This is a genomic window from Xanthomonas campestris pv. asclepiadis (assembly GCF_020784175.1).
Lineage (GTDB): Bacteria > Pseudomonadota > Gammaproteobacteria > Xanthomonadales > Xanthomonadaceae > Xanthomonas > Xanthomonas campestris_D.
This window is the reverse complement of the sequence record NZ_JAJGQM010000015.1, coordinates 1-55,904: the sequence shown is the minus strand read 5'-3', so window position 1 is coordinate 55,904 and position 55,904 is coordinate 1. Positions and strand designations below refer to the sequence as shown.

Below are 55,904 nucleotides of genomic sequence, written 5' to 3'. Positions count from 1 at the left end.
GCGGAAAGGCGGCCAGCAGGTCGGCGGCGGCCTGCAACTGCGGCGGGTCGAGCTGGCGGACCGGCTTGTCCGGCAGCCATACCTCGCACAGGCGCTGGGCAAGCCGCCGTGGCAGCACGTCGGCCAGCACGTTGCGCAGCTCGGTTGCGCCACGCTGATTTTTTTGTTCGCGCAACCATGCCGCAGCATCCTGGCCGGGCAGCAGGTCCAGGCGCAGGTCGTCGCCGGGTTGCCAGTACGAGGAGATCTGCAGGATGGCCGGGCCACTGACGCCGCGGTGGGTCACCAGCATGAAGTTGCGGAAGCTGACCCCGTTGCACTGCGCTTCGACCGGTAGCGCCAGCCCGGCCAGATCCTGCAGCCGCTCCTGGTGCTTGCCGCTCAAGGTCAGCGGCACCAGCCCGGCGCGCGTCGGCAACAGCGTGTGGCCGAATTGCTGGGCCAGCGCATAGCCAAAGCCGCTGGCGCCCATGCTCGGGATCGACAGCCCGCCGGTCGCCACGATCAGCGACTGCGCCTGCACCCGTCCCTGGCTGGTCTCCACGGTGAAGCCCTCGCTGCCACGCTGCACCGAATGCACCTCGCAGTCGGTACGCACCTGCACACCCGCCGCGTCGCATTCGTCCAGCAGCATGCGCACGATCTGCTTGGACGAGATGTCGCAGAACAGCTGGCCCAGCTCTTTCTCGTGATAGGCGATGCCGTGGCGCTCGACCATCTCCACGAAATCCAGCGGGCTATAGCGGGCGAGGGCGGACTTGCAGAAGTGGCGGTTGGCCGAGAGGAAGTTGCCCGGCGTGGTGCCGGTATTGGTGAAGTTGCAGCGCCCGCCACCGGACATCAGGATCTTCTTGCCGACCTTGTTGGCATGGTCGATCACCAGCACCTGGCGGCCGCGCCGGCCGGCGGTGAAGGCGCTCATCAGTCCGGCCGCGCCGGCACCGACGACCACAACGTCGCAACGCATGCTCATTCGGCCGGAGCTTGCCGCACCGTCGGGGTCAGGGTGACGCTGCCGTGGTCGGCCAGCATCTGCACCTCGCCGTCCTGGATGATCACATCGAAGCGCATGCCGCGCTGGATCAGCGCGCCCAGCGCTTCGGTAGCCTGCGCGTCCAGCTCGATCACGCGCAGGTTGCGCTGCCGGCCAAGCGCGTTGGCCTGCTTCTTCCACCAGGTTTCGGTGGCCTGGCCGCCGTAGCCGATCACCACCGCCTCACGCGAACGATTGCAGGCCTTGCGCACCCGGCTTTCGTCCGGCTGGCCGAGGTCGATCCACAGGTCCGGGTCGCCGGTGTAGTCGCGTCGCCACAGGTCGGGTTCGTCCTCGTTGCTGAGGCCGCGGCCAAATTCCAGGCGGTCGTCGGCGAACAGCGCAAACGCCAGCAGCCGCACCATCAGGCGCTCGTCGGTTTCGGAGGGGTGCTGGGCCAGGGTCAATGAATGGTTGGCGTAGTAGCCACGGTCCATGTCGCTGATCTGGAGTTCCGCCCTGCGGACGGTGGCGGTAAGGGCCATCAGGATGCCGGTTGCAAAGGGCGCCCATGATACGCCCCCGCTGCAATCCCGGCGTGCTGCGCTTACGTGCGCGCCACCTCGGCCAGCCAGCGGTCCAGCTGGGCGGCAAATGCCTGGCGGTCGCGCGGATGCAGGGCCGCCGGCCCGCCGGTGACGATGCCGGCGCCGCGCAGTTCCTCCAGAAAGCCGCGCACCGACAGGCGCTCCTTGATGCTGTCGCCGGTAAACGGCTCGCCACGCGGGCTCACGGCGGCCGCTCCGGCTTCCAGGGCGCGGGCAGCCAGCGGGATGTCCTGGGTGACGACCAGGTCGCCTGTGGCCACCCGTGCGGCAATGGCGTCATCGGCCGCGTCCGGCCCTCCAGGTACCTGCAGCGCACGCACGTGGGCCAGGCGAGGGGTCTGCAGAAAGTGATTGGCGACCAGCGTGACGGCAATGCCGGTGCGTGCGGCGGCGCGAAACAGAATGTCGCGAATGACTGCAGGGCAGGCATCGGCATCGACCCAGATATGCGGGCGGGACGGCAGGGGATGCGTATTCATGTACTGAATCGATAGGGGAAAGGGCCTGACAGGTGGTCGGATCTGGCCTGACAGTAAAAAATTTGACGCAAGGTGTCGCTTTTTGCTTGGAAGACGAGTACTGTGCACGCACTGTGTTTGCAAGGGTCACCGTGAATCGTGGCCTGATGCAGCCGGATCGTTACAGATCTCGCTTCATCGTTCCGCTTTACCAACGCCTGCAACTCAGTCTCAGCTCCGGCTTTTCGGACGCTGCGATTTATCCATCTATAGTTCAGGAGTTTGTAAATGTCAGATCGTCAGAGCGGTACCGTGAAGTGGTTCAATGATGCCAAGGGCTTCGGCTTCATCACCCCGGAAAGCGGCCCGGACCTGTTCGTGCACTTCCGTGCCATCCAGGGCACCGGCTTCAAGTCGCTGCAGGAAGGCCAGAAAGTGACCTTCGTCGCCGTGCAGGGCCAGAAGGGCATGCAGGCTGACCAGGTGCAGGCGGTCTAATCCGTCTGCAACCGTAAGGTTGCCAAAAACGCCGGTCGCGCAAGCGACCGGCGTTTTTTATTGCGCGCGATTTGATCGATGCGCTAGACAGCGCTGGCCGGCCCGGCCCGCTCAGGTGAGCGCAGCGACGACACGCGGATCGGTAGCATGTGCGCTTTCCGCGCGCAGTCCCTGCCATGATCACTGTCCACCACCTCAACAATTCCCGTTCCCAGCGCGTGCTGTGGCTGCTGGAAGAACTGGCGCTGCCGTACCAGATCGTCCGGCATGAGCGCGATCCCAAGACCATGCTGGCACCGGCGGCCTTGCGCGCCATCCATCCGCTCGGCAAGTCGCCTGTGGTTGTCGACGGCGATCTGACCGTGGCCGAGTCCGGCGCAATCCTAGAGTTTTTGACCGAACGCTACGACACCGAATGCGCGCTGTCGCCGCCGCCACGTCCGCTGGAGTCGTCGGAGCGCCTGAAGTTCCGTTACTGGATGCATTACGCCGAAGGTTCGGCAATGCCGCCGTTGCTGATGACCCTGATCTTCGGGCGCATTCGCAGCGCGCCGATGCCGTTCTTCGCCAAGCCCATCGCACGCGCGATCGTGGACAAGGCGATGGCTGGCTTCGTCGGTCCGCAGCTCAAACTGCATCTGGACTGGATGGAGCAGTCGCTGCAGGCAAGCGAATGGTTTGCCGGCGAACGTTTTACAGCGGCCGATATCCAGATGAGTTTCCCGGTACAGGCCGCCGCCGCACGCGGCGGCGGGCTGGAGAGCTATCCACGTCTGCGTGCCTTTCTCGCGCGCATCGAAGCCCGTCCGGCGTATCAGGCCGCACTGAAGAAGGGCGGCCCGTTCGAGCTGATGGGGCGTAAGTCAGTCGAGTGATGCCAACGTCGCCGTGCCGATCCACGCCAGGGAGGCGCAGGTCGAGCTGCGTGTCGGCGCCCGTTTCGGGTTTGGCGACTCCCGACTTCTGACTCCCTGATCCCGCGCCGCACAGCCTCACCGGCAGCAGACGCAGATCAGTCCGGGCGCCGACACTGCCGCAGGAACTGGAGCGTGTCATATAACGCCTGCGAGTCCTTGCGTAGAGATAGGACCAGGCGCATATGGCCCATTCCGGGATAAAAAATGCTGTGTGCTTGGCCCCCCACCCGTTGCTCGGCGGCCGCGAGAACTGCACTGTTACGCGGTTCTACGACATGGTCGGCATCGCCGTGCAGCAACAACATCGGCGGCTCGTCCCCGTCCACATGACGAATCGGTTGTGAGGCTTCCTGTTCGGCAGATGACGTGCCGAAGATCTGGATCAATTCAGGGTCGTCCATCGGCGAGAAGTCATAAGGGCCAGCCATACCTACGAAACCGCAGAGTTGGCGTGGCTGCATGCCCTGTGCTTGCAGCCATCTGCGATCTGTGGCGAGCAGTCCAGCAATGTGCGCGCCAGCGGAGTGGCCCATCACAGCTAGGCGAGTAGGGTCTCCGCCGTATTCGCGTGCGTGCTGATGGCTCCACGCGGTGGCCTGTGCGGCATCGGTCATGAAGCCGTCCAGTCGGACCTGTGGATACTTCCGATAGTCAGCCACCATCACCACCATACCCTCGCGGGCCAGCGATCTGCCGATCCAACGATAGTTTGCACGGGCGCCACGCTTCCAGGAGCCACCATAGAAAAACACCACCACCGGTGCATTCACCGCGCCACGCGGCTGGTAGACGTCCAGGGCCAGACCATGCGCCGCATCGAACACCTGATCGCGATGCTCGACAATGCCGTCGCGGCTGGAGGCGGCGTTGATGCCGCCAAAGAACACGCTGCTGCAGGCGGTCAGCGTCAGCGAACCGAGCAGCAGGAGGGCGGGGCGAAACCAGCGATAAGTGCGCGATGGCATGGGCGATGTCTGTTGAAGGGCAGGGAGAATTAACGCTGTGGTCGTCGCCAGCCTTTGCAGGACGAGCCCGCTTGGTGGCGGCAAGCTGATCGAAGATACGGTACGTGCGCAAAGCCGGATGCGCGGTTACGCATGCGAAGTTCATTGTCGTTGGCCTACGCTGGCAGCCATGACGACCCTGCAATTTGACAACCGCCTGCGCCAGCAGTTGCCCGGTGATTCCGAACAAGGCCCACGCCGCCGCGAAGTACGCGCTGCATGGTCGACGGTCGAGCCGACGCCAGTCGCCGCGCCACGTCTGCTGGCGTGTTCCGCAGATGTCGCGCAGCGGCTGGGGCTGGATGCCGCGGAGATCGGCAGTGCGCGCTTTGCCGAGGTGTTTGCCGGCAATGCGGTGTATCCGGGCATGCAGCCATGGGCGGTCAATTATGGCGGGCACCAGTTCGGGCATTGGGCTGGCCAGCTGGGCGATGGCCGGGCGATTTCGCTGGGCGAGGCGATCGGGGTCGATGGCGGCCGCTACGAGCTGCAGCTCAAGGGCGCCGGCCCGACGCCCTATTCGCGCGGGGCCGATGGGCGCGCCGTGCTGCGCTCGTCCATCCGCGAATTCCTGTGCAGCGAAGCGATGCATCATCTGGGCGTGCCGACTACGCGCGCGCTCAGTCTGGTGACCACCGGCGATGCGGTGGTGCGTGACATGTTCTACGACGGCCGGCCGCAGCGCGAGCCAGGCGCGATCGTGTGCCGGGTGTCACCCTCGTTCATCCGCTTCGGCAACTTCGAGTTGCCCAGTGCGCGCGGCGATCTCGCGCTGCTGCGGCAATGGGCGGATTTCACCATCTCACGCGATTTCCCGGAACTGGAAGGTGCCGGCGACGAGTTGTATGCCGCCTGGTTTGCGCAGGTCTGCGAGCGCACCGCGGTGATGGTGGCGCACTGGATGCGGGTAGGGTTCTTGCATGGGGTGATGAACACCGACAACATGTCGATCCTGGGTCTGACCATCGATTATGGCCCCTATGGCTGGGTCGACGACTACGACCCGGACTGGACGCCGAACACCACCGATGCGCAGGGCCGTCGCTATCGCTTCGGCACCCAGCCACAGGTCGCGTATTGGAACCTGGGGCGCCTGGCGCAGGCGCTGGCGCCGCTGTTTGCCGACCAGGCACGGTTGCAGCAGGGACTGGACCGCTTCCGCGATACCTACCTGGCCTGCGACCGCCGCGACACCGCTGCCAAATTAGGCCTGGCCGATTGCCGCGACGAGGATCTGCAGTTGATCGATGCGCTGCGCGCGCTGATGCTCGACGCCGAAATGGACATGACGCTGACATTCCGCAGCCTGATCGCATTTGCGCCCGAACGTCCAGATCTGGAGTTGCTGCGCGAAGCGTTCTACGACCGGGACAAGCGCCTTGCGCATGCCGCGCAATTGCAGGCGTGGCTGCAGCGCTACGCTGCGCGGCTGCGGCAGGACACGCTGCCGCCGGATGAGCGGCGCGAACGCATGCGCCTGGCCAATCCGCGCTATGTGCTGCGCAATTATCTGGCGCAGCAGGCAATCGATCTGGCCGAGCAGGGCGATCCATCGGGTGTGCAGGAATTGCTGGAGGTCATGCGCCATCCGTACGACGACCAGCCGGGCCGCGATGCGTTTGCCGCGCGGCGGCCGGACTGGGCGCGCGACCGCGCCGGTTGTTCGATGCTGTCCTGCAGTTCCTGACGCGCTCAGGCGCAGGTATGCCGTAAACGCGGCGTCGTGCGTCCACGCAGCCTAGAATAGGGTGGTCCCCACCGGCCTTGACGCCACCGCCACCATGACTGACTGCACCCGCTGCGCCGGCACCCATTCTTCCGGACCCAACCAATGGTCCGAACGGATCCGCGACATCGCCGATTTTCCCAAGCCGGGCATCGTCTTCAAGGACATCACGCCGCTGCTGTCCGATGGCCCCGACTTCGCTTCCGCACTGGATGAAATGGCGCAGCCCTGGCGCACCACGCCGCTGGACGCGGTACTGGGCATCGAGGCGCGCGGTTTCATCCTGGGTGCGGCCCTGGCGCGTGAATTGCGCACGGGCTTTGTGCCGGTGCGCAAGCCCGGCAAACTGCCGGGGCGGACGCTGATCCAGGAATACGCGCTGGAATACGGCACCGATCGCATCGAAATGCACGAGGACGCGTTACCCCGCGGTGCCCGTGTCTTGATCGTCGACGACGTGCTGGCCACCGGAGGTACGCTGCGCGCGGCCTTGAGTCTGGCCGCACAACTGGAACTGGAAGTGGTCGGCGCGGCGGTGCTGGTCGAGCTGCTGGCGCTGCAGGGCCGCGAGAAATGGGCCAATGACGTGCCATTGCTGGCCACGTTGAGCTATTGATCCAGGCGTCTTTCCGACTGCGCGTCTCGCTGCTCTGACGGCCTGCAAACCGGCACAACGGTCGTGCCGCCGTGTGCAGCTCGCCCATATGCGCCAACGTGCGCATCCCTGTGGATCCCGCGGCAGGCGCTGTGGCCGCCGCTCGCTCGGATGGTCGGCAGGGTCGCTGCCGCACGTTGGTTACAGCTTGCTGACCCGGAACCGGCGTCCCTTGATCTTGCCCGCATGCAGATGTGCCAGCGCCTTGGCGACGTGCGCGCGGGCGATGGCGACATAGGAGCGGGTGGGGTAGATCGCGATCTTGCCGATTGCCGCGCCCGAGAGTCCGGCTTCGCCGGTCAGTGCGCCGAGGATGTCGCCGGCACGCAGCTTGTCGGTCTTGCCGCCGTCGATGCGCAAGGTCGTCATGGCCGCTTGCGGCAGCTGCGCGGGGCGGGCGGTGGCCAACGGTGTGCGCGACCACTTCAGCGGCTGGCCTTGTTCGGCTTCCAGTGCCTGCGCGCGGCCAGTCTCGCGCGAGGCCACCAGGCTGAGCGCCAACCCGCGCTTGCCGGCGCGTGCCGTGCGGCCGATGCGGTGGCGGTAGGTCTCGGTATCGGTGGGCAACTCGTAATTGACCACTGCCGACAGGTCTTCCACGTCCAGTCCGCGTGCGGCCACATCGCTGGCCACCAGCACGTTGCAGCTGCGGTTGACGAAGCGCACCAGCACTTCGTCGCGGTCGCGCTGTTCCATGTCACCATGCAGCGCGAGCGCGGAAAAGCCGAACTCCTGCAGCGAGCCGGCCACTTCGTCCACTTCCTTGCGGGTATTGCAGAACACCACGCTGGATTCGGGATTGAAGCGCAGCAGCAGGCCGGCGACGGCCTTCTGCCGATAGGTCGGGTCGACCTCGAAGAACTGCTGGTCGATTTCCGGCGCGTTGTCGGCGCCTTCGACGGTGATTTCGATCGGGTCCTTCAGGATCTCGCGCGCCAGCGTGCGGATGATGTCCGGGAAGGTCGCCGAGAACAGCAGGCTCTGACGGTGTTTGTCGCAGCGGCTGGCGATCTCGCGGATGGGTTCTTCGAAGCCCATGTCGAGCATGCGGTCGGCCTCGTCCAGCACCAGCGTGCGCACGCCGCCCAGATGCAGCGCGCGCTTGCGGGCCAGTTCCTGGATGCGGCCGGGCGTGCCGACCACCACTTGCGGGTCATGCGCTTCCAGCGAGGCCAGTTGCGGGCCCAGCGGCATGCCGCCGGTGAGTACCACCAGCTTCATGTTGGGGATGCCGGTGGCCAGCTTGCGCAGCTGCTTGCCGACCTGGTCGGCCAGTTCGCGGGTGGGACAGAGCACCAGCGCCTGCGCGCGGGTCAAGGCAGGATCGAGCTTTTGCAGCAGGCCCAGCCCGAATGCGGCTGTCTTGCCGCTGCCGGTCGGCGCCTGGGCGATGACGTCCAGCCCCTGCAGGATCGGCGGCAGGCTTTGCGCCTGGATGGGAGTAAGGACGGTGTAGCCAAGGGCGTCGATGCCGGGGGCCAGGGCCGGCGACAGCGGCAGCGCGGAGAATTCGTTCATGGCGCATTTTAGCGGGAATCGGGAGTGGGGAATGGGGAATCGCAACGGCGGGGCTTTTTCCATTCCCGATTCACCATTCCCGATTCCCGTACAATCGGCCCATGCCTTTAATCACTCTGCAAAGCGTCGACTACAGCGTCGGCGGCCCCTTGTTGCTGGAAAAAACCGACCTCACGATCGAGCCGGGCGAGCGTATCGCCCTGATCGGCCGCAACGGCGCCGGCAAATCGACCTTGATGAAACTGATTGCCGGCGAGCTCAAGCCCGACGACGGCGAAGTGCGCGTGCAACAGGGCGTGCGCATCGCGCGGCTGGAGCAGGAGGTGCCGCAGGGCACCGGCGGCAGCGTGTTCGATGTGGTGGCCGACGGCCTGGGCGAGCTGGGTCATTGGCTTGCCGAGTTCCATCAGCTCAGCCATGCCGAGGTGTTCGATGCCGATGCGTTCGGCAAGGTGCAGGCCAAGATCGATGCAGCCGACGGCTGGGCGCTGGATCAGCGCGTCAGCGAGACGCTGACCAAGCTGGAACTGGATGGCGATGCGGAGTTTGCGCGGTTGTCCGGCGGCATGAAGCGGCGCGTGCTGCTGGCGCGCTCGCTGGTGTCCTCGCCGGATGTGCTGCTGCTGGACGAGCCGACCAACCATCTGGACATCGAAGCCATCGACTGGCTGGAGTCGTTCCTGAAGAACTGGAACGGCAGCGTGCTGTTCGTCACCCATGACCGGCGCTTCCTGCGTGCGCTGGCCACCCGCATCGTCGAGATCGATCGTGGCCAGGTCACCAGCTGGCCGGGCGACTGGGCCAATTACGAACGCCGCCGCGAAGAGCGGCTCAATGCGCAGGCGCAGGAAAATGCGCGCTTCGACAAGATGCTGGCGCAGGAAGAGATCTGGATCCGTCAGGGCATCAAGGCGCGGCGCACCCGCGACGAAGGCCGCGTGCGGCGTCTGGAATCGATGCGCAACGAGCGTGTGCAACGCCGCGACCTGACCGGCAACGTGCGCATGGAAGTCTCGCAGGGCGAGTCCTCCGGCAAGAAGGTGATCGAGGCCAAGGAGGTCGGCTTCGCATTCGGTTCGCGCACGATGGTCAAGGATTTTTCGACCATCATCCAGCGTGGCGACCGCATCGGTCTGATCGGCCCCAACGGCAGCGGCAAGACCACCTTGCTCAAGCTGTTGCTGGGCGATCTGCAAGCACAGCAGGGCGAGATCCGCATCGGCACCAATCTGCAGATTGCGTATTTCGACCAGTACCGTTCCACATTGCGCGAGGACTGGAGCGCGATCGAGAACGTGGCCGAAGGCCGCGATTTCATCGAGATCAACGGCAAGCGCAAGCATGTGCACGCGTATCTGCAGGACTTTTTGTTCACGCCCGAGCGCGCCCGTGCGCCGATCACCCGGCTGTCCGGTGGCGAGCGCAATCGGCTGCTGCTGGCACGCCTGTTCGCACAGCCATCCAACCTGCTGGTGATGGACGAGCCGACCAACGATCTGGACGTGGAAACGCTGGAGCTGCTGGAAGAGCTGCTCGGCGAGTACACCGGCACCTTGCTGCTGGTCAGCCATGACCGCGACTTCCTCGACAACGTGGTGACTTCCACCTTGGTGATGGAAGGCGAGGGCCTGATCGGCGATTACGTCGGCGGTTACAGCGATTCGTTGCGTCAACGCCGCACCCCGGCGCCCAACGCGATGGCGGTTGCCAAGGCATCGGCAACGGCGGCGGCGACCACGCCGGTGGCGGCTGCGGTGCCGGCCGATGCCGCGCCCAAGCGCAAGCTCAGCTACAAGGACGCGCGCGAGCTGGAGCAACTGCCGGCGTTGATCGAAACCCTGGAACAGCAGGTCGCAGCACTGACCGAGGCGATGAACGACCCGGCCTTCTACCAGCGCGACAGTGCGGCGATGGCCGCGCACACCGCCGCATTGGGCGCCGCGCAGGCGCAGCTGGATGCGGCGTTCGCGCGCTGGAGCGAACTGGATGGTTGATGATCGGGTCGGTACGCGACTGCGTGCCGGTCTTGTGGATGTGTGGTGCGGATAGCTGGCACTACACGTCGACTACAAGGTGGCAGCCGTTGGGGCGGCGCGTAAGGTAAAGCGCGATAGATACGCACCAGTAATCACCGATCATCCGCGCGCTGTGTCTGGTGATCGTGGTATCTCCAGTGATCGCGGGATGGATCTCGCAGGCGGCGTCTAGTCGCAGGCACTCGCAGGTGCCACAAATGCCGCGAACGTGAGCCCGCGCGCGGCCCAGGCGGTGGCGGCTTCGTCAAGGATATCCAGCAAGGTGTTGCGGTCGTTCGGCGCGGTGCGCGCGAGTGCGTCGGCGCCGTCGATCAGCAGCGCATAGCCCTGCGCTGCCGGCAGCCACGCCAGGTCGCGCAAGGCATCGGAGAGCGCATCCCAGTTGCGACCGAAGTTGGCCGGGAAGTCCAGTTGGGTGGCCAGGCGCATCAGCAACCTGTGCTTGTCGCTGCAGCTGGCCAGGTCCACGCGCAGGATGTGCAGGCCGGCATCGCGGGCGAGCGCGGCCATGGTGTCCAGATCGTCGGTATCGGCTTGATAGACACCCGATTGCCGCGGGTCGGACAGATCCAGTGCGAAGTCGCCTGCGCTCATGGCACCTGCTCCGGTGCCGGGCCCTGGAACGATTTGAAACTCTGGTAATGATCGTCGCTGTAGTACCAGGCCTGCGGCGGCGTACCGCCAGTGACGATGCGGCGCGCGCCGCGATCGGGACTGCCCGGGGTTTCCACGGTGTATTCGTGGTAGTAGCCGCGCGGACGCTCCGGCAAATGCTGCTCACGATTGCCGAACACGCTGCCGTCCTGCGGATGCGGGAAAGGTCCGCCGCGCTGGATCAGCACGATCGTGGCCATTGCCTCGGTCGGCAGAAATCCCGGCAACGCTTGCTGCTGCGGTGAGCGCTCGACCGGCGCTGCCGCGGCCATCGGCGCGCTGAGCTGCGGCGCAAAGTGCGGCTTGGGTGTCTGCATCGCGCGCATGCCCCACAGCCCGGCGACGAGCAGCACGATGGCGACGATCAGCAAAGCGGGCTTGCGCATGACAGAGTCCGGAAACGGGAGTGTGGGGACGGCAGAGCAAGTATGCCGCTGCGCGACTGTGTCGACTTTGAACGCGCCGGGCGGCGGGACGGTTCACGCCCGAGTAACCGGGGCATGGTGCAAGGTGTGCAGCGAACACGACGCGGCATGCAATGGGATGAAGTTTCCCTGCCAATACCCTTGGTAAGCGTCGCCGCCGTCCTTACCATCTACCCCGCAACGCCCGGTCTTCGCCGGGCGGCAAGTCCAGGAGATACGCATGGCCTACACCCTTCCGCAGTTGCCCTACGCCTACGACGCGCTGGAACCCAACATCGATGCGCAGACGATGGAAATCCATCACACCAAGCATCATCAGACCTATATCAACAACGTCAACGCGGCGCTGGAAGGGACTAAGTACGCCGATCTGCCGGTGGAAGAGCTGGTGTCCAAGCTGAAGAGCCTGCCGGAAAACCTGCAGGGCCCGGTGCGCAACAACGGTGGCGGCCACGCCAACCATTCGCTGTTCTGGACCGTGCTGTCGCCCAATGGCGGCGGTGAGCCCAAGGGCGAGGTCGCCAAGGCGATCGACAAGGACATCGGTGGTTTCGAGAAGTTCAAGGAAGCCTTCACCAAGGCCGCCGTCAGCCGTTTCGGCTCGGGCTGGGCCTGGCTGAGCGTGACTCCGGACAAGAAGCTGGTGGTGGAAAGCACCGCCAACCAGGACAGCCCGCTGTTCGAAGGCAATACGCCGATCCTGGGTCTGGACGTGTGGGAACACGCGTACTACCTGAAGTACCAGAACCGTCGTCCGGAATACATCGGCGCGTTCTACAACGCAGTGAACTGGGAAGAAGTCGAGCGCCGCTACCACGCTGCGATCGCCTGAAGTCCTGCATCGGCGCTGAGTTCCGCGTAGCGCTGTAACAGTGACACTCAACACACAAGGCCGGGAGCGATCCCGGCCTTGTGTGTTTGCTGCACGCTGTTGTAGGAGCGACCCTGGTCGCGAGGGGCTTTGCCGGGAAGGCCCGTCGCGCTCGGGCGCGCTCCTACGGTGTGCGGGCGTCGACCAGAACTTGCGCTCGGGGAGCGATCAGAACTTGGCGTCGAACTCGCGGGCATAGCCGGTGTTGACGATGACCTTCTGCAGCGCGTCGCTGATCTTGATGTTGCCGGCCACGATCTGCTGCGTTTCCGGGCCCATGTTGTCCATGCGCGGCGGGGTAGCGCCCTTGTAGTCGCAGACGCGGCCACCGGCTTCGCGCACCAGCAGCACGCCGGCCGCGATGTCCCAGGCTTTGACGCCGGCCTCGAAATACGCATCGGCGCGGCCGCAGGCCACATAGGCCAGATCCAGCGCGGCAGAACCGGTACGACGCACGTCTTCTGCCTGCACCAGCAGCGCATCGACGCACTTCAGCTGCGCACTGATGCGTGCGCGCTCGCGTGGCGGAAAGCCGGTGTGGACCATCGCGCCTTCCAGGTCCTTGCGTTCGGCAATGCGGATGCGGCGGTCGTTGAGCACCGCGCCGGCGCCGCGGCTGGCGGTGAACAGCTCGTTGCGCAGCGGGTCGAAGATCACCGCATCGGTCGGCTCGCCGTTTTCCACCAGCGCGATCGATACGCAGTAATGCGGGAAGCCGCGCAGATAGTTGCTGGTGCCGTCCAGCGGATCGATGACCCAGGTATAGCGGCCACTCTTGCCACCTTGCACGCCGCCTTCTTCGCCGAACACGGCGTACTCGGGGTAGCCGCGCTTGAGTTCCTTGATGATGACCTTCTCGGCATCGGCATCGACTTCGCTGGCGTAGTCCATGCGGCCCTTCTGCACCACATTCAGCGCATCGAGCTTGTTGATACCGCGCAACAGCACATTGCCGGCGAGGCGGGCGGCTTTGACCATGACGGTGACGGCGGGTTTCTGCATGGTTAAAGCTCCCGTGAAGGCAGAATCGAAAATGGCGAAGGTAAAAGAGCGGTCCGGCACCAAAGCCGGCCGCGCAGTTTACCATCTACGACCGAATCGCTCCCCAATCTCCGTTCATGTCCGTCAGCCAGCGCATCCGTTTTGTTCTTGTCGGCACCCAGCATCCAGGCAACATCGGCGCCGCCGCGCGCGCGATGAAGACGATGGGCGTGTCGCGCCTGGTGCTGGTGGCGCCGGAGCGTGCGCTCGACGAAGACGCCTATCGGCGTTCGGCCGGCGCCGAAGACGTGCTCGGCGAGGCGCCGATCTTCGCCACCCTGGCCGGGGCGGTGGCCGATTGCACCCTGGTGATCGGCTGCACCGCGCGTGCGCGCCGGGTCGCGCTGGAAGAGCTGCCGCCGGACGAGGGTGCGCGCCGTGCCTGGTCCAAGGCCGGCGAACCGGCCGAGGTGGCGATCGTGTTCGGCCGCGAGCGTACCGGCCTGACCAACGACGAGCTGCAGCTCTGCCATGCGGCGCTGCATATCCCCTCCGACCCGGCGTTCAGCTCGCTCAACCTCGCCGCGGCGGTGCAGGTGGTGGCGTACGAAGTGCGGCTGGCGCAGCTGGCGGCGGGCGAAGCGGAGCCTGCGCCGGCAGCGGCGAGCGGCGCGCTGCGCGACGGCCCGGCCAGCCATGCGCAACTGGAGGGCATGTTCGGCCAGTTGGGCGACACCCTGGACGAGATCGACTTCCACAAGGGGCGCGCGCCGGAATCGGCGATGCGCAAGCTGCGGCGGCTGTTGCTGCGCGCGGACATGAGCGAGCAGGAGGTACGGCTGCTACGCGGCATTCTGTCCGATGCGCAGCGCATGGCCATGCTGGCGAAGCGCGCCGGAAGCTGACGTCTGTCACATCTCGAAAGATTCGGCTAGGCTGTCGGCGGCTCTAGGGGAGTGTCCGTTTTGCGCGGTCTACGATGGTGTCTGATTGCCTGCGGGCTGTTGGCCGGGGCAGGCTTGGCCGCAACGGCGACGGCAGCGCCTTCCCCGGTATTGGTGCTTGGACGGATCAGCGACGATCCCGCCACGCATTACGCGCAACTCAAGCCCTTGCTGGATTACGTGGTGCCACGCATGCGCGAGGTCGGTATCCGCCGTGGCGAAATCCTGATGGCGCCGGATGCGCGGCAGATGTCCAGTTATCTGCGGCGTGGCCGTGTCGACTGGGTCAGCGAAACCACCGGTGCGGCGATGCTGCTGGAACAGCGCGGCAGTGCGCGCCCGCTGGTGATGACCGAACGCGGTGGCCTGCGCGAGTTCCACACGGTGTTCTTCGTCCGCCGCGATAGCCCGATCCAGTCGCTCAAGCAATTGCGCGGCCACACCCTGGCGTTGCAGAACGCCTCCTCCACCAGCGGCTATCTGCTGCCGATGCTGGAGCTGGTGCGCAATGGCATCGCCTGCGATGTGCTGCTGTCGCCGGACGACAGCCAGGTGCCGGGTTCGGTGGGTTACCTGATGGTCGGGTCGAAATTGAATATCGCCGCCTTCGTGCATCAGCACCTGATCGACGCGGGCGCTTTCAGCAACGCCGACTGGGACGACGAGCGCCACCTGCCACCGGTGTTCAAGCGCGACTTCCGCATCGTGCATCGCAGTGCGCCGGTACCGCGTGCCGTGGAGATGGTGCGCACCGGCATGGACCCGGCAGTGGAGCGGCGGCTGCGCATCGTGCTGCTGCAGGCGGCCTCCGATCCCAAGGCCGGGCCAGCCTTGAAGCGCTTTTTCGGCACCACTGCCTTCCACCCGTTGGATGAGACCAGCCGCCGACGCCTGGATGCGCTGAGCGCAGGGTTGCACCGTGTCAGGGATCAAGTGGAATGACTCAGGTGCGCTTCGGGCTGCAGGCACGCTTTCTCTTGGTGATGGCACTGACGTTGTTGCTGGTCGGTGCCATCCTGGCGTCGCTGCTGCAGCGCCAGAGCGCGATGCAGCGCGAAGTACGCGGGCTCAGTGCGCAGATCCTGCACGAGCTGTTCGATCGTAGCCTGCGCACGCGTGGCGAGACCTTGGCCACCGAGCTGGCGAACGGCCTGGCCAATCCGCTGTACTACTCCGATCTGGGCGCGGTAGGGGCGCTGGTGCGCAATGCCGCGCGTCAGCAGGTGGTGAGCTACGTGCTGGTGTTCGATCGACGCGGCCGGCTGGTGCACGACGGCTCGCCCAATCTGCAGCATTACGGTCAGGCCATGACCGACCCGCTCGCATTCAAGGCGGTGACGGCGCGCGCCATGGTATTGCAGTCCTCGCCGGAAGTGCTGGACGTGACGGTGCCGATCAAGATCGGCGACCAGCGTATCGGCGGTGTGCGGGTGGGCATGTCGCGCGAGCGGGTGCGCAGGATCGAATCCGGCGCCAACCTGACCCTGGTGCAGAACCTCAACGCGATCGGCAAGCGCGATCTGGGCTGGCTGCTGGTGCTGCTGGCCGCGCTGGTTGCGCTGGGTGTGCTGTTGGCCATCTACGTGCAGCGCACCCTGGTGGCGCCGGTGCGGTTGCTGGCCGCGGCCGCGCGCCAGATCGAGCGTGGCGACTATGCGGTGCAGTTGCCGCCGCATCCGCGCAACGACGAGATCGGCGAGTTGATTTCCGCCTTCGGCCGCATGAGCGAGAGCATCGCCCGGCACGATCGCGAGGTGCGCCACATGGCCTATACCGATGCGCTGACCGGCCTGACCAACCGGCTGGGGTTTCGCGAAGGCCTGGATCATCTGCTCAATACCGCCCGGAGTACCGACAGCAAGCTGGCGCTGCTGTTCGCCGATATCGACGACTTCAAGCGCGTCAACGACACGCTCGGTCACGAGGCCGGCGACGAGGCCTTGCTGCAGTTCGCCAGCCGTATCAGCCGCGCGGTCGGTGCATTGGGCGGCGACGATGCGATCCTGGCGCGCTTCGGTGGCGATGAATTCGTGATCCTGTTGCAGAACGGCGACGTCAGCCTGCTCGCCGCCCAGCTCGCCGACCGGCTGGTGCACGAGTTGAGCCGCCCCTTGAACGTGCAGGGCCGGGAGGTGTTCCTGGGCACCTCGATCGGCATCACGCTGTTCCCGGACGATGCCAGCAATGCCACTGCGTTGTTGAAGAATGGCGACATCGCGATGTATCAGGCCAAGGTCGCCGGCAAGAACTGCCACCGCTTCTACAGCCGCGCCGCCGATCATGCGGTGGAGCGGCGTGTGCACATGGAGCACGAGCTGCGCGGGGCCTGGGATCGCGACGAGTTGCGGCTGGTCTATCAGCCGATCTACCGCACCAGCGACCGCGTGCTGGTGGGGGTGGAAGTGCTGTTGCGCTGGCAGCACCCGGCGCTGGGCACGATTGCGCCGTCCACCTTCATCGATATCGCCGAGCAGAGCGGCCTGATCGAGGTGATCGGCCCCAAGGTGCTGCGCGCGGCCTGCCTGGAAGCGGCGCAATGGCCGGTGGTGGGCGATGGCCTGTTCATCTCGGTCAACGTCTCGCCGCGTCAGCTGCGCAGTGGCGACCTGATCGACACCGTGGCCGAGTGCCTGGCCGAGTCCGGCCTGCCGGCCGCGCGGCTGCATCTGGAGCTGACCGAAACGGCGGTGATCGGCGACGAAATGATGGCCGCCAGCCTGCTCGATCAGTTGCACCGTACCGGCGTGAAGGTATGGCTGGACGATTTCGGCACCGGTTTCTCCGGCCTGAGCCACCTGCGCCAGGTACCGGTGGACGGGGTCAAGATCGACAAGAGTTTCATCGCCGACCTGCAGCGCGACCCGGACGATCTGGCGCTGACCACGGCCATCATCGGCATGGCGCATTCGCTGGGCATCACGGTGGTGGCCGAGGGCATCGAGCAGGAGGCGCAGTTCAACCTGCTGCGCGAGCGCGGCTGCGATCTGGGCCAGGGCTATTGGTTCAGCCGCCCGCTGAGCCCGGCCGATCTGGTCAAGCTGATCGCGGCTGGCTGATCAGCGTAGGAGCGCACCCGGGCGCGACGAAGCATTACCGATAACGCCCGTCGCGCCCAGGTGCGCTTCTACGATTTAATGTGTCTGAGAGCTAGTGGTTACAGCGGTCGCTTGCCGGTATCGCCGGGGATTTCGCGTACCAGGCGCGGCACCAGGTAGCCGGACAGGCGCGTGGCCAGCTCGGTGTGCAGCGCGCGCGCGCGGGCATCGTCCACTTCGAAATGCGCCACGCCGGCGACCCGGTCGAGCTGGTGCAGGTAATACGGCAGCACGCCGGCGGCGAAGCTGCGTTCGCTCAGGGCCGCCAATGCGTCCACGCTGTCGTTGACGCCGCGCAGCAGCACGGCCTGATTGAGCAACTGCGCACCGGCCTCGCGCAGGGCGCGCATGGCGGCATCCACCGCGCTGTCGAATTCGTTGGCATGGTTGGCGTGCACCACGAAGGCCACCGGCCACGGCAGGCTGCGCAGCCAGGCCAGCAGCGGCGCATCGACGCGCTCGGGCAGCACGATCGGCAGCCGGCTGTGGATGCGCAGGCGTTTGATGTGCCCGATGGCGGCCAGCGCGTCGGTGAGTTCGGCCAGCTTGCCGGTGGCCAGCGACAGCGGGTCGCCGCCGGACAGCAGCACTTCGTCGATGCCGGGGTCGGCCGCGATCGTGGCGACCGCGTCGCGCCATCCGTCGCGCGCGGCGGTTTCCTCGGCATACGGGAAGTGGCGGCGGAAGCAGTAGCGGCAGTGCACCGCGCAGCTGCCGGTGGTGATCAGCAGGGCGCGTCCGCGGTATTTCTGGATCACGCCGTCCGCAGTCTTGGCGGCGCCATCGCCGACCGCATCCAGGCCGAAGCCCGGCACCAGCCGCATTTCATCGTCCAGCGGCAGCACCTGGCGCAGCAGTGGGTCGTGCCGGTCGCCACGGCGCATGCGCGCCACGAATGCCTGCGGCACCCGCAGCGGGAACTGGGCGGCGGCCGCGTCGCTGATCCCGGCCGCCTGCGCCTCCAGGCCCAGCAGCGCCAGCAGCGCGCGCGGGTCGCGCACGGCGTCGCGCCACTGCTGCTGCCAGCGCGGCTGTTGCAGGGTGGGCGGCGGATATGGCTGCAAGGCGAGGGGGGCTGCGGGTATCATATGCGGTCACAAAACCAATGCCCGCCGGTTGCGGCGGGCGCCCCATTCTAATCCGACCTGCCACGGCCTGTGGCAGGTCGTGGTCTTATCGAGGAGCTGCACCATGGCCACTGTTGGCATGAACGACGTCAAGAACGGCATGAAGATCCTGGTCAACAACGAGCCGGCGGTCATCACCGAGACCGAATACGTCAAGCCGGGCAAGGGCCAGGCCTTCACCCGCATGAAGTACCGCTTCATCAAGTCCGGCCGCGTGGTCGAAATGACCATGAAGGCGACCGACGACGTGGAAGTGGCTGACGTGGTCGATACCGACATGCGTTACCTCTACAGCGATGGCGAGTACTGGCACTTCATGGACCCGGAAACCTTCGAGCAGGTGCAGACCGACAAGGCCGGCATGGGCGGTGCCGACAAGTGGCTCAAGGGCGAGGAAGACTGCATCGTGACGCTGTGGAACGGCATGCCGATCTGGGTGCAGCCGCCGAACTTCGTCGAGCTGAAGATCACCGAGACCGACCCGGGCGTGCGCGGCGATACCTCCGGCGGCGGTGGCAAGCCGGCCACGCTGGAAACCGGCGCAGTGGTACGCGTGCCGCTGTTCGTCAACCAGGACGAAATCATCAAGGTCGACACCCGTTCGGGCGAATATTCGGCGCGCGTCAAGTAAGACGATGCGTCCGGGACACTGGCCTGAGCTAGCGGTATGCGGTGCCAGTGTCGTGTTGGGACTGTGGGCTGCGCTGCTTGCGTGCCCGGCTTTTGCGCAATCGGCTGCCGCAACGTGCGACGCCGGTGACGTGGCCGCCGTTGCGGCCATTGCAACGTCCGGCGTCGTGGGCGGCGCTGCCGCCACGCTGCCGGTCGACCGTCTGGTGGCCCAGACCTGTAAGCCGTGGCCGAACGACCCGGCAATCCGGCTGGCGGCAATCGCATTTGCTGGCGACGCGGAGGCCGTGCCTGGCGAGCGCGACCTCGAGTTGCGCGTGGCCATGCTCGATGCCGCCAGCGGCAAGGTGCTGGCGTTCTACGCGCAGGCAATGGGCGAGGACGCCGCCTTCGAGCTCGCTGCCGACAGCCTGCGCCTGGACACCGCGCGCTACGACCTGGCCAAGGGCGTGCGCGCGATCGGCGTGGTGGTGCGGAGTGCTGCGCGCGGGCCCAGCTGCCCGGATTTTTACAGCAATCAGGCATTGACCCTGCTGGTGCGCGAGGGGCGCAGCTTGCGCCCGGTGCTGCAACGCGATCTCTATGCATGGCAACGTGTGAAAGGCGAGCCATGTAGTCTGGGCAAGGGCGATGTGATCACCGAAGTCGCCAATCTGAGCGTGAGCATGGCGCCGCAGGTACATGCCGGCTATGCGGACATCGTGCTGACAGCCAACGTGTCTACCGTGGAGAGCACCGCTGGCAGCGACACCGATACCGAACGTACCCGTCGCGTGCGCCAGGTACTGCGCTACAACGGCCAGCGCTATGTGCCTGTGGCCGGTGGCGATCCCCGCTGGCCATTCGACAACTAACCTTTTATGGATCCGCTCATGACCAATGCCCCTCCCGAAGCGTGCGATCTGTTGATCGAAGCCGGTTACGTGGTGCCGATCGAGCCGCATGCGGTGGTGCTCGACGATCACGCGGTGGCGGTGCACAACGGCGTCATCGTGGCGATCCTGCCGACCGCCGAGGCGCGCCTGCGATTTGCGCCGACCCAGACCGTCTCGCGCCCGGAGGCAGCCTTGATCCCGGGCCTGGTCAACGCGCATACGCATAACCCGATGACGCTGCTGCGGGGCGTTGCCGACGATCTGCCGCTGATGGTGTGGCTGCAGCAGCACATCTGGCCGGTGGAGGCGGCGGTGATCGGGCCGGAATTCGTGGCCGACGGCACCACGCTGGCGATCGCCGAAATGCTGCGTGGCGGGACCACCTGCGTCAACGAAAACTACTTCTTTGCCGATGTGCAGGCGGCCGTCTACAAGCAGCACGGCTTCCGCGCGCTGGTCGGCGCGGTGATCATCGATTTCCCCACCGCCTGGGCATCGTCGGATGACGAATACTTCGCGCGGGCCGGCGAGCTGCACGACCAGTGGCGCGACGATCCGCTGATCAGCACCGCCTTCGCGCCGCATGCGCCGTACACGGTGAACGATGCCAACTTCGAACGCGTGCGCATGCTGGCCGACCAGCTGGATCTGCCGGTGCATCTGCACACGCACGAAACCGCGCAGGAAGTGGCCGATTCGGTTGCCCAGTACGGGCAGCGTCCGCTGGCGCGGCTGGATCGCCTGGGGCTGGTCAACGACCGCCTGATCGCCGTGCACATGACCCAGCTCACCGAGGCGGAAATCCACCTGTGCGCCGAGCGCGGCGTCAGCGTGGTGCATTGCCCGGAGTCCAACCTCAAGCTCGCCTCGGGTTTTTGCCCGGCCTGCGCGCTGCAACGTGCCGGCGTGAACCTGGCGATCGGCACCGACGGCTGCGCCAGCAACAACGACCTGGACATGTTCAGCGAGAACCGCACCGCGGCGATCCTGGCCAAGGCAGTGGCCAACGATGCCACCGCGCTGGATGCGGCCACCACGCTGCGCGCGGCCACGCTGGGCGGCGCGCGCGCGTTGGGCTTCGGCGACAGGATCGGCTCGATCGAAATCGGCAAGCAGGCCGATCTGGTCTGCGTCGACTTGTCTGCACTGGAGACCCAGCCGCTGCATCATGTGCTGTCGCAACTCATCTACGCCACCGGCCGTCACCAGGTCACCGATGTGTGGATCGCCGGCAAGCCCAAGCTGGTGCAGCGCGAGCTCATCGACATGGATACCGCTGCCTTGGTCGCCAATGCGCGGCAGTGGCGCGAGCGCATCCGCACCGTCCGCGCCTGAGCGCGCGTCATCCCATCACGGAGCTCCGCATGAATCCGAACACCCAATCCACGTCCAGCAACTTCCATCAGAGCGAGCTGGACAAGTTCGCAGCTTTGGCCAACCGCTGGTGGGATGCCGACGGCCCGCAGAAGCCGCTGCATGCGCTCAATCCGGTGCGCCTGGACTATGTGTCCGCACGGCTGGGCCTGGCCGGCGCCCGCGTGCTGGATGTCGGCTGCGGTGGCGGTCTGCTCAGCGAGTCGATGGCGCGTCTGGGCGCGCAGGTCACGGCGATCGATCTGGCGCCGGAGCTGGTCAAGGTGGCGCGCCTGCACAGCCTGGAATCGGGCGTGCAGGTGGATTATCGCGTGCAGTCGGTGGAAGACCTGGCCGCCGAACAGCCGGGCAGTTTCGATGCGGTGACCTGCATGGAGATGCTCGAGCACGTGCCGGACCCGACCGCGATCATCCGCGCCTGCGCCAGCCTGCTCAAGCCCGGCGGCAAGCTGTTCCTGTCCACGCTCAATCGCACGCCGGCCGCGTTCGCGCTGGCGGTGATCGGCGCCGAATACATTGCGCGGCTGCTGCCCAAGGGCACGCATCACTACAAGGATTTCATCAAGCCGGCAGAACTTGCGGCGTGGTTGCGCAACGCCGAACTGCAGCTGGAAGACGTCAGCGGCATGCTGTACGAGCCGTGGCGCAATCGTGCGCGCCTGTCGTCGCGTACCGAGGTCAATTATCTGGCCTATGCGGTGAAGCCGTGACGAGCGGGGATTGGGGAGTCGGGAGTTGGGATTGGCAACAGCGAGTGCGTATTTGATGTTTGCCGAGTCCCACCGTCCCGATGGCGGCACACGACCGCAGAGCGACGGGGCGGCTGTGAGGTTTCCGCGTGCGGTGTTGTTCGATCTGGATGGCACCTTGCTGGATAGCGCACTGGACATGCTGGCGACCGTCAACGCGATGCTGACCGAGCGGGAGCGTGCGCCGCTCGTGCTGGCGCAGTTGCGTCCGGTGGTGTCCAAGGGTGCGCGCGCGATGCTGAAGGTCGCGTTTGCCGAACTCGATGCGGTCGAGCGCGATACCTTGCTACCGGAATTCCTGCGTCGTTACGAGGCCTTGATCGGTACGCAGTCGCAGCTGTTCGACGGTGTCGAAGAACTGCTGCTGCGGCTGGAGCGCGCCGGTTGCATCTGGGGCGTGGTCACCAACAAGCCCGAATATCTGGCGCGGCTGATCCTGCCGCAACTGGGGTGGGAACAGCGCTGTGCGGTGCTGATCGGCGGCGATACGCTGGCCGAGCGCAAGCCGCACCCGTTGCCGTTGCTGGCAGCGGCCGAGCGCATCGGCGTTGTGCCGGCGCAGTGCGTCTACGTCGGCGACGACGAGCGCGACATCCTGGCCGCGCGCGCGGCGGCGATGCCGTCGGTGGCGGTGTTGTGGGGCTATCGCCTGCACGACGACGAGCCGTCGCGCTGGCAGGCCGACGTCCTCGTCGCGCAGCCGCAGACGCTGTGGGATGCCGTGGCGTGGCCGCAGACCTGATCTTCTTTCGTTTTCTTCTGGACCCGCCATGAGCCAATCCAGCGCTCTCGACAGTTTTCTCGACAAGTGGCGCACGCGCTGGCCGGAATGGTCGGTTGCCGAGCCCTTCGTTCCCGAACCGCAGCGACGCCTCACGGCGGCCTGGTTTGCGCTGCTGCAGGAATGGGAAGACATCATGAACATTGCCGGCGACCCGTTGCCGGCCGACGCCAAGCTGGCATGGTGGCAGCAGGAGCTGCGCGACTGGTCGCAGCAGCGTTCGCGCCATCCGCTGGGGCGCGTGCTGGAGCCGGTGCCTGCGCCGTGGGCGCAACTGGCCGATACCTTGCCGGCCATGCAGGATGCGCGTGCGCAGCCGCAATCGTTGCAGCAGGCGTTGGCGACATTAGGTGCCTTCGCCGAGGCCGTGGTTGCCGTGGAAGCTGCGCTATTTGCGCGCACCCAGCCTGGCGATGCCATTGCGGTGGCAGTGCAGTGGCTGGACGCACGCCAGCGTGTGGCCGGCGACAGCGCCGCGCCCGCTGACATGACCACCGCCGCATGGCGCACCCAGTTACTGCGCGCTTGGCCGCGCAAACCGGCGTTGGCACGGTCGCACCGGATGTGGTCGCGGCTGGCCCGCCTGCGCCTGCAGCGCGAGCTTGCCGGCAAGGCAGCGTATCCACCGCCGGTGCAGCAGTTGTGGCATAGCTGGCGTGCTGCCAGCGGCGCGGACTGAGAGCGGCGGATCTGCGCCTTGGCTGCAGGGACCATCGCGGGACACGCCTTGAACCCGTCTATTGAGGCTCTTATGCGGTATCCATGCCGCATAAGGTCCCGCGACGGTGGGCGGGCAAGGACCTGTCGAGATGGTCGGCGCGCATGGCTTTCAGTAAAGCAGCCAGCACACTGTCTGGTGCGGTGTCCTTGCCGATTGCGGGACCGTGTGGCGGCATGGATGCCGCCACCGAGCCCCCAGGGATGGGTTTACGGCGTGTCCCGCAAGCGGTGGGGGCGCCGCGCCCTCGATCAGCCGAGTTTTGATGCATGCTTGGATCGTCTGATCGCAGCATCGCTGCCAGTCAAGCGCAAGATCAGATCGGCGAATCCGGCAATACCGAGTGGTAGGCAATGAACGCGTCATTGCACTGCAGTGGCGTGCCCGGCCCGGGCTTGCCTTGCAATTGCACATCGTTGGGCACCGATTCGGACAACTGATCGAAAAAGCTTACCGGGCCGCCTTTGAAGGTGAAATGGGTTGCGCCAGGGTTGCTGGCTGGCCCGCCGAAGTGCGGTTGTGCGAACGCGATCGGCCCGCCCTCCAGCACCACGTTGTCCAGCGACAGGGTGATCGGCAAGGTGGTGGTCGCGTCGCGGTACCCATAGAAGCTCAGCTCGCCGCCGCCAAACGCCTTGGAACCCAGCGAATGCACATTGGTCAGCGCAATGCCGCTGAAACTCGGCAGTTTGTTGCGCACCGCCGCGTTGGCATAGTTGGCGTCGAACACCAGCGGCCGGGCAACCCCGCGCATGCAGACGTTTTCGAAGCTGATGTCGTACACCTGGCCGCCGCGCGTGCCGTCGGATTTGATACGCAGGCCGTTGGCAGAATACGGGTCTCTCACGACATCATTCGCGTCGAAACCATCGATGCTCAAGCCGCGCACGGCGATATGGCGCATGCCTGCATCGGTTTCGCTACCCAGCGAAAAACCGTGCGTGTAATAGAACTGGTTATAGGCGAACAGCATGTTTTCCGATGCGATGCTGCGTTTGCTGCTGGCATGGGCCTTGATCGCCACGCCGTCATCGCCGGTGCCGATGTAGGAGTACGCCAGCAACACGTTCTTCGACTGGCCGGGGTCGAAGCCATCGGTATTCTTGGCCGTTTCGGGCGTGAAGCAGGTAGCGTGCGCAGTAACGTCGGGCGTAGTGCCGGCTGGGCAGCGATAACCGGGACGCGAGTAGACCAGGCTGGGCGCCAGAATCTTGATGCCCCACGCGGTCAGGCCGACCACGTTGTCGGTGGTGACGTGGAAATTGGGCGAGTTTTCCAGGGTGATGTCGTACAGGGTGAAGTCTGTGCTGTCGTCGATCTGCAGCAGCCGCGGTACGTGCTGGCTCAGTCCCTTGGTGACATTGAGATAGGCCAGATCCCACCAGCTGGCGGTGCCTGCATTGGGCCCGGCGGTGAGCGTGCTGCCGCCGCGGCCGTCGATCTTGCCGGCACCGACAAGCGCGCTGTTGGCGGTATCGGCGACGTGGATCAGCGGGTTGCAGGACTTGGCCTTGTCGCTGGTCGCGGTGCCGCAGGTGCCAAGACCATTGTCGTAGTCCTGCGGATTGCGCGAGCCGAACAAGGTGACGCCGCGGTCGATCCACAGCGTGACCTTGCTCTTGATCGTCAGCGGGCCACTCAAGAAGCCGGACTCGCCGGCAGCGCCGGGCACCAGGCGCACCGCGCTGCCGGCTGGGCAATCATCAATGGCCGCCTGCAGACGCGCGGTGTCGCGCTTGGATTGCGCGGGATCTGCGTCGAGCGCGTCCAGCGAACCGGCGACCGGCGTCAACGCGGCCTTGAGCGTTGTGCAGACCTGCGTCGGTAGCGTCGGTTGCTGGATCACGCCCCAACTGGTGGAAATGCTGTGCGCAGTGTCGGGCACGTCCGGTGTGTGCGGCCGCGCGGCGCTGGCCTGGAATGTCGTCAGACCAAGTAGCGCGAGCGTCAACGGCGCAAGCGCTGGAAAGGGGCAATCGGACTGCATGGGATGCTCCGGGAGTGGGATGCGAAAGACGTCGTCGATCAGTCATAGGCGCGCCGCCTGGGTGTTGCAGTCGCATGACAGTGATTGCCAACACACGTCGCCAGCGCGCCAACCATCTCGCTTGCCGCAGCACTTGGCTGGCGGCGAGCGACGAGCAAGGGTGGCCCCTTGCGTCCAGGCGCGCTGCCGGCCGGGCGAATTCACCACCGCATTGCCGAAGGCGCTGCAGCGTTGCCGCAATCGGAGGAAACAAAAACGCCTGCCGGCTCACCGCATTGCACGGCCAACAGGCGAGGGCGGCAACGTTACCGCTGCGCGATGCGATGACTCAGCGTGACCTGGCGTGGCGACCCATCAGTCCGCGCTGCCGGCGCCGCTGTTGCCGTATTCGTAGAACCGGTTGGCCGAATTGGCGCAGTTGCTGCTGCAGTACGGACGGCTGGCAGTGGAGGCATTCCACGGTGCGGTCTTGCGGATATGGCTGCCCAGGCTGGAATCGCGCACCGTCACCTGGCCGTTGGGCGAGGTGCCGTTGACGTAGGCGGACAGGCTGCTGATGCCTTCATCCCAGGCGCGCCCGAGATAGGTCTGGTTGTCGGGCGATCCGGAGCCGGCGACGAAGCGGCTATTGATCGCCAGGAACCCGTAGGCGCTGCCCGGGCGTGTGCTGGGCGCAAAGATATAGCCGCCGCGGTTGCTGCCCAGGCGCGCGCCGGCCGAGCGAATGGTGGCGTTGTCGAACACGCCCACCCCCGAGCCGAAGATGAAGTCGACATCGCCCTCGATCGTGCTGTTCTTGAAATAGGCGCGAATCACGTTGGCGGCGTTGGTCGCGCTGATCAGCAAGGTGTCCTGATTGCCGGTCACCAGCACATCTTCGAAACTGGCCTGGTCGCCACGTACCGCCAGCGCCACTGCGGCCTGATTGTTGTCCGCGTAAGTGCCTTCGACATAATGGTTGTGCACGCGCAGGTGACGCGCCTGGAAGCCGGCTGCACGCACGGTCAGTGTCGCGCTGTTGGAAGTGCCCACCGTGGTTGCTGCTGCATTGCTGGCACAGGGGTGAGTTGCGGTGCCGGCCGGCTTGGGCGTCGGGTTGGCGTTGTTGAAGCGGATCACGGTGTCGGTGGTGTTGCTGCCCAGGCCGAACACGGTCAGCGGTGGCGCGTTGGCCGGCACGCAGACCAGTTCGGTATAGGTGCCTGCCTTGACACTGATGTAGCGACGGGTGCTGCCGCCGGCAGCGACCGCTGCATCGATTGCCGACTGCACGGTGCGGTAGCGCGTGGAGCCATCGGCGGCCACGGCGAAGTCTGCACTGAGCAGTGCGACCCCTGCAGTGGGATTCCAGTTGTCGGTGACCAGGGCAGTGATCGGGCCGGCCTTGGCCAAGGCCTTGGAGATGGTGTACGTGTTCGCTTCGCTGCTGGTGAGTTGCGGGCGGCTGGCCGTGCCGGTCAACGCGGGGGCATCGACACTGACAAGGCTCAGCAGGACGGCGGCGATACAGGTCGTGCGCAAGGGCGATGCAGACATGAGTGGCGCTCTCTCGGAAGGGACGCAGACGATGGGTTGATACGCTTCATCCGCCGGACCCTGCGTGCCTGTACCGCTAGCATGGCGCACACGCGATGGGCGGATGCCGGTCACCGCGTCTGGGGGTTCCTGGATGGCGGAGCAATCGGCGAGGCGATCTTACTGACCTGGCCGATTCAGCGGCCTGGCGGTGAGACGCAAAGTTCAAGACCTTTGGTGGCATCACGCTCCGCGACGTGACTGCGTCGCAAACAGGCAGCGTGGCTGCAATGACCGGTGCAGTGCACCATCGCAGACCGGCGGATCGCGTTGCCGCCGTGTGCAGGCAAGAGTGCACATCGTCACATGCCGTGGGCAGGGAGACTTCCAGACTGAGCCACCCGCGTAGACACGCGCATGTGAGATAGCGAGATGGCAGATCCCAAAGAGCTGCAGGAAAAATTCTGGAAAGCCTTGAAATCCGATCGCACTGTGATGCTGGGCCTGGATGGAGTGGAAGATGGGCATGCACGCCCGATGACCGCGCAGATCGAAGGCGATAGCGGTGGTCCGATCTGGTTCTTCACCTCCAAGGACAATGCGCTGATTTCCATGCTGGGCCAGGGCCGCCGCGTCATTGGCGCCTTCAGCAGCAAGGGGCACGACCTGTTCGCCAGCATCAGCGGCTCGTTGCGCGAAGACACCGACCCGGCTGTGGTCGAGCGTCTGTGGAACCCGCATGTCGCTGCCTGGTACGAAGGCGGCAAGGACGATCCCAAGTTGGCGCTGCTGCGCCTGGATACCGATCACGCGCAGATATGGCTCAACGGTTCCAGTTTGTTGGCCGGCATCAAGGTGCTGTTCGGCGTCGACCCGAAAAAGGATTACCAGGACAAGGTGGCGGACGTTCCGCTGCGCTAAGGTCTGATCCACGCATGCGCGATCTTCGAGATGGTGCATGCGACCTCATGCATCCAGGTGCTGTCGCTTGTGCAGGCACCGATTCGGTTGTGAGGCTGGACCGGCGCGGTCAGCTTGGATTGCATGCGAGAACGGTGATGGCACTGCGCGTTCACGCGCTGCCTGACAGAGGAGAAACAAGATGCAACAGATCGAAACTGGCCAGATGGTGTTTCTGCGGGATGGCGAAGTCTGCGTCGGTGCCGTCCGCGAGGTGCGCAAGGATGGCGCCGAGCTGGTCATCAATATTGAAAACGGGGGCGACTTCGTGCTACCTGCGTCGGTGGTGCGTGATGTGCATTCCGGCAAGGTGATGCTGGATGTCGAGCAACTGCCGGAAGAGGTACGCAATGCCCTGCGCCATCCGCACGACAACGAGTTGCCGACGAGCACCTATGCGGCCAGCGATCCGCACGATGGCGCGCTCAGGTAAGTCGGCTAACTACGAACTAGGTTCAAAAATCCGGCCGCATCCCATCGGGAAGTAAGAATGTCCGCGGCGCAGCATCGGACGGGCCAGCCGACGGCAGTGCCGGCTGCTCGGCCTCATCCTTGAGTTGCACGCCGGACAGCTTGCGTCGGAACGATTCGCGCAGTAGGTACGCAAGCTTATGGGTGGCGTCGGCGTAATTCAGCCCTTCGGTGCGGATGTTGGAAATGCAATTGCGCGCCGCGTCGGTCAGACCCACCCGCGGGCTGTAGGTCAGATACAGACCCAGGCTGTCGGGCGAGCTCAGGCCTGGCCGTTCGCCGATCAACACGATCACCAGACGCGCCTTGAGCAGTTCGCCGACCTCGTCGCCGATGGCGACGCGGCCTTGCGCGATCAACACCACCGGCGCCAATGACCAGCATTCGTGCGCAGCCAGCGCGTCGATATGCTCCAGCATCTGCGCCGCATGCCGATGCACCGCCAATGCGGAGAGTCCGTCGGCGACCACCACCGCAACATCGTGCCCGCCGCCATGGACCGCGGTCAGGCCACGCAGATGCGCGGCCGCATCCTCGCCCAGGCGCCGGCCCAGATCCGGCCTTTTCAGGTAGGCATGCCGATCCACTGCCGCGCTGTGCAGCAGAATGCTGTCACGCCCACGCTGTTTCAGCGCTGTTTGCAGCGGCTGTGGATCCAATGCCAGATGCACCGCATCGCGTGCCTGCGCATGCGCGAGCTGGAAATCCAGATGTGCCGCGGTCGGCAGGCTGGTGCCGACGCGCCCCAGCGCGATGCGCGCCGGCGTCAGCCGGCGCAGTTGTGCCCAGGCGTCGCGCGGTGGGGTGGTCGGGTCGCTCATTGCACGCTGCCGGTGTGCAACTGCTCCAGCGCACGCCGGAACGGTGCGGGAAGCTCGCTGCCGAGTTCGAAGCGTCCATCGCGCAGACGCAGGATGCCTTGTTGCTCCAGCCAGTGTTCGAACTCGGGCGCAGCGCGCAGGCCGAGCGCCTGGCGCGCATACAGCGCATCGTGGAACGAGGTGGTCTGGTAGTTGAGCATCACATCGTCCGAGCCGGGGATGCCCATGATGAAGTTGATGCCGGCGGTGCCGAGCAGGGTCAGCAGCACGTCCATGTCGTCCTGATCGGCTTCGGCATGATTGGTGTAGCAGATGTCGCAGCCCATCGGCACGCCGAGCAGCTTGCCGCAGAAGTGATCCTCCAGCCCGGCACGGATGATCTGTTTGCCGTCGTAGAGATATTCCGGGCCGATAAAGCCCACCACGGTGTTCACCAGCAGCGGCTTGAACTGCCGCGCCAGGGCATAGGCGCGCACCTCACAGGTCTGCTGATCGACGCCGTGATGCGCGTTGGCCGACAACGCGCTGCCCTGGCCGGTCTCGAAATACATCACGTTGTCGCCGACGCTGCCACGCCGCAACGATACCCCGGCGTCATGGCCTTCCTGCAGCAGCGCCAGATTGATGCCGAAGCTGGCATTGGCCGCTTCGGTGCCGGCGATCGACTGGAACACCAGATCCACCGGCACACCGCGGTTGATCGCCTCAATGGTGGTGGTGATATGCGCCAGCACACAGGATTGCGTGGGGATCTGGTAACCGGTGATCACCGCATCGAGCATGCGCAGCAACGCGGTGGTGGCGGCCAGGCTGTCGCTGGCAGGATTGATGCCGATCACTGCATCGCCATTGCCGTACAACAGGCCATCGAGCACGCTGGCGGCGATGCCGGTGGCATCGTCGGTAGGGTGGTTGGGCTGCAGGCGCGTGGACAGACGGCCACGCAAGCCCAGCGTATTGCGAAAGCGCGTGACCACGCGCGTCTTCTGCGCGACCAGGATCAGGTCCTGCACGCGCATCAACTTCGAGACCGCCGCCACCATCTCCGGTGTCAGTCCGGGTGCCAGTGCGGTTAGTGCCGCTTCGTCGGCCTGCGCACTCAACAGCCAATCGCGAAAGCCGCCGACGGTGAGATGCGCCACCGCGGCAAATGCGGCCGCATCGTGCTGGTCGACGATCAGGCGGGTGACCTCGTCCGATTCGTACGGCACCACCGCTTCATCGAGGAAGTGACGCAGCGGCAGATCCGCCAGCGCCATCTGCGCCGCCACCCGCTGCAGCCCGGAGTCGGCGGCGAGCCCGGCCAGTTGGTCGCCCGAGCGCGTCGGCGTGGCCTTGGCCAGCAAGGTCTTGAGATCGGCAAACCGGAAGCGCTCGCCGCCTGCGCTGAACGCGAACCCGCTCATCTGGCACTGGCCGCAGGCGTGGCCTGGCCGCGCAGGCTCAGCACGCAACACAGCCCGCCGAACAGCAGCAGGCCCACGAAGATCAGCGCCACGATCGGGTTGAACCAGACCATCGCCACCAGGCACACCAGCGCCAGCAGCAGCGCGATGGCCGGCACCACCGGATAGCCCGGCGCACGAAAGCTGCGCTCCAGCCCGGGTTCGGCGCGGCGCAGCTTGAACAGGCTGAGCATGCTCATCCCATACATCACGATCGCACCGAACACCGACATGGTGATCATCGCCGCGGTCAGCGACATGCCCTGGATCTTGACCACGCTGTCGCTGCAGATCGCCGCGATGCCGATCGCGCCGCCGGCAAGAATCGCGCGATGCGGCGTACGAAAGCGCGACAGCCTGGCCAGGCCGTGCGGCAGGAACCCGGCACGCGCCAACGCAAAGAACTGCCGCGAATAGCCCAGGATGATGCCGTGGAAGCTGGCCACCAGGCCGAACAGGCCGATCCACACCAGCATATGTAGCCAGGTCGAGCTGTTGCCGACCACCGCCTTCATCGCCTGCGGCAGCGGGTCGTTGATGTTGGAGAGCTGACGCCAGTCGCCGACCCCACCCGCAAACACCATCACGCCCAATGCCAGCACCACCAGGGTGAGGATGCCGGCGATGTAGGCGCGCGGAATCGTGCGCCTGGGGTCCTTGGCTTCTTCGGCCGCCATCGCCGCGCCCTCGATCGCCAGAAAGAACCAGATCGCAAACGGGATCGCGGCAAAGATGCCGGAGATCGCCGCCGGGCCGAATACATCGCTACCGGCCCAGCCGTTGGCGGCAAAGCGCGCAACGCTGAAGCCCGGTGCCACCACGCCCATGAACACCAGTAACTCGATCACCGCCAGCAAGGTCACGATCAGTTCGAAGGTGGCGGCGATCGCCACGCCGACGATGTTCAAGCTCATGAAGATCGCATACGCGCCGATCGCCGCGATGCGTGGGTCCAGGGTCGGGAACTGCACATTGAGATAGGCGCCAATGGCCATCGCAATGGCCGGCGGCGCGAACACGAACTCGATCAGCGTGGCCAGGCCCGCCAGCATGCCGCCGTAGGTGCCGAATGCGCGCAGGCTGTAGGCGAACGGCCCACCCGCATTGGGGATGGCGGTGGTCAGCTCGGTAAAGCTGAAGATGAAGCAGGTGTACATCACCGCGACCAGCAGCGTTGTCACCAGAAAGCCCAGCGTGCCGGCGGTGCCCCAGCCGTAGCTCCAGCCGAAATATTCGCCGGAAATCACCAGACCCACTGCGATCCCCCACAGCTGCCAGGTGCCCAGGGTGGGTTTGAGTTGTTCGTTGCGCATGTCGCGCATCTCCTGCGGTCGGGGGAGGGGAGATGAAGCAGGTCCGGCGCGTCAACGCGGAACCGACCGCCAGCGACCAGTCGCCCACGGACGCATGGCGACGATCGACGGTCGTTCCGGTTATACCCCAAAGCCCTGCGGCGAACATACGCACCGCGGGTGGGTCGCAGAGAACACGCCTCCACGCCAGCGCAACCAGAGCCCCTCTCCTTTGGGAGAGGGTTGGGGTGAGGGTAGGGTTGCGCAGTCGATATCCCGCCGCTTTAAAACTATTTGCTGCGCTCGAGCACCAGCAACGGATCGATCCGCACATCGAACCAGTTCATCCCCCAATGCAGATGTGGCCCGGTCGCGCGCCCGGTGGCACCCACCGCCGCGATCACCTGGCCTTGCTCCACCCGGTCGCCCACCTTCACGTCAATGCGCGACAGATGCAGAAAATTCGAACTCACCCCGAAGCCATGGTCCAGCAGCACGGTGCCGCCGGTCAGGTACAGGTCCGGCGCGGCGAAGGTCACCACGCCGGCGGCCGGTGCCTTGACCGGCGTGCCGGTGGGCACGGCGATATCCATGCCCGAATGGCCGGCGCCGGGCTGGCCGTTGTAGACGCGCGCATTGCCGAAGCGCCCGCTGATGCGGCCCTGCACCGGCCAGATGAAGGGCTGGGCGAAATCGGTGCGGGCATCGTCGCGGTCGCGCGCGGCGGTGACCTGCGCCTGCTCGCGCTTGATCCGCTCGGCGATCGCCGCAGGCGGATTGACCGTCTTGGGCGGCACGCCGTTGACGCGCTCCACCGGCCAGTCGCGTGGCGTCACCGCAATGCTGGCGGTCTGCGTGCTGCCATCGGGCCGGGTGATCTGCACCTGCAACGGGCCGGTGGCGTCGCGGCCGATGCCGAACACCACGCTGCCATAGCCGCTGACCCGCAAGCTGCGGCCGGCGTACTGCACCTGGCTGCCCGCCGGCACCTTGCCGATCACCAGCGCGCCCTGCGACGCGCTTTGCGGAAATACCACCTCCGTAGCGTCGGCAGACTGCGCAGCGACGCTGCCAACAGCGAGCGAGAGCGGCGCAAGCGCAAGCCAGGCGCCAATCAGGGCTGCGCGCATCAGCGGTCGAAGGTCAGGCGTTGACCGGCCGCACTGCCAACCAACTGTTCGCCATCCCACACCTGCTGGCCGTTGACCCAGGTGGCGGCGATGCGCGAGCGGAACGTGGTGCCTTCGAACGGCGACCAGCCGCACTTGGACAGCACCTGCTCGCGCTTCACGGTGAACGGGGTGTTGTCGATCATCACCAGGTCGGCGAAATAGCCTTCGCGCAGGAAGCCGCGTTCTTCCACATCGAACAGCTGCGCCGGCGCATGCGCGAACTTCTGCACGATACGGGTGATCGGCAGCTTGCCCTCGTGCACCAGTTCCAGCGCGGCGACCAGCGCGTACTGCACCAGCGGCAGGCCGGAGGGCGCCTGCGCGTAAGGCTTCTGCTTCTCTTCCCAGGTATGCGGCGCATGGTCGGTGGCGAGCACGTCGATGACGTCCTCGGCCAGCGCCTGGATCAGCGCCAGGCGGTCCTCGGCGTCCTTGATCGCGGGGTTGCACTTGATCAGGTTGCCCAGCCGCGCGTAATCGCTGCGGTCAAAGCGCAGGAAGTGGATGCAGGTCTCGGCGGTGATGCGCTTGCGCAGCTTGCCTTCGGCATCGACCAGCGGGCCGGCCTCGAACAGCGCCAGCTCGTCGGCAGTGGAGATATGCAGCACGTGCAGTCGGGTGTTGTGCCTGCGCGCCAGCGCCACCGCCAGCTGCGAGGACTTCAGGCAGGCCTGCCGCGAGCGGATGTCCGGATGCATCTCCGGGGTCAGTGCGTCGCCGTATTTTTCCTTGTACTGCGCCAGCGTCGCATCGATGGTCGGGGTGTCTTCGCAGTGGGTGATGATCGGCGTCGGTGCGTCGCGGAAGATCGCGTCCAGCGTCTCGGGATTGTCGACCAGCATGTTGCCGGTGGAGGCGCCCATGAACACCTTGATGCCCGGGGCAGTCTTCGGATCCAGCGTCTGGATCGCAGCCAGGTTGTCGTTGCTGGCGCCCATGTAGAAGCCGTAGTTGGCCCAGGCGCGCCCGGCTGCAGCGTCGTACTTGGCCTGCAGTGCGGCCGCGTCCAGGGTCGGCGGGTTGGTGTTGGGCATGTCCATGAAGCTGGTCAGGCCACCGGCCACCGCGGCGCCGGATTCGGTCGCGATGTCGCCCTTGTGGGTCAGGCCCGGTTCGCGGAAGTGCACCTGGTCGTCGATCATGCCCGGCAGCACCCAGCGTCCGGCGGCGTCCACCACGGTGTCGCCCGCAGCCGGGGCGATCTTGCTGGTGATCTTCGCGATGCGGCCGGCGTCGATCAGCAGATCGGCGTCGAATTCCTTGCCTTCATTGACCAGGCGGGCGTTGACGATGAGGGTTCGGCTCATGGATGAGGTCCTTTGCAGCTGCAGGAAGGGGAGACGGGCGAGGCTGCGGACGCAGGCGCGTCGGGCACGGGGTCGAACCCGCCCGGATGGAAGGGATGGCAGCGGCCGAGCCGGCGCGTGGCCAGCCAGCAACCGCGTAGCGGGCCGAAGCGGCCGATCGCGGTCATCGCATACTCCGAGCAACTGGGCGCAAAACGGCAGCGCGGCCCCAGCAAGGGGCTGATGAACCGCTTGTAGAAACGCAGCAGCGCGATGAGCAGGCGTGAGATCACTTGCCAATGATATGCCACTTGGATTAATACGTGGTTGCCGGGGGTCCGTGGGGTAAGCTATAAAGGCCCGCTTTCCCGGGCCCCGGGGGAACCAAGGATGAGCGTTTCGTGGCTGCTAAAAAACCTGCAAAAAAGGCCGTAGAGGCCGCCAAGAAGTCCGCCAGACCCGTTGCGAAGAAGGCAGCGGCGCCCGCCGCTGCAAAACCGGCCGCCAAGCAGGCGACGCCGTCCGCCAAGCAGCCGGTTGCCAAGAAGGCAGCTGCGACGAAGACCGCGGCCAAGCCGGCGCCGGTCTCCAAGAGCGCAGCGTCCAAACCCGCGGCCCTCAAACCTGTAAAATCTCCTGTCGCCAAGAGTGCTGCCAAGCCGGCGGCGAACAAGGCAGCTCCGGCAGCCGCCAAACCGGCCGCCAAGCCGGTGGCGCCCAAGTCCGTACCGAAGCCGGCTACCAAGTCGACTCCGGCCAAGTCAGTCCCGGTCAAGGCTGAAAAGCCCGCGCCCGCACCGGCCTCCAAGGCCGTCCCTGCGAAGCCGGCAAAGCCTGCGACCCCGTCACCTAAGAATCCCGTGCCCGTTTCGAAATCTTCAGCAAAAACGCCAACCAAAACCGAAGCCCCCGCCAAGCCCGCCGCGACCCGTCCGGTCGGCAAGGTGGCCGTGGCCGTGACCTCCAAGCCGTCCAGCCCGACCCCCAAGACCAAGTACAAGGTGGTCGAGTACAAGACCGATGAAGCCACCGGTCGTCCGATCCTGCCGCAGGGCTACAAGCCTGCAGCCGATGAGGAGTACATGAGCAAGCTGCAGCAGGAGTACTTCCGTCAGCGTCTGCAGAGCTGGCGCAACGACCTGGTCGAAGAGTCCAAGCAGACCATCGAAAACCTGCGCGAAGAAGTGCGCGACATCGGCGACGAAGCCGAGCGTGCCACGCGCGAGACCGAGAACTCGCTGGAGCTGCGCACCCGCGACCGTCACCGCAAGCTGATCGGCAAGATCGACAGCACGCTCAAGCGCCTGGAAGACGGCGACTACGGCTACTGCGTGGACACCGGCGAAGAGATCGGCATCGACCGCCTGGAAGCGCGTCTGACCGCCGAGCGCACCATCGACGCCCAGGAGCGTTGGGAGCACCTGCAGAAGCAGCAGGGCGACTGATCGTTCGACAAGGTCCAGGCCTTGTCCGTCGACTGAAAAACCCCGCCATGTGCGGGGTTTTTTGTGCGCGTCGCGCACACGCAATGGCGTTCGATGCATCGACAGGCCTGACGCATGGCAGGCGGCCTGGTTGGCGTCGCTTGCCTGATGTCGATCAAATGTACGGGCGCACCGTGCCCGGCCAGGCATAGGCAGCGAAACAGTGCCGGCTGCATTGGCAACCGGCACTGTCTCGTTGTAGGGCTCACTGCAGGTCGCGCAGATCCAGCTTGCGCAGCTTGGGCGCCTTCCACGCGGTGGTGGCGACCACGCCCAGGGTCACGCAGCCGCCGATCACCACCGCCGGCACCAGGCCGACCAGGCGCGCCATCACCCCGTCGTAGAACGCGCCCAGTTCGTTGGACGAGCCGATGAAGATGCCGTTGATCGACGACACCCGGCCACGCATCGCATCAGGCGTGGCCAGCTGCAGGATGGTCTGGCGCACCACCACCGACACCCCGTCGCACATGCCGTACACCAGCAGGATCGCCGCCGACAGCCAGAAATGCCGCGACAGGCCGAATGCGATCGTGCACAGCCCGAAGCCGGCCACCGACAGCATCAGGATGCGCCCGGCATTGCGTTGCAGCGGGTGCCGGGCCAGCCACACCCCGACCACGATCGAGCCCAGCGCCGGGGCGCCGCGCAGGATGCCCAGCCCTTCCGGGCCGTAATGCAGGATGTCGTGGATGAAGGCCGGCAGCATCGACACCGCGCCGCCCAGCAGCACCGAGAACATGTCCAGCGCCATCGCGCCCAGCATGATCTGGTTGGACAGCACGAACTGCGCGCCTTCGGCGATGCTGCGGAAGATCGGCGCACGCGGGCCTGCGTTGACCGGCTCGCTAACCCGCAACAGCGCCAGCGCCAGGATCGCCACCAACGCCACGCTGGCGGCCACGCCATAGGCCAGGCCCTTGCCGCCCCAGCCGACCAGTACGCCGCACAGCGCCGGGCCGATCACCATGCCGGCCTGGAAGGTGACGCTGCCGATGCTGGCGCCACGGGCGAAGGCCTCGCGCGGCAGCGCACGTGCAAACAGCGCGTTATAGACCGGCGACAGGAACGAGCGTGCCGCACCGGTCAGTGCGATCGCTGCGTAGATCGGCCACACGCCTTGCACCGGCAGCCAGCCGTGGGTGATCGCCAACAGCAGCAGCGCGGTGGCGACCAGGCCCAGCACCGCGACCATGCCGAGGCGTCGGCGCGGCAGATGATCGACCAGATAGCCGGCAAACGGCGCGATGCAGAAGAACGGCAGGATCTCCGCCAGGCCGATCAGCCCGAGCGAGAGCGGATTACGGGTGATCTCGTAGATATGCCAGCCGACCGTGACCGCGACGATCTGGTATGACAGCATCGCCGCCACGCGATACAGCAGCACTAGGCCGAACCCGGGGTGGGCCAGCAGCGTACGCAGCGAAGCGGCAGGCGAGGGCGTCGGCGTACTCACTGCTGGGCGCGGGCGGTGTCGCGGATGAAAGCCAGCATTGCGGCCACGCCGTTGCTGCGGGTCGGCGACAGATGCTTGGCCAGCCCGATTCCGGCGATGTAGTCCGGCTCGGTGGCCAGGATCTCCTGCGCGCTACGCCCGGAGTACACGCGCAAGGCCAGATAGATCAGCCCGGAGACGATCGCCGAGTCGCTGACGGCGTGGAAGTCCAGCCGCTCGGCATTGCCCTCGGGCACGATCCACACCATCGACTGGCAACCATGCAGGCGGTGTTCTTCGGTCTTCCACTGTTCGGGGAAGCTGGGCAGCTTGCGGCCCAGGTCGATCAGGTACTGGTAGCGCTCGGACCAGTCGCCGAAGAAGGAGAACTCCTCGGCAATGGCGGCCTGTGCGTCGACGGCGGTGGGTTCAAGCGGAAAGGGGGTGGTGGTCATCAAAAAATCCAGATTCGGTCGGTGATAGCGCTGCCCGGCGACACCGCAATGGCGCCCCTCACCCGCCGGGGCGAGAAGGCGCGGTTTGCGCGCCATGGGCGCGCGTGCCTTGAAGCGCCCGCGCCGCCAGCGCGGGCCGGGGCGCGGAGCAGGGTTGGGATGAGGGTACGGGCGAAGCCTCGCTGGAATTCGATGCGGGTGGCTTCGCCCATCTCAAAGAAAGCGATGCATGTGGCTGCGCTCGCACCCTCATCCGCCCCTGCGGGGCACCTTCCCCCAAAGGGAGAAGGGAGGAGGGTCATGCGCGCTTCCAGCGCACGCCTTGCGGGGTGTCTTCCAGCACGATGCCTTCGTCGGCCAGCTGGGTGCGGATGGCATCGGCGCGGGCAAAATCCCTGGCTCTCTTCGCGGCATTGCGTTCTTCGACCAGTGCAGTGATGCGCGCATCGTCGCCGGCGTCGGTGCCGCGCGAGAACCAGGCGGCCGGATCCTGCTGCAGCAAGCCCAGTGCCAGGCCTGCGCCGAGTAGCCGGGACTTCAGCCCGGACAGCGCGGCAACACCTGCCGGTGCATCGCCGCCATGCGCGAGTTGGGTGCGCAGCGCGCGTGCTTCGGAGGCAATGCTGGCGATGAACGACAGCGCGAGCGGGGTGTTGAGGTCGTCGTCGAGCGCGGCCTCCACCTCGTCGGGAATCGTGGCCGGCGGCGCGGGGGCGATCCCTGTGGCGTGCTCGGCCGCGGCCAGGTCGCGCACGGTGCCGTACAACCGATCCAGCGTGTTCTTGGCCTGTTCGATCAAGCCATCGGACCAGTCCAGCGGTTGCCGGTAGTGCGCGCTCAGCAGCGCGTAGCGCAGCGCCTCGGGCGGATGCCTGGCGATCAGGTCGTGCACGGTCTCGATATTGCCCAGCGACTTGCTCATCTTGGCGCCGCTGAAATTGAGCATGCCGTTGTGCAGCCAGAAACGGGCGAAGGTGGCGCCGCCATGTGCGCATTCGCTCTGCGCAATCTCATTCTCGTGATGCGGGAACTGCAGGTCTACGCCGCCGGCATGGATGTCGATGGTCGGGCCCAGGTGCGCGGCGGCCATCGCCGAGCATTCGATATGCCAGCCCGGGCGGCCGCGGCCCCAGGGCGAGTCCCAGCCGGGCAGCTCGTCGCTGGACGGCTTCCACAGCACGAAGTCGCCCGGGTCGCGCTTGTAAGGCGCCACGTCCACGCGCGCGCCGGCCAGCATCTCGTCCGGATCGCGGCGCGAGAGCTTGCCGTAGTGCGCGAAGCTGGCCACCGCGAACAGCACATGGCCCTCGGCAGCATAGGCATGCCCATTGGTGATCAGCTGCTCGATCATCGCCACGATCTGCGGGATATGCGCAGTGGCTTCCGGTTCGATGTCCGGCGGCAGCACGCCGAGCGCGGCCATGTCCTGGCGATAGATCGCGGCGAAGCGGTCGGTGATGGTCGAGATCGGCACGCCCTGCGCCTGCGCGGCGGCATTGATCTTGTCGTCCACGTCGGTGATGTTGCGCGCGTAGCGCAGCGCCCCGAAGCGCCGCCGCAGCAGTGCGGCCAGTACATCGAACACGACCGGGCCGCGGGCGTTGCCGATATGCGCGTAGTTGTAGACGGTGGGGCCGCACACATACAGGGTGGGGCTGGACGGATCGAGCGGTGCGAACGGCTCGATCCGCCGCGTCAGGTTGTTGTGCAGGCGCAGGCTCATCGGCATCTGAAAAAGGATAACCGGACGATTCTAGCCGGTCGCGGCGGGATGGCGAACCAGCCGTATGCTCCAAGCGGCACCGGTGACCGGATGGGCTGCGTTCAGCCCAAGGGATCGCAAGCTCCATACACTTACGTATTGCTTCGCTCCGCCCCCCTGGTACTGATGCGACCTTCCCCGTTCTTCCTGCTGCTGTGCATGTTCGCCTGGCAGGCACCGTCAGCGCATGCGGCAGAGACCGATCCCAAGAACCGGGTGGTGGTGATCGAGAACGTGAAGCTGGATTACGCGCAGGTGCTCAACGTCGAGCCGGTCTACCAGACCTTGCGTGCCACCCGCATCGAAGAACAGTGCGAGGCCGAGCCAGTCGCGCCGGTAGTGCCGGCCGAGGACGAAGGCCGCATCAACCGGATGGTGGATTCGGTCAAGGAGATGTTCTCGCGTCGCCCCGAGCCGGTCTCCGTGCCGATGGCGGTGCCGCCGACCAGCACGCGGCGCAACTGCCGGGTGGTGGAAGTGCCGCGCGAGTTCCGGCGGCCGATCGCCTTCGACGTGGACTACGTCTACAAGGGCACCAAGTACCGCTCGCGGCTGCCGGAAGACCCGGGCAACCGGCTGCGCATCCGTGTGTCGGTCACCCCCTACATCCCCGACGCCATCGTCGCGCCGCCGCGCTGAGTTGCGCAGCGGTTGCGCCGTACCCGCATGCATGCGAGGATTCGCGCCCTATGCACGCAAACGCCTTTCAGCACGACACCAGCGCCGCCCGGATGGCCTCCGGCATGACCTCGCGTGCCCGCCGACCGGAATCCCACATTTTCGCTGGGTAACCGGAGCGTTTGGCTGTTCCGCTGTTGAAAACCCAGCCCTGAGGCTGGGTTTTTTCGTTTTGACGTCACAAAAGTTTCAACCGCAAGAAACGCGCATGTCGCGCACCCCGTCGCTCCTGGCGGACCACGCAGCAGATGCACGCAGCACAAGGATCGATCGATGTCACTGAAGCACTTCTTGAACACCCAGGACTGGAGCCGCGCCGAACTGGACGCGCTGTTGACCCAGGCCGCGTTGTTCAAACGCAACAAGCTGGGAAGCGAGCTTAAGGGCAGGTCGATCGCGCTGGTGTTCTTCAACCCGTCCATGCGCACGCGGACCAGCTTCGAGCTGGGCGCGTTCCAGCTGGGCGGGCATGCGGTGGTGTTGCAGCCGGGCAAGGATGCCTGGCCGATCGAGTTCAATCTGGGCACGGTGATGGATGGCGACACCGAGGAGCACATCGCCGAAGTGGCGCGCGTGCTGGGCCGTTACGTCGACCTGATCGGCGTGCGCGCGTTCCCGAAGTTCGTCGACTGGCCCAAGGACCGTGAGGATCAGGTGCTCAGGAGCTTTGCCAAGTATTCGCCGGTGCCGGTGATCAACATGGAGACCATCACCCACCCGTGCCAGGAGCTGGCGCACGCGATGGCGTTGCAGGAACACTTCGGCACCCAGGATCTGCGCGGCAAGAAGTACGTGCTGACCTGGACCTATCATCCCAAGCCGTTGAACACCGCGGTGGCCAATTCCGCGCTGACCATCGCCACCCGCATGGGCATGGACGTGACCCTGCTGTGCCCGACGCCGGACTACATCCTGGACGAGCGCTACATGGACTGGGCGGCGCAGAACGTGGCCGAAAGCGGCGGCTCGCTGCAGGTCAGCCACGACATCGACAGCGCCTATGCCGGCGCCGACGTGGTGTACGCCAAGAGCTGGGGCGCGTTGCCGTTCTTCGGCAACTGGGAGCCGGAAAAGCCGATCCGCGACCAGTACCAGCACTTCATCGTCGACGAACGCAAGATGGCGCTGACCAACAACGGCGTGTTCTCGCACTGCCTGCCGCTGCGTCGCAACGTCAAGGCCACCGACGCGGTGATGGATTCGCCCAACTGCATCGCCATCGACGAGGCCGAGAACCGCCTGCATGTGCAGAAGGCGATCATGGCTGCCCTGGTGGGCCAGGGCAGCCGGGATTCGTGATTGGGGATGTGGGATTCGCAACCGCGAACCCGGCTCCCGACCCAACCTAGTCAACTTCTAAAGAGACCCCCATGTCGCAGCAGACCGCTTCCACCAATCCCGAATCCCCACTCTCCAATCCCGGCACAAAGAAGGACATCGTCCTCGCCTTCTCCGGCGGCCTCGACACCAGCTTCTGCATTCCGTATCTGCAAGCGCAGGGCTATGCGGTGCACACCGTGTTTGCCGATACCGGCGGGGTGGATGCCGAGGAGCGTGATTTCATCGAAAAGCGCGCGGCCGAACTCGGTGCCGCCAGCCATGTCACCGTCGATGGCGGCCCGGCCATCTGGCAGGGCTTCGTCAAGCCGTTCGTGTGGGCGGGCGAGGGCTATCAGGGCCAGTACCCGTTGCTGGTGTCCGACCGTTACCTGATCGTCGATGCCGCGCTCAAGCGCGCCGGGGAACTGGGCACGCGCAGCATCGCCCACGGCTGCACCGGCATGGGCAACGACCAGGTGCGTTTCGACCTGGCAGTCAAGGCACTGGGCGATTACCAGATCGTGGCGCCGATCCGCGAGATCCAGAAGGAGCACACCCAGACCCGCGCCTACGAGCAGAAGTATCTGGAAGAGCGCGGCTTCGGCGTGCGCGCCAAGCAGCAGGCCTACACCATCAACGAGAACCTGCTCGGGCTGACCATGTCCGGCGGCGAGATCGACCGTTGGGAAGCGCCGGGCGAGGGTGCGCGCGGCTGGTGCGCGCCGCGCAGCGAGTGGCCGGTCGAGGCGTTGACGGTCACCTTGACGTTCGTCGAAGGCGAGGCCGTTGAACTTAACGGCAAGGCGCTGCCGGGCGAGCAGATCCTGGCCCAGCTCAACAAGCTGTTCGCACCCTACGGCGTGGGCCGTGGCGTCTACACCGGCGACACCGTGATCGGTTTGAAGGGCCGCATCGTCTTCGAAGCGCCCGGCCTGATTTCGCTGCTGACCGCGCACCGTGCGCTGGAAGATGCGGTGCTGACCAAGCAGCAGAACCGCTTCAAGCCGGATGTGGCGCGCAAGTGGGTGGAGCTGGTGTACGAAGGTTTCTACCACGACCCGCTCAAGACCGATATCGAGGCGTTTTTGAAGTCGTCGCAGTCCAAGGTCAACGGCGAGGTCACGCTGGAAACCCGCGGTGGCCGCGTCGATGCGGTGGCGGTGCGTTCGCCGCATCTGCTCAACACCAAGGGCGCGACCTATGCGCAGTCGGCCGACTGGGGCGTGGAAGAGGCGGAAGGCTTCATCAAGCTGTTCGGGATGAGCTCGACGCTGTATGCGCAGGTGAATCGCTGAGGCGACCGCTCCGCAGGCAGCCGGCATCTTGCTTCTCCCGCGTGCGGGAGAAGCTGGCGCATCGCGCCGGATGAGAGCGACCTGCCGCATGCCCCCATCCGCCCTGTTGGGCACCTTCCCCCGCAGGCGGGGGAAGGGCCAGAGGGGCGTTAGAAAGACCGACCACCCTCTGGCCGACGCAATCAAGACGTGATCAATGACCACACTGCTCGACAACACACTGACGCATCTGGAACAGCTGGTGTCCTTCGACACCCGCAATCCGCCGCGGGCGATCGCTGCCGAGGGCGGCATCTTCGATTATCTGCGCGCGCAGCTGCCCGGTTTCCAGGTCGAGGTGATCGACCACGGTGCCGGTGCGGTGAGCCTGTATGCGGTGCGCGGCACGCCCAGCTACCTGTTCAACGTGCATCTGGACACGGTGCCGGATTCGCCGCACTGGAGCGCCGATCCGCACGTGATGCGGCGTACCGACGATCGCGTGATCGGCCTGGGCGTCTGCGACATCAAGGGTGCGGCAGCGGCGCTGGTGGCGGCGGCCAATGCCGGGCAGGGCGATGCGGCTTTCCTGTTTTCTTCCGACGAGGAAGCCAACGACCCGCGCTGCATCGCCGCGTTCCTGGCGCGCGGCGTCCCGTATGAGGCCGTGCTGGTCGCCGAGCCGACCATGAGCGAGGCGGTGCTGGCGCATCGCGGCATCAGCTCGGTGCTGATGCGGTTTGCCGGGCGTGCCGGGCATGCGTCGGGCAAGCAGGATCCATCCGCCAGTGCGCTGCACCAGGCGATGCGCTGGGGCGGCAGGGCGCTGGACCATGTCGAGTCGCTGGCGCATGCGCGCTTCGGCGGCCTGACCGGCCTGCGCTTCAACATCGGTCGGGTCGAGGGCGGCATCAAGGCAAACATGATCGCGCCGGCGGCCGAGCTGCGTTTCGGCTTTCGTCCGCTGCCGTCGATGGACGTGGATGGCTTGCTGGCCACGTTTGCCGGCTTCGCCGATCCGCTCGCGGCGCATTTCGAAGAAACCTTCCGCGGGCCGAGCCTGCCGTCGGGTGACATCGCGCGTGCAGAAGAGCGCCGCCTGGCCGCACGCGATGTCGCCGATGCGCTGGACCTGCCGATCGGCAATGCAGTGGATTTCTGGACCGAGGCCTCGCTGTTCTCGGCCGGTGGCTATACCGCACTGGTGTACGGACCGGGCGATATCGCCCAGGCGCACACCGCCGACGAATTCGTGACGTTTGCGCAGTTGCAGCGTTACGCCGAGTCGGTCCATCGCATCATCAACGGCTGCAACTGAAGCCGCGTTCCGCGCCTGGCGCGGCCATTCCTCTCTTCGATCACGGCAATGTCCCTCTCCGCACAGCCTCACAAACAGACCCGTCAGACCATCGTGCGCCTGCTTTCGAGCATGGCCAGCGCCAAGGAAATCAGCCAGTACCTCAAGCGTTTCTCGCAGCTGGATGCCAAACGCTTTGCGGTGGTCAAGGTGGGCGGCGCGGTACTGCGCGACGACCTGGACGCGCTGACCTCGTCGCTGTCGTTCCTGCAGGAAGTGGGCCTGACCCCGATCGTGCTGCATGGCGCCGGCCCGCAGCTGGATGCGGAGCTGTCTGCAGCGGGCATCGAAAAACAGACCGTCAACGGCTTGCGGGTGACCTCGCCCGAAGCGCTGGCGATCGTGCGCAAGGTGTTCCAGGCCTCCAACCTCAAGCTGGTGGAAGCGCTGCAGCAGAATGGCGCGCGTGCGACCTCGATCACCGGCGGCGTGTTCGAAGCGCAGTATCTGGATCGCGACACCTATGGCCTGGTCGGCGAGGTCAAGGCGGTGAACCTGGCGCCGATCGAAGCCAGCCTGCAGGCCGGCTCGATTCCGGTGATCACCAGCCTGGGCGAGACGCCGAGCGGGCAGATCCTCAACATCAACGCGGATTTTGCCGCCAACGAACTGGTGCAGGAGCTGCAGCCGTACAAGATCATCTTCCTCACCGGCACCGGCGGTCTGCTGGATGCCGATGGCAAGGTGATCGATTCGATCAACCTGTCCACCGAGTTCGATCACCTGATGCAGCAGCCGTGGATCAACGGCGGCATGCGGGTCAAGATCGAACAGATCAAGGACCTGCTCGATCGCCTGCCGCTGGAATCGTCGGTGTCGATCACCCGGCCGGCGGATCTGGCCAAGGAGCTGTTCACGCACAAGGGTTCGGGCACGCTGGTGCGGCGCGGCGAGCGCGTGTTGCGCGCGACCTCCTGGGACGAACTGGACCTGCCGCGGCTCAAGACCCTGATCGAATCCAGCTTCGGCCGCACGCTGGTGCCCGAGTACTTCAGCAGCACCAGGTTGCTGCGTGCCTACGTCAGCGAGAACTATCGCGCGGCGGTGATCCTCACCGATGAGGGCATGCTGGGTGCAAGCGCGTTGATCTACCTGGACAAGTTCGCCGTGCTCGACGATGCGCAGGGTGAAGGCCTGGGCCGTGCGGTGTGGAACGTGATGCGCGAGGAAACCCCGCAACTGTTCTGGCGCTCGCGGCACAACAACCAGGTCAACATCTTCTACTACGCCGAGTCCGACGGCTGCATCAAGCAGGAGAAGTGGAAGGTGTTCTGGTACGGGCTGGAGACCTTCGAGCAGATCCAGCATTGCGTGGCGCATTGTGCGACGCGCCAGCCGACGCTGCTGGGCTGAGTACGATGGCGCCCGTCGCATTGCCATCGCTTTGGCGCGAGCTGCCCACGCTACGCGGGCAACACGCAACACTGGAACCATTGCAGGCTGCGCATGCCGATGGTCTGCGCGGCGCGCTGGGAGATGGGGCCTTGTCGCGGCTGTGGTACACCGGCGTGCCGGCACCGGCGCAGGTGGACGACTACGTGGGCGCGGCCTTGGATGCGCAAGCCGACGGGCGGGTGCTGCCTTACGTGGTACGCGATGCGGCCGGTGAGATCGTCGGCTGCACGCGTTATTACGGGCTGGATGCGACAGTGCCCAAGCTGTCGATCGGCTACACCTGGTACGCGCCGCGCGTGCAGCGCAGCGGCGTCAATACCGACACCAAGCGGATGCTGTTGCAACACGCCTTCGAAACGCTGGGCTGCCTGAGCGTGGTGTTCGAGACCAGCTGGTTCAATCACACCTCGCGTGCGGCGATTGCGCGGCTCGGTGCAAAGCAGGACGGCGTGCTGCGCAATCACACCCGTCACCCTGACGGCACACCGCGCGACACCGTGGTGTTCTCCATCATCGATACGGAATGGGCCGGGGTCAAACGCCACCTGCAGTTCCGCCTGGAAGCAAACGCATGACTGTTCAAGCAACGACCATCGGCATCGTCGGTGCCCGCGGGCATACCGGATCGGAATTGATCAAGCTGGTGGTGGCACACCCGCATCTGCAGCTGGTGTTCGTGTCCTCGCGCGAACTGGCCGGGCAGCCGGTGGCCGACCACAACGCTGCCTATCGTGGCGAATTGCGCTACGAGAGCCTGGATGCCGACGCGGTGGCCGCCAAGGCCGCCGACGTGGTGATCCTGGCATTGCCCAACGGCAAGGCCGAGCCCTTCGTCGCGGCGATCGATGCGGCCAGGCCGCAGACACTGCTGATCGATCTGTCGGCCGATTACCGCTTCGATCCGGCCTGGTATTACGGGTTGCCGGAGCTGACGCGCGGCAGCTACGCCGGGCAGAAGCGCATCAGCAACCCGGGTTGCTATGCCACCGCGATGCAGCTGACGATCGCCCCTTTGCTCGACCAACTGGCCGGCCCGCCGCAGTGTTTCGGCGTGTCCGGCTATTCGGGTGCGGGCACCACGCCGTCGGACAAGAACAACCCCGAGCTGCTGGCCGATAACCTGATGCCGTATGCGCTGACCAACCACATGCACGAGCGCGAAGTCTCTGCGCAGCTCGGCGTGCCGGTGGAGTTCATGCCGCATGTGGCGCCGCATTTCCGCGGCATCACCATGACCGTTAACCTGTGGCTGCAGCAGCCGCTGACACGCGAGCAGATCCAGGCGCGCTACACGCAGCGTTACGCCGACGAGCCGCTGATCGAGATCGTCGATGAAGCGCCGTGGGTCAGCCGCATCGCCGGCAGACATGGCGTGCAGATCGGCGGCGTGACGCTGGCGCCGGGCAACAAGCGGGTGGTGGTGGTGGCTACGCTTGACAACCTGCTCAAGGGCGCGGCGACGCAGGCGATGCAGAATCTCAACCTGGCGTTGGGCTGGGACGAATTGACTGCGATTGGTTGATGATGCGAGTCCCTCGCAAGAGCCCGCACATCCATGTGCGGGGATTCGAAGATGCGAGTCCCTCGCAAGAGCCCGCACATCCTTGTGCGGGGATTCAGAGATGCGACTCCCTCGCAGCAGCCCGCACCTCCATGTGCGGGGGTTTAACTGGACGACTTACTTGAGACGCTTTACGATGACCAATCTGTTGTGGCAAAAACCCGGCGTGGCGGTGGACGCCAAGATCCAGAGTTTCCTGGCCGGCGACGACGTCATCCTGGACCGCGAGTTCTTCCTGTACGACATCGCCGCCAGCAAGGCGCATGCGCAGGGGCTGCAGCACATCGGCATCCTGTCGCTGCAGGAGCTGGGCGGGCTGAGCGAGCAGCTCGACCTGCTGGCTGCCGATTTCCGCAGCGGTGCGTTCGTGCTGGACGAGCGCTACGAGGACTGCCATTCGGCGATCGAAGCGCGCCTGACCGAGCGGCTGGGCGATGCCGGCCGCAAGATCCACACCGGGCGCAGCCGTAACGACCAGATCCTGGTCGCCACCCGCCTGTGGTTGAAGGACAAGTTGCAACGCGTGGCCGAGCTCGGCGCGGAGATCGCCAAGGTGGCACTGGACCGTGCGCAGGCGGAAGCCGCGTTGCCGGTGCCGGGCTATACACACATCCAGCGCGCGGTGGTGTCCTCGGCCGGCATGTGGTGGGCGGGCTGGGCCGAGGCCTTTATCGACAATGCGGTGCGTGCGACCGACACCCTGCGTCTGGTGGATAGCAATCCGCTCGGCACCGCAGCCGGTTACGGCGTCAACCTGCCGCTGGACCGTGCACACACCACTGCCGAGCTGGGCTTTGCACGCCTGCAGGTCTCGCCGATCTATGCGCAGCTCTCGCGTGGCAAGTACGAATTGGCCGCGCTCGAGGCGCTTGGCAGCGCAACGCTGGACCTGCGCCGGATTGCCTGGGACCTGTCGTTGTTCACCAGCGGCGAGTTCGCCTTCGTCGCGTTGCCGGCGCAATACACCACCGGCAGCTCGATCATGCCGAACAAGCGCAACCCCGACGTGATCGAACTGATGCGCGCCACCCACGCCAGCGTGGCCGCGGCGCGCACCGAGATCGAACAGCTGCTGTCGCTGCCGTCGGGTTATCACCGCGATCTGCAGAGCAGCAAGGGCGCCATCGTGCACGGCTTCGGGCGCGGCCTGGCGGCGCTGGAACTGCTGCCGGCCCTGCTGGCCAATCTGGAATGGCGCCCGGACAAGCTGCGTGCGGCGATCGATTCGGGCATGTACGCCACCGATGTGGCGGTGGAAGCGGCCGTTGCCGGTGTGCCGTTCCGCGAGGCCTACAAAGCGGCCGCGGAATCGGCCGACACTGCAGGGCAGGGGCGCACGCCGGAAGGCAGCCTGGCCGCCCGCGTCTCGCCAGGTGCCGCCGCAGATCTGCAGCTGGATGTGTTGCGTGCCCGTTGGCAGGCGCTGGTCTGATGGCCGTGATCAGCACCGACACCGCCGAGCATTACCCCTGGGGCGAAGCCAGCGACGGCTGGCACCTGTTGCGCGACCCCAACCTGAGCGTGCTGGAAGAACGCATGCCGCCGGGCGCTGCCGAACTGCGCCATCGGCACAGCCGCGCACGGCATTTCTTCTATGTGCTGGCCGGCGAGGTGATGCTGCAGCTGGACGGCGAGCAGCATGTGCTGCGCGCGGGGCAGGGCCTGCATGTGCCGCCCGGTTCCACCCACCAGATGCACAACCTGTCCGAGAGGGAAGCGCGCTTTCTGGTGATTTCCACGCCGTTCGGCCGTAGCGAAGCAACACCCGACAAGGAGGCCGGCTGATGGCGACGCGCTATCTTGTATTGGCGATGCGCAAGCCGGACTTCCCGGCCGACGTGGTGCAGCCGCATCGCGCATTTCTCGACACGCTGCGTGCGGCCGGGCAGCTGGAACTGACCGGCGGCTTCAGCGATGGCAGCGGCGGCGCGTACGTGTTGATCAACGTCGCCAGCCTGGAGGACGCGCAGCAGATCGTCGCGCGCGACCCATTGGCGCTGCGCGATGCCTCCACGCTGACCGTCCATGAGTGGAACACGCACTGAGCAGATCGTCGCCATGAGCACGCCCATCGCCACTGCTGCGTCGTTTACCGAGCAGGCGCTGCCGCCGTGGCGACGCGCAGTGCTCAAGGTCGGCAGCAGCCTGCTGGCCGCCGATGGCGGTGGCTTGTCGCCACGGTTCGCATTGGGCCTGGCGCAGTTCGTCTCGGCCAACCTGATGGCGGGGCGCGAGCTGGTGATCGTGTCGTCGGGCGCGGTGGCGGCCGGCCGGGCGATCCTGCCCAAGGCGGCCGAGGCCGGCGCACCGATCGCCGCGCGCCAGGCGCTGGCTGCGCTCGGGCAGGCGCAGTTGATCGCGCTCTGGCAGCGCTTTTTCGAGCGCCCGGTAGCGCAGGTGTTGCTCACCCACGACGACCTGCGTAACCGCCGCCGCTATCTCAACGCACGCGCCACCCTGGGCGAGCTGTTGCGGCTGGGCGCGTTGCCGGTGATCAACGAAAACGACACCGTGTCGGTGGACGAGCTCAAGCTGGGTGACAACGACAACCTGGCCGCGATCGTCGCGGCCCTGGTCGATGCCGATGCCTTGTTCATCGCCACCGATATCGACGGGTTGTACAGCGCCGACCCGCGCAGCAATCCGCTGGCGCGGCCGCTCGACGAGGTGCCCGAACTCACTGCCGAGGTGCTGGCGATGGCCGGCGGCAGCGGCAGCAGCGTGGGCACCGGCGGCATGCGCACCAAGCTGGAAGCCGCCGCAAAGGCCGGCGCGGCCGGCATCGAAACCTATCTGTTCAACGGCCGCAACGGCGATGTGGTGCGCGCCCTGGCGCAGGATCGCCTGCACGGCACGCGTATCCATGCCGCGCGCACGCGCATTGCCGCCCGCAAGTACTGGCTGCGTCACGCACCGGTGGAAGCGGGCGCGATCCTGATCGATGCCGGTGCCGCTGCCGCACTGACCGACAAGGGCGCCTCGCTGCTGCCGGGCGGTGTGGCCGGTGCGCACGGCGACTTCCGGCGTGGCGACATGGTGGAGATCCGCCTGCGCGACGACACCGGGGAGCGCTGCCTGGCACGCGGTGTCAGCCAGTACTCGGCCGTGGATATCCGCCGTATCGCACGCCGCCACTCGCGCGAGATCGAGCCCGTGCTCGGTTACAGCTATGGCGAGAATGTGGTGCATCGCGATGATCTGGTGCTTTTGTAGCGGGGATTGGGGAATCGGGATTGGGGATTGGCAAACGCATGTGCGCCGCGTTTCTCGAACCTCGCCTCCGTGTCCCTACGACTGATTCCCTTGTGGTGCTAAAACGGTGTCGTCCGCTTTTGCCAATCCCAATCCCCAATCTCGACTCCCCAATCCCGGCCCTCCAATGACCATCAAATCCCTCGCCCTGCAATGCCGTGATGCGGCGCAAGTGCTGTCGCAACTTTCCGCGCAGGCCAAGCAGGCCTTGTTGGAGGCGATGGCTGCCGCGCTGGAAGCCGATGCCGCATCGATCCTTGCCGCCAACGCGCGCGATCTTGAAGCCGCCCGCGCCAAGGGCACCGGCACGGCCATGCTCGACCGGCTGGCACTGGACGACAGGCGTCTGGCCGGCATCGCCGCAGCCTTGCGCGAGGTTGCGCAATTGCCCGATCCGGTCGGGCAGGTCACGCGCGAGGACGTCCGCCCCAATGGCATCGTCGTGCAGAAGGTGCGCGTGCCGCTGGGGGTGATCGCGATGATCTACGAAGCACGCCCGAATGTGACTGCCGATGCGGCAGCGCTGTGCATCAAGGCCGGCAACGGCGTGATCCTGCGGGGCGGTTCGGAAGCGATCCACTCCAATACCGCGATTGCGCGCGCCCTGCAGCGCGCCTTGCGCGAGGCCGGCGTGCCGGAAGCGGCATTGACCCTGGTGGAGGATCTGCGGCGCGAGACCATGCTGGAGCTGCTGCAACTCAGCGATATCGTCGATCTGGCGATTCCGCGTGGTGGCGAAGGACTGATCCGCTTCGTCGCCGAGCATGCGCGCGTGCCGGTGATCAAGCATTACAAGGGCGTATGCCATCTGTTCGTGGATGCATCGGCGGACGTGGATCTGGCCGTGCGTCTATTGGTCGATGGCAAGGCCAGCCGGCCATCGGCCTGCAATGCGCTGGAGACCTTGCTGGTGCATGCCGACATTGCCGCGCGTTTCCTGCCGGCGGCCGCGCAGGCCCTGCGCGACCGTAACGTGGAGCTGCGTGGCGATGCGGCAACGCGCGCACTGTTGCCGGATATTGGCGCAGCCAGCGACGAGGATTACGCCGCCGAATTCCTCGACCTGATCCTGGCCATCCGCGTGGTGCCGGATCTGGACACCGCGCTGGCGCATATCCGCCAGTACGGTTCGGACCACACCGAGGTGATCGCCACCCGGGACGCCGCCAATGCCGAGCAGTTCGTGCAGTCGCTGCGCTCGGCCGTGGTGATGGTCAATGCGTCCTCGCGCTTCTCCGACGGCGGCGAGCTCGGCCTGGGTGCGGAGATCGGCATCTCCACCACGCGCCTGCATTCCTACGGCCCGATGGGCCTGGAAGCGCTCACCGTGGAGCGCTTCGTGGTGCGTGGCGAGGGCCAGGTACGCCATTGAAGTGGCATGCGTTGCCGGCTCAGTCCTGTGGCGCTGTGCATTGCAGCGCCACTGGCCGACATCGACTCGATCACGTGGCCCTCTTTTCTCCTCCAAGCACCGTGCTCATCCATTCATCGCTTGTTGGGGAAACGAAGCCAGTTCCTGACAGCCACACCTGTTTCCCCGCGCGTTCCCACTTTTCCATCTTTTCTTTGAATTCGGCGGGATAGTCGTTTGCCCTGCAGGCGATATTGCACCAGGGGTCGCAGACATAGATGTCCGCGTCCCAATCTGTCATGTCCGAAGGCAAGGTGCCTGCGCGCGGCACTGGGCCGACGATCGCGGCGGTGTGCGCTGTTCCATTGAAGAAAGCAAGGCGTGCGATCTGGTTGTGATCTTGCTGCAAATAGTGGACGGCCAGGGTAGCCAGCTCACCGCAGTTGTGCGCGTTCCCATCCACCACATCCTCTTCCAGGTTATCCACCTGCTGTCGCATCCGGGCGATCTCTGCAGTCGCATTGTGGATTCGAACGGCGTCCTCAAAGCCAGCGTTTCTCTTTTTGTTGCTCGATTTCAAGCGGGGCGCTTTGTAGTACTCGGCCCTGACGGACTGCATGACCTCGCTGACAGCCCTAAGGCTCGGCGAGAGGGAGCGCTGTCGCGATCTGCTCGCACTCCTGCGATGGCTCACGCTGCTCAGTCCTGCCAGCACGCCATCTGCGTGGTCGGGGCTGTTGACACGCTGTGGAGTGCTGCCCGCTGGCGGCTGCTGGGCCGGAGAACTTTCGGTATATGTGAATCTTCCCTACTGGACACGATCGACGGAACCGCAAATACCCATGGATGAGCACCTGATTGTTAAAGGCCGCTCCATCATGTGCGGGAACATCCCTTTCGAAAAATGGAAGCGCGAAGCGATCGACTTGCGTGCGAATCGTGGATATCAGCAACGCCTCTAGCACGCGATGCGCGAGCAATGGAAAATAATTCGCTGCTGATCGTTGGGTGTGATCGCGCGCGACTTGGCGGCAGTGATGCGCTGGTCATTGTTCTCGCCAGGCCTTCGCGCCTGCCAGCTGAGCGATACATGGACTCCGTTGGTTCAGATGCCGGGGCCGCGCCTTGCGGTTGGCCCGCGTGTTCCCATCCCGCCAACCACGACCTTTGACACTCCCCCGGCAGGCCGCGTCCTGCCTACAGTCGAGGACTGCCCCCGCACGTTCCGGAGTCGTCGATGCGCCGTTTTGCCGCCTGCCTGCTCGCCACCGCCATTGCCGCCGCCATTGCCGCCGCCATTGCCGCCGCCACCGGCGGCGCGCTGGCGCAAACCTCGCCAATGACGCCGGACATCACCGGCAAGCCGTTCGTGGCCAGCGATGCCGCCAACGACTACATCAAGCGCGAGGTGATGATCCCGATGCGCGACGGGGTCAAGTTGCATACGGTGATCGTGCTGCCCAAGGGCGCACGCAACGCACCGATGGTGCTGACACGCACGCCGTACAACGCCAGCGGGCGCACCGAGCGCATGGCCTCGCCGCATATGAAGGACCTGCTCGCACAGGGCGATGACGTGTTCGTGGAAGGCGGCTACATCCGCGTGATCCAGGACGTGCGCGGCAAGTACGGCTCGGAAGGCGATTACGTGATGACCCGGCCGCTGCGCGGTGCGCTCAATCCCAGCGAGGTGGACCATGCCACCGATGCCTGGGACACCATCGACTGGCTGGTGAAAAACGTCACCGAGTCCAACGGCAAGGTCGGCATGATCGGCTCGTCCTACGAAGGCTTCACCGTGGTGATGGCGTTGACCAACCCGCATCCGGCGCTCAAGGTCGCAGTGCCGGAAAGCCCGATGATCGACGGCTGGATGGGCGACGACTGGTTCAACTATGGTGCGTTCCGCCAGGTCAACTTCGACTATTTCACCGGCCAGCTCACCCAGCGCGGCAAGGGCATCGGCATCGCGCGCCAGGGCCATGACGACTACAGCAACCTGCTGCGCGCCGGCTCGGCGGGCGATTTCGCCAAGGCCGCCGGCCTGGAGCAGCTGCCGTGGTGGCACAAGCTCACCGAACACGCCGCCTACGACACGTTCTGGCAGGAGCAGGCGCTGGACAAGGTGATGGCGCGCACTCCGCTCAAGGTGCCGACCATGTGGCTGCAGGGGCTATGGGACCAGGAGGACATGTGGGGCGCGATTCATAGCTACGCGGCGATGGAACCGCGCGACAAGGGCAATACGCTCAACTACCTGGTGATGGGCCCGTGGCGGCACAGCCAGGTCAACTACGACGGCAGCGCGTTGGGCGCATTGAATTTCGACGGCGATACCGCGCGCCAGTTCCGTCACGACGTGCTGCGCCCGTTCTTCGATCAATACCTGGTCGATGGCGCACCCAAGGCGAGCACGCCGCCGGTGTTCATCTACAACACCGGAGAGAATCACTGGGACCGTCTGCAGGCCTGGCCGCGCAGCTGCGCCAAGGGCTGTGCCGCGACCAGCAAGCCGCTGTACCTGCAGGCCGGCGGCAAGCTGTCGTTCCAGCGGCCGGCGGCGGGGCAGCCGGGCTTCGAGGAATACGTGGCCGACCCGGCCAAGCCGGTGCCGTTCGTGCCGCGCCCGGTGGACTTCGGCGATCGCAGCATGTGGACCACCTGGCTGGTGCAGGACCAGCGCTTCGTCGACGGTCGCCCGGACGTGCTGACCTTCGTCACCGAACCACTGACCGAACCCCTGCAGATCGCCGGCGCACCGGAAGTGCATCTGCAGGCCTCCACCAGCGGCAGCGACAGCGACTGGGTGGTGAAACTGATCGATGTCTATCCGGACGAGATGGCGTCCAGTCCGAAGATGGGCGGTTACGAATTGCCGGTGTCGCTGGCGATCTTCCGTGGCCGCTATCGCGAGAGTTTCAGCACGCCCAAGCCGCTGGCGTCCAATCAGCCGCTGGGGTTCCAGTTCGGCCTGCCGACTGCCAACCACACCTTCCAGCCGGGCCACCGGGTGATGGTGCAGGTGCAGTCCAGCCTGTTTCCGCTGTACGACCGCAACCCGCAGACCTACGTGGACAACATCTTCTTCGCCAGGCCCGGCGATTATCAAAAGGCCACCCAGCGCGTCTACGTGACCCCGGAGCAGCCCAGCTACATCAGTCTGCCGGTACGTTGACCACGCCGGCGCCGCGCGGCGCCGGTGCCCAGACGTCTTCCAGCAGCTGCGGGCGGCAGGCCACCCAGGCTGCCGCCAGTTGCAGCAGGATGCAGATCACCAGGAAGACGAATGGCGAGGTCCAGCCGCCGTGGTGGGCGTGCAGCCAGCCGAACAGGAACGGCCCCAGGCAGCTCATCGCATAGCCCATGCCCTGCGAGAACCCGGACAGGGCTGCCGAGCCGGCCGCGGTGCGGCTGCGCTGGTTGACCAGCACCAATGCCAACGGAAACGTGCTCGGCCCCAGGCCGAGCAGGGTCACCCACAGGATCGGCGCGGCCAATGGCGCCCACCACAGCCCGGCGAACGCGACCAGATGGCAGGCCGCGCACAGCAGCACGATCGGAAACGGGTTGCGCATGCGCACCGCCAGCGCCGGCATGGTCAAGGCACCGACCATGCCCAGTGCGGCGAACAACGCCACCATGGTGCCGCCGAACGCGGGCGAGGCGCCGGCTTCGCGCAGCAGCGTTGGCAACCAGGTGAACATCGAATAGGTGACCAGCGAGGTCATGCCGAAGGTCACCGCCATGCTCCAGCCCAGGGCGGTGCGTGCCACGCGGCCCTCGGCTTCGGGAGTGGGGGTGACCGGCGCCGGTCCGGTCGCGCGGAGACGGCGGTGGTTGGTGTGCACCATGGCCCAGGCCACCAGTGCCAGCAGCGCCGGCAACACCCACACCACCATCGAGCTGCGCCAGCCCAGCGCATCGGCCACCGGTACCGGGTAATCCCCCCACTTCTAGCGGTCGCCAGAAGTGGAGCTAAGTGGCCATCGCCAACTTCATGGCAGGCGTGATGCC

The 55,904-nt window shown here is 65.9% G+C and carries 52 protein-coding genes and 1 pseudogene (1 of these 53 running past the window's edge); 31 read left to right on the top strand and 22 right to left on the bottom strand.

Annotated elements, in window-relative coordinates:
- The 3 genes from LL972_RS09365 to LL972_RS09355 all read right to left on the bottom strand — a co-directional run.
- On the bottom strand, positions 1 to 973 hold the 5' portion of the coding sequence (locus LL972_RS09365; protein ID WP_228327358.1) for an NAD(P)/FAD-dependent oxidoreductase. The gene continues 209 nt to the left of window position 1, outside the view; only the first 973 of its 1,182 coding nucleotides appear in the window; it begins with the start codon at positions 971 to 973; its stop codon lies off the left edge, out of view.
- Positions 970 to 1,518 carry a YaeQ family protein gene (locus LL972_RS09360; RefSeq protein ID WP_228327357.1) on the bottom strand — a complete coding sequence of 183 codons (549 nt, stop codon included), beginning with the start codon at positions 1,516 to 1,518 and terminating at the stop codon, positions 970 to 972. The genes LL972_RS09365 and LL972_RS09360 overlap by 4 nt, the downstream gene beginning before the upstream one ends.
- Before the next feature lie 62 nt (positions 1,519 to 1,580).
- A complete protein-coding gene (locus LL972_RS09355; RefSeq protein WP_228327356.1) occupies positions 1,581 to 2,060 on the bottom strand; it encodes a YaiI/YqxD family protein in 480 nt (159 codons plus the stop codon).
- A 267-nt stretch (positions 2,061 to 2,327) separates the two neighbouring features.
- Here LL972_RS09355 and LL972_RS09350 point away from each other — a divergent pair, with 267 nt between their 5' ends.
- Both LL972_RS09350 and LL972_RS09345 read left to right on the top strand, forming a co-directional pair.
- A complete protein-coding gene (locus LL972_RS09350) occupies positions 2,328 to 2,537 on the top strand; it encodes a cold-shock protein (RefSeq protein WP_006451993.1) in 210 nt (69 codons plus the stop codon).
- 176 nt (positions 2,538 to 2,713) lie between these two features.
- On the top strand, positions 2,714 to 3,412 hold the full coding sequence (locus LL972_RS09345; protein WP_228327355.1) for a glutathione S-transferase: 699 nt from the start codon (positions 2,714 to 2,716) through the stop codon (positions 3,410 to 3,412).
- A 137-nt stretch (positions 3,413 to 3,549) separates the two neighbouring features.
- On the opposite strand, the gene LL972_RS09340 is transcribed toward LL972_RS09345, so the two are convergent.
- Positions 3,550 to 4,419, bottom strand: a complete 870-nt coding sequence (locus LL972_RS09340; protein ID WP_228327354.1) for an alpha/beta hydrolase — start codon at positions 4,417 to 4,419, stop codon at positions 3,550 to 3,552.
- Between the two features lie 169 nt (positions 4,420 to 4,588).
- Here LL972_RS09340 and LL972_RS09335 point away from each other — a divergent pair, with 169 nt between their 5' ends.
- Positions 4,589 to 6,145 (top strand): protein adenylyltransferase SelO, encoded by a 1,557-nt coding sequence (locus tag LL972_RS09335; RefSeq protein WP_228327353.1) that lies wholly within the window; start codon positions 4,589 to 4,591, stop codon positions 6,143 to 6,145.
- Between the two features lie 94 nt (positions 6,146 to 6,239).
- A complete protein-coding gene (locus LL972_RS09330) occupies positions 6,240 to 6,800 on the top strand; it encodes an adenine phosphoribosyltransferase (RefSeq protein WP_228327352.1) in 561 nt (186 codons plus the stop codon).
- A 180-nt stretch (positions 6,801 to 6,980) separates the two neighbouring features.
- Here LL972_RS09330 and dbpA read toward each other — a convergent pair whose 3' ends face one another.
- On the bottom strand, positions 6,981 to 8,357 hold the full coding sequence (gene dbpA / locus LL972_RS09325; RefSeq protein WP_228327351.1) for an ATP-dependent RNA helicase DbpA: 1,377 nt from the start codon (positions 8,355 to 8,357) through the stop codon (positions 6,981 to 6,983).
- A 101-nt stretch (positions 8,358 to 8,458) separates the two neighbouring features.
- On the opposite strand from dbpA, the gene LL972_RS09320 reads away from it, so the two are divergent.
- Positions 8,459 to 10,351, top strand: a complete 1,893-nt coding sequence (locus LL972_RS09320) for an ATP-binding cassette domain-containing protein (protein WP_228327350.1) — start codon at positions 8,459 to 8,461, stop codon at positions 10,349 to 10,351.
- 210 nt (positions 10,352 to 10,561) lie between these two features.
- On the opposite strand, the gene LL972_RS09315 is transcribed toward LL972_RS09320, so the two are convergent.
- Together LL972_RS09315 and LL972_RS09310 are read right to left on the bottom strand one after the other, a co-directional pair.
- Positions 10,562 to 10,987 carry a barstar family protein gene (locus LL972_RS09315; RefSeq protein WP_228327349.1) on the bottom strand — a complete coding sequence of 142 codons (426 nt, stop codon included), beginning with the start codon at positions 10,985 to 10,987 and terminating at the stop codon, positions 10,562 to 10,564.
- Positions 10,984 to 11,433, bottom strand: coding sequence for a ribonuclease (locus tag LL972_RS09310; protein WP_228327348.1), 450 nt, complete (start codon positions 11,431 to 11,433; stop codon positions 10,984 to 10,986). Before LL972_RS09310 ends, LL972_RS09315 begins: the two co-directional genes overlap by 4 nt.
- Positions 11,434 to 11,692: 259 nt before the next feature.
- Here LL972_RS09310 and LL972_RS09305 point away from each other — a divergent pair, with 259 nt between their 5' ends.
- Positions 11,693 to 12,304 carry a superoxide dismutase gene (locus LL972_RS09305; protein ID WP_228327347.1) on the top strand — a complete coding sequence of 204 codons (612 nt, stop codon included), beginning with the start codon at positions 11,693 to 11,695 and terminating at the stop codon, positions 12,302 to 12,304.
- 207 nt (positions 12,305 to 12,511) lie between these two features.
- Here the strand turns inward: LL972_RS09305 and LL972_RS09300 are convergent, their stop codons facing one another.
- On the bottom strand, positions 12,512 to 13,345 hold the full coding sequence (locus tag LL972_RS09300; protein WP_016905058.1) for an inositol monophosphatase family protein: 834 nt from the start codon (positions 13,343 to 13,345) through the stop codon (positions 12,512 to 12,514).
- 116 nt (positions 13,346 to 13,461) lie between these two features.
- Between LL972_RS09300 and LL972_RS09295 the strand changes: the two genes are divergently transcribed.
- The 3 genes from LL972_RS09295 to LL972_RS09285 are packed head-to-tail and all read left to right on the top strand — an operon-like array spanning position 13,462 to position 17,324.
- A complete protein-coding gene (locus LL972_RS09295) occupies positions 13,462 to 14,229 on the top strand; it encodes an RNA methyltransferase (RefSeq protein WP_228327346.1) in 768 nt (255 codons plus the stop codon).
- 51 nt (positions 14,230 to 14,280) lie between these two features.
- On the top strand, positions 14,281 to 15,210 hold the full coding sequence (locus tag LL972_RS09290) for a phosphate/phosphite/phosphonate ABC transporter substrate-binding protein (protein ID WP_228327345.1): 930 nt from the start codon (positions 14,281 to 14,283) through the stop codon (positions 15,208 to 15,210).
- Positions 15,207 to 17,324 (top strand): putative bifunctional diguanylate cyclase/phosphodiesterase, encoded by a 2,118-nt coding sequence (locus LL972_RS09285; protein WP_228327344.1) that lies wholly within the window; start codon positions 15,207 to 15,209, stop codon positions 17,322 to 17,324. The genes LL972_RS09290 and LL972_RS09285 overlap by 4 nt, the downstream gene beginning before the upstream one ends.
- Positions 17,325 to 17,422: 98 nt before the next feature.
- Here the strand turns inward: LL972_RS09285 and epmB are convergent, their stop codons facing one another.
- Complete coding sequence (gene epmB / locus LL972_RS09280; RefSeq protein ID WP_228327343.1) at positions 17,423 to 18,451, bottom strand: EF-P beta-lysylation protein EpmB; 1,029 nt, start codon at positions 18,449 to 18,451, stop codon at positions 17,423 to 17,425.
- A gap of 103 nt (positions 18,452 to 18,554) precedes the next feature.
- On the opposite strand from epmB, the gene efp reads away from it, so the two are divergent.
- From efp to LL972_RS09250, 6 genes are read left to right on the top strand one after another with little or no spacing between them, the layout of a single operon-like run.
- Positions 18,555 to 19,121 (top strand): elongation factor P, encoded by a 567-nt coding sequence (gene efp / locus LL972_RS09275; protein ID WP_228327342.1) that lies wholly within the window; start codon positions 18,555 to 18,557, stop codon positions 19,119 to 19,121.
- Between the two features lie 4 nt (positions 19,122 to 19,125).
- Entirely contained in the window at positions 19,126 to 19,974 is an 849-nt protein-coding gene (locus LL972_RS09270; RefSeq protein ID WP_228327341.1) for a hypothetical protein, read from the top strand.
- Positions 19,975 to 19,992: 18 nt separating this feature from the next.
- Positions 19,993 to 21,330, top strand: coding sequence for a TRZ/ATZ family hydrolase (locus LL972_RS09265; RefSeq protein WP_228327340.1), 1,338 nt, complete (start codon positions 19,993 to 19,995; stop codon positions 21,328 to 21,330).
- Between the two features lie 29 nt (positions 21,331 to 21,359).
- Positions 21,360 to 22,079 (top strand): bifunctional 2-polyprenyl-6-hydroxyphenol methylase/3-demethylubiquinol 3-O-methyltransferase UbiG, encoded by a 720-nt coding sequence (gene ubiG, locus LL972_RS09260; RefSeq protein WP_104533571.1) that lies wholly within the window; start codon positions 21,360 to 21,362, stop codon positions 22,077 to 22,079.
- 55 nt (positions 22,080 to 22,134) lie between these two features.
- On the top strand, positions 22,135 to 22,860 hold the full coding sequence (locus LL972_RS09255) for a phosphoglycolate phosphatase (protein WP_228327339.1): 726 nt from the start codon (positions 22,135 to 22,137) through the stop codon (positions 22,858 to 22,860).
- A 28-nt stretch (positions 22,861 to 22,888) separates the two neighbouring features.
- Positions 22,889 to 23,578: a phytoene/squalene synthase family protein gene (locus LL972_RS09250; protein WP_228327338.1), complete on the top strand. Its 690-nt coding sequence runs from the start codon at positions 22,889 to 22,891 to the stop codon at positions 23,576 to 23,578.
- Between the two features lie 355 nt (positions 23,579 to 23,933).
- Here LL972_RS09250 and LL972_RS09245 read toward each other — a convergent pair whose 3' ends face one another.
- Both LL972_RS09245 and LL972_RS09240 read right to left on the bottom strand, forming a co-directional pair.
- The gene (locus LL972_RS09245) at positions 23,934 to 25,604 is read right to left on the bottom strand and encodes a glycoside hydrolase family 28 protein (protein WP_228327337.1); all 1,671 of its coding nucleotides are present in this window, start codon (positions 25,602 to 25,604) and stop codon (positions 23,934 to 23,936) included.
- 354 nt (positions 25,605 to 25,958) lie between these two features.
- Positions 25,959 to 27,098 (bottom strand): putative acyl-CoA thioester hydrolase, encoded by a 1,140-nt coding sequence (locus LL972_RS09240; protein WP_228327380.1) that lies wholly within the window; start codon positions 27,096 to 27,098, stop codon positions 25,959 to 25,961.
- Positions 27,099 to 27,551: 453 nt separating this feature from the next.
- Here LL972_RS09240 and LL972_RS09235 point away from each other — a divergent pair, with 453 nt between their 5' ends.
- The gene (locus LL972_RS09235; protein ID WP_228327336.1) at positions 27,552 to 28,040 is read left to right on the top strand and encodes a pyridoxamine 5'-phosphate oxidase family protein; all 489 of its coding nucleotides are present in this window, start codon (positions 27,552 to 27,554) and stop codon (positions 28,038 to 28,040) included.
- 181 nt (positions 28,041 to 28,221) lie between these two features.
- Positions 28,222 to 28,512 carry a hypothetical protein gene (locus tag LL972_RS09230; RefSeq protein WP_228327335.1) on the top strand — a complete coding sequence of 97 codons (291 nt, stop codon included), beginning with the start codon at positions 28,222 to 28,224 and terminating at the stop codon, positions 28,510 to 28,512.
- 22 nt (positions 28,513 to 28,534) lie between these two features.
- On the opposite strand, the gene eutC is transcribed toward LL972_RS09230, so the two are convergent.
- From eutC to yidD, 6 genes are all read right to left on the bottom strand, one after another.
- Positions 28,535 to 29,371: an ethanolamine ammonia-lyase subunit EutC gene (eutC, locus tag LL972_RS09225; protein WP_228327334.1), complete on the bottom strand. Its 837-nt coding sequence runs from the start codon at positions 29,369 to 29,371 to the stop codon at positions 28,535 to 28,537.
- Positions 29,368 to 30,777: an ethanolamine ammonia-lyase subunit EutB gene (locus tag LL972_RS09220; protein ID WP_228327333.1), complete on the bottom strand. Its 1,410-nt coding sequence runs from the start codon at positions 30,775 to 30,777 to the stop codon at positions 29,368 to 29,370. Before LL972_RS09220 ends, eutC begins: the two co-directional genes overlap by 4 nt.
- Complete coding sequence (gene eat, locus LL972_RS09215; RefSeq protein ID WP_228327332.1) at positions 30,774 to 32,138, bottom strand: ethanolamine permease; 1,365 nt, start codon at positions 32,136 to 32,138, stop codon at positions 30,774 to 30,776. Before eat ends, LL972_RS09220 begins: the two co-directional genes overlap by 4 nt.
- A gap of 260 nt (positions 32,139 to 32,398) precedes the next feature.
- A complete protein-coding gene (locus tag LL972_RS09210; RefSeq protein WP_228327331.1) occupies positions 32,399 to 33,238 on the bottom strand; it encodes a M23 family metallopeptidase in 840 nt (279 codons plus the stop codon).
- Positions 33,238 to 34,587, bottom strand: coding sequence for a dihydroorotase (locus LL972_RS09205; RefSeq protein ID WP_228327330.1), 1,350 nt, complete (start codon positions 34,585 to 34,587; stop codon positions 33,238 to 33,240). Before LL972_RS09205 ends, LL972_RS09210 begins: the two co-directional genes overlap by 1 nt.
- Entirely contained in the window at positions 34,584 to 34,877 is a 294-nt protein-coding gene (yidD, locus tag LL972_RS09200) for a membrane protein insertion efficiency factor YidD (RefSeq protein ID WP_104586168.1), read from the bottom strand. Before yidD ends, LL972_RS09205 begins: the two co-directional genes overlap by 4 nt.
- A gap of 90 nt (positions 34,878 to 34,967) precedes the next feature.
- On the opposite strand from yidD, the gene dksA reads away from it, so the two are divergent.
- Complete coding sequence (gene dksA, locus LL972_RS21700) at positions 34,968 to 36,011, top strand: RNA polymerase-binding protein DksA (protein ID WP_228327329.1); 1,044 nt, start codon at positions 34,968 to 34,970, stop codon at positions 36,009 to 36,011.
- A 244-nt stretch (positions 36,012 to 36,255) separates the two neighbouring features.
- Here the strand turns inward: dksA and LL972_RS09190 are convergent, their stop codons facing one another.
- From LL972_RS09190 to cysS, 3 genes are all read right to left on the bottom strand, one after another.
- Complete coding sequence (locus tag LL972_RS09190) at positions 36,256 to 37,506, bottom strand: MFS transporter (RefSeq protein WP_228327328.1); 1,251 nt, start codon at positions 37,504 to 37,506, stop codon at positions 36,256 to 36,258.
- On the bottom strand, positions 37,503 to 37,940 hold the full coding sequence (locus tag LL972_RS09185) for a SufE family protein (RefSeq protein ID WP_016903219.1): 438 nt from the start codon (positions 37,938 to 37,940) through the stop codon (positions 37,503 to 37,505). The genes LL972_RS09190 and LL972_RS09185 overlap by 4 nt, the downstream gene beginning before the upstream one ends.
- Before the next feature lie 298 nt (positions 37,941 to 38,238).
- Positions 38,239 to 39,663 carry a cysteine--tRNA ligase gene (gene cysS / locus LL972_RS09180; protein ID WP_228327327.1) on the bottom strand — a complete coding sequence of 475 codons (1,425 nt, stop codon included), beginning with the start codon at positions 39,661 to 39,663 and terminating at the stop codon, positions 38,239 to 38,241.
- Between the two features lie 186 nt (positions 39,664 to 39,849).
- Here cysS and LL972_RS09175 point away from each other — a divergent pair, with 186 nt between their 5' ends.
- From LL972_RS09175 to LL972_RS09120, 12 genes are all read left to right on the top strand, one after another.
- Positions 39,850 to 40,341 carry a hypothetical protein gene (locus LL972_RS09175; protein WP_228327379.1) on the top strand — a complete coding sequence of 164 codons (492 nt, stop codon included), beginning with the start codon at positions 39,850 to 39,852 and terminating at the stop codon, positions 40,339 to 40,341.
- A gap of 312 nt (positions 40,342 to 40,653) precedes the next feature.
- The gene (locus LL972_RS09170; RefSeq protein WP_228327326.1) at positions 40,654 to 41,679 is read left to right on the top strand and encodes an N-acetylornithine carbamoyltransferase; all 1,026 of its coding nucleotides are present in this window, start codon (positions 40,654 to 40,656) and stop codon (positions 41,677 to 41,679) included.
- A gap of 71 nt (positions 41,680 to 41,750) precedes the next feature.
- Positions 41,751 to 42,995: an argininosuccinate synthase gene (locus tag LL972_RS09165; RefSeq protein ID WP_228327325.1), complete on the top strand. Its 1,245-nt coding sequence runs from the start codon at positions 41,751 to 41,753 to the stop codon at positions 42,993 to 42,995.
- A 196-nt stretch (positions 42,996 to 43,191) separates the two neighbouring features.
- Positions 43,192 to 44,292 (top strand): acetylornithine deacetylase, encoded by a 1,101-nt coding sequence (locus LL972_RS09160; protein WP_228327324.1) that lies wholly within the window; start codon positions 43,192 to 43,194, stop codon positions 44,290 to 44,292.
- A 48-nt stretch (positions 44,293 to 44,340) separates the two neighbouring features.
- Positions 44,341 to 45,684 (top strand): acetylglutamate kinase, encoded by a 1,344-nt coding sequence (locus LL972_RS09155; RefSeq protein WP_126970460.1) that lies wholly within the window; start codon positions 44,341 to 44,343, stop codon positions 45,682 to 45,684.
- Between the two features lie 5 nt (positions 45,685 to 45,689).
- Positions 45,690 to 46,301: a GNAT family N-acetyltransferase gene (locus LL972_RS09150; RefSeq protein WP_126970458.1), complete on the top strand. Its 612-nt coding sequence runs from the start codon at positions 45,690 to 45,692 to the stop codon at positions 46,299 to 46,301.
- Positions 46,298 to 47,248: an N-acetyl-gamma-glutamyl-phosphate reductase gene (argC, locus tag LL972_RS09145; RefSeq protein ID WP_126941818.1), complete on the top strand. Its 951-nt coding sequence runs from the start codon at positions 46,298 to 46,300 to the stop codon at positions 47,246 to 47,248. Before LL972_RS09150 ends, argC begins: the two co-directional genes overlap by 4 nt.
- Positions 47,249 to 47,423: 175 nt before the next feature.
- Positions 47,424 to 48,719 carry an argininosuccinate lyase gene (locus LL972_RS09140; RefSeq protein ID WP_228327323.1) on the top strand — a complete coding sequence of 432 codons (1,296 nt, stop codon included), beginning with the start codon at positions 47,424 to 47,426 and terminating at the stop codon, positions 48,717 to 48,719.
- A complete protein-coding gene (locus tag LL972_RS09135) occupies positions 48,719 to 49,072 on the top strand; it encodes a cupin domain-containing protein (RefSeq protein WP_228327322.1) in 354 nt (117 codons plus the stop codon). The genes LL972_RS09140 and LL972_RS09135 overlap by 1 nt, the downstream gene beginning before the upstream one ends.
- Entirely contained in the window at positions 49,072 to 49,332 is a 261-nt protein-coding gene (locus LL972_RS09130) for a YciI family protein (protein ID WP_039521853.1), read from the top strand. Before LL972_RS09135 ends, LL972_RS09130 begins: the two co-directional genes overlap by 1 nt.
- A 13-nt stretch (positions 49,333 to 49,345) precedes the next feature.
- Positions 49,346 to 50,500: a glutamate 5-kinase gene (gene proB, locus LL972_RS09125; RefSeq protein WP_228327321.1), complete on the top strand. Its 1,155-nt coding sequence runs from the start codon at positions 49,346 to 49,348 to the stop codon at positions 50,498 to 50,500.
- Positions 50,501 to 50,666: 166 nt separating this feature from the next.
- Positions 50,667 to 51,911, top strand: coding sequence for a glutamate-5-semialdehyde dehydrogenase (locus LL972_RS09120; RefSeq protein ID WP_104649010.1), 1,245 nt, complete (start codon positions 50,667 to 50,669; stop codon positions 51,909 to 51,911).
- 70 nt (positions 51,912 to 51,981) lie between these two features.
- On the opposite strand, the gene LL972_RS09115 is transcribed toward LL972_RS09120, so the two are convergent.
- Positions 51,982 to 52,470, bottom strand: a complete 489-nt coding sequence (locus LL972_RS09115; RefSeq protein ID WP_228327320.1) for a hypothetical protein — start codon at positions 52,468 to 52,470, stop codon at positions 51,982 to 51,984.
- Positions 52,471 to 53,127: 657 nt separating this feature from the next.
- Between LL972_RS09115 and LL972_RS09110 the strand changes: the two genes are divergently transcribed.
- Positions 53,128 to 55,065 carry a CocE/NonD family hydrolase gene (locus LL972_RS09110; RefSeq protein ID WP_228327319.1) on the top strand — a complete coding sequence of 646 codons (1,938 nt, stop codon included), beginning with the start codon at positions 53,128 to 53,130 and terminating at the stop codon, positions 55,063 to 55,065.
- Here LL972_RS09110 and LL972_RS09105 read toward each other — a convergent pair.
- Positions 55,046 to 55,825 (bottom strand): annotated as a pseudogene (locus tag LL972_RS09105) (MFS transporter); the annotation flags it as partial. The gene LL972_RS09110 and the pseudogene LL972_RS09105 overlap by 20 nt on opposite strands.
- Between the last annotated feature and the right edge of the window lie 79 nt (positions 55,826 to 55,904).

Excerpts from the sequence above, each read along its gene's own strand:
- LL972_RS09360 (WP_228327357.1), bottom strand. The coding sequence starts at position 1,518 with ATGGCCCTTACCGCCACCGTCCGCAGGGCGGAACTCCAGATCAGCGAC.
- LL972_RS09355 (WP_228327356.1), bottom strand. The coding sequence starts at position 2,060 with ATGAATACGCATCCCCTGCCGTCCCGCCCGCATATCTGGGTCGATGCC.
- LL972_RS09350 (WP_006451993.1), top strand. The coding sequence starts at position 2,328 with ATGTCAGATCGTCAGAGCGGTACCGTGAAGTGGTTCAATGATGCCAAG.
- LL972_RS09345 (WP_228327355.1), top strand. The coding sequence starts at position 2,714 with ATGATCACTGTCCACCACCTCAACAATTCCCGTTCCCAGCGCGTGCTG.
- LL972_RS09340 (WP_228327354.1), bottom strand. The coding sequence starts at position 4,419 with ATGCCATCGCGCACTTATCGCTGGTTTCGCCCCGCCCTCCTGCTGCTC.
- LL972_RS09335 (WP_228327353.1), top strand. The coding sequence starts at position 4,589 with ATGACGACCCTGCAATTTGACAACCGCCTGCGCCAGCAGTTGCCCGGT.
- LL972_RS09330 (WP_228327352.1), top strand. The coding sequence starts at position 6,240 with ATGACTGACTGCACCCGCTGCGCCGGCACCCATTCTTCCGGACCCAAC.
- dbpA (WP_228327351.1), bottom strand. The coding sequence starts at position 8,357 with ATGAACGAATTCTCCGCGCTGCCGCTGTCGCCGGCCCTGGCCCCCGGC.
- LL972_RS09320 (WP_228327350.1), top strand. The coding sequence starts at position 8,459 with ATGCCTTTAATCACTCTGCAAAGCGTCGACTACAGCGTCGGCGGCCCC.
- LL972_RS09315 (WP_228327349.1), bottom strand. The coding sequence starts at position 10,987 with ATGAGCGCAGGCGACTTCGCACTGGATCTGTCCGACCCGCGGCAATCG.
- LL972_RS09310 (WP_228327348.1), bottom strand. The coding sequence starts at position 11,433 with ATGCGCAAGCCCGCTTTGCTGATCGTCGCCATCGTGCTGCTCGTCGCC.
- LL972_RS09305 (WP_228327347.1), top strand. The coding sequence starts at position 11,693 with ATGGCCTACACCCTTCCGCAGTTGCCCTACGCCTACGACGCGCTGGAA.
- LL972_RS09300 (WP_016905058.1), bottom strand. The coding sequence starts at position 13,345 with ATGCAGAAACCCGCCGTCACCGTCATGGTCAAAGCCGCCCGCCTCGCC.
- LL972_RS09295 (WP_228327346.1), top strand. The coding sequence starts at position 13,462 with ATGTCCGTCAGCCAGCGCATCCGTTTTGTTCTTGTCGGCACCCAGCAT.
- LL972_RS09285 (WP_228327344.1), top strand. The coding sequence starts at position 15,207 with ATGACTCAGGTGCGCTTCGGGCTGCAGGCACGCTTTCTCTTGGTGATG.
- epmB (WP_228327343.1), bottom strand. The coding sequence starts at position 18,451 with ATGATACCCGCAGCCCCCCTCGCCTTGCAGCCATATCCGCCGCCCACC.
- efp (WP_228327342.1), top strand. The coding sequence starts at position 18,555 with ATGGCCACTGTTGGCATGAACGACGTCAAGAACGGCATGAAGATCCTG.
- LL972_RS09270 (WP_228327341.1), top strand. The coding sequence starts at position 19,126 with ATGCGTCCGGGACACTGGCCTGAGCTAGCGGTATGCGGTGCCAGTGTC.
- LL972_RS09265 (WP_228327340.1), top strand. The coding sequence starts at position 19,993 with ATGACCAATGCCCCTCCCGAAGCGTGCGATCTGTTGATCGAAGCCGGT.
- ubiG (WP_104533571.1), top strand. The coding sequence starts at position 21,360 with ATGAATCCGAACACCCAATCCACGTCCAGCAACTTCCATCAGAGCGAG.
- LL972_RS09255 (WP_228327339.1), top strand. The coding sequence starts at position 22,135 with ATGTTTGCCGAGTCCCACCGTCCCGATGGCGGCACACGACCGCAGAGC.
- LL972_RS09250 (WP_228327338.1), top strand. The coding sequence starts at position 22,889 with ATGAGCCAATCCAGCGCTCTCGACAGTTTTCTCGACAAGTGGCGCACG.
- LL972_RS09245 (WP_228327337.1), bottom strand. The coding sequence starts at position 25,604 with ATGCAGTCCGATTGCCCCTTTCCAGCGCTTGCGCCGTTGACGCTCGCG.
- LL972_RS09235 (WP_228327336.1), top strand. The coding sequence starts at position 27,552 with ATGGCAGATCCCAAAGAGCTGCAGGAAAAATTCTGGAAAGCCTTGAAA.
- LL972_RS09230 (WP_228327335.1), top strand. The coding sequence starts at position 28,222 with ATGCAACAGATCGAAACTGGCCAGATGGTGTTTCTGCGGGATGGCGAA.
- eutC (WP_228327334.1), bottom strand. The coding sequence starts at position 29,371 with ATGAGCGACCCGACCACCCCACCGCGCGACGCCTGGGCACAACTGCGC.
- LL972_RS09220 (WP_228327333.1), bottom strand. The coding sequence starts at position 30,777 with ATGAGCGGGTTCGCGTTCAGCGCAGGCGGCGAGCGCTTCCGGTTTGCC.
- eat (WP_228327332.1), bottom strand. The coding sequence starts at position 32,138 with ATGCGCGACATGCGCAACGAACAACTCAAACCCACCCTGGGCACCTGG.
- LL972_RS09210 (WP_228327331.1), bottom strand. The coding sequence starts at position 33,238 with ATGCGCGCAGCCCTGATTGGCGCCTGGCTTGCGCTTGCGCCGCTCTCG.
- LL972_RS09205 (WP_228327330.1), bottom strand. The coding sequence starts at position 34,587 with ATGAGCCGAACCCTCATCGTCAACGCCCGCCTGGTCAATGAAGGCAAG.
- LL972_RS09185 (WP_016903219.1), bottom strand. The coding sequence starts at position 37,940 with ATGACCACCACCCCCTTTCCGCTTGAACCCACCGCCGTCGACGCACAG.
- cysS (WP_228327327.1), bottom strand. The coding sequence starts at position 39,663 with ATGAGCCTGCGCCTGCACAACAACCTGACGCGGCGGATCGAGCCGTTC.
- LL972_RS09170 (WP_228327326.1), top strand. The coding sequence starts at position 40,654 with ATGTCACTGAAGCACTTCTTGAACACCCAGGACTGGAGCCGCGCCGAA.
- LL972_RS09165 (WP_228327325.1), top strand. The coding sequence starts at position 41,751 with ATGTCGCAGCAGACCGCTTCCACCAATCCCGAATCCCCACTCTCCAAT.
- LL972_RS09160 (WP_228327324.1), top strand. The coding sequence starts at position 43,192 with ATGACCACACTGCTCGACAACACACTGACGCATCTGGAACAGCTGGTG.
- LL972_RS09155 (WP_126970460.1), top strand. The coding sequence starts at position 44,341 with ATGTCCCTCTCCGCACAGCCTCACAAACAGACCCGTCAGACCATCGTG.
- LL972_RS09150 (WP_126970458.1), top strand. The coding sequence starts at position 45,690 with ATGGCGCCCGTCGCATTGCCATCGCTTTGGCGCGAGCTGCCCACGCTA.
- argC (WP_126941818.1), top strand. The coding sequence starts at position 46,298 with ATGACTGTTCAAGCAACGACCATCGGCATCGTCGGTGCCCGCGGGCAT.
- LL972_RS09140 (WP_228327323.1), top strand. The coding sequence starts at position 47,424 with ATGACCAATCTGTTGTGGCAAAAACCCGGCGTGGCGGTGGACGCCAAG.
- LL972_RS09135 (WP_228327322.1), top strand. The coding sequence starts at position 48,719 with ATGGCCGTGATCAGCACCGACACCGCCGAGCATTACCCCTGGGGCGAA.
- LL972_RS09130 (WP_039521853.1), top strand. The coding sequence starts at position 49,072 with ATGGCGACGCGCTATCTTGTATTGGCGATGCGCAAGCCGGACTTCCCG.
- proB (WP_228327321.1), top strand. The coding sequence starts at position 49,346 with ATGAGCACGCCCATCGCCACTGCTGCGTCGTTTACCGAGCAGGCGCTG.
- LL972_RS09120 (WP_104649010.1), top strand. The coding sequence starts at position 50,667 with ATGACCATCAAATCCCTCGCCCTGCAATGCCGTGATGCGGCGCAAGTG.
- LL972_RS09110 (WP_228327319.1), top strand. The coding sequence starts at position 53,128 with ATGCGCCGTTTTGCCGCCTGCCTGCTCGCCACCGCCATTGCCGCCGCC.